We start from the raw sequence: 57,671 nt of genomic DNA, 5'->3' as shown, positions 1-57,671 counted from the left end.
TGCATATGTGTATCAGTTAAATGATATGTAGAAGTGTCACCAATACATAGCTCACATGTATCATCAAGATTTTTATGATGAATATCTATATCATCTAAATCAGAAACATAACCTTCTTCAATAACATACTCTCTAGTTGCTCTTTTTGCAATAATTTCTTCTTTAATAGCTTGAACATCATCGAGATTAAAACTTGCTGTTGTTATTGTATAATTTGATTGAGTTAAAATTTCTGGTTGCTCAACTTCAACAGGTATATCATAAATTGGAGTAGGAATTTCAACAACTTCTTTTTCAACCGAAGTGGTAATATCTTCTTCCTTTTTATTTTTAAAGTGAACAATTTCAACCTCAACATTTTCTTGATCTTCATCAATTCTAGTTTTAATTGAACTAACAAAAACCTCGTTTTCTCTTAATCACATAGTTGCATTAAGTTTTAAAGATTTCAAGTGTTCTATAGTTTCTTCTAGAGAATGAAAAATTTTATATTCTTTCTCCTTCATCGCTTTAAAACGATATTCAAATTCACCTGTTTTTTTATTTTTGATTTTTGAACAATAAAACTTTAATATCATGTTTTTTTCTCCTGCATTATTTTAGATTTATTCTTTATTTTAATAAAATATTAAACTTTAAAAACAACGAATATTTTTTTGTGTTTATTTTTTTACTTTTAAACTAATTATTAAAATTTTACACTATTTTTTAAAATTGTTGCATTTAATTATACTATTTTATTAAATAAAATTAAATTATTACAAAAATAAAAAAAATATTTTGTAAATATAGCATAAAAAGTGCTAAACTTATTGTTAGTATATAATAAATACTCGAAAGGAAAATATGGAATTAAAAGATTTAGAAAAAAAATATAGAATTGATGACTTAAAACTTGAGGGAAAAAAAGTTTTGATCAGAGTAGATTTTAATGTCCCTATTGTTGAAGGAAAAATCACTTCTATAAAAAGAATTCAAGCATCTTTAAAAACAATACAAAAAGTTATAGATGATAAAGGAAAAGCGATTATTTTTTCACATTTGGGAAGAGTTAAATCAGAAGAAGATAAAATAAACAAAACTTTAAAACCAGTTGCAGATGAACTAAGTAAATTATTAAACAAAAATGTTATTTTTGTGCCAGAAACAAGAGGTGAAATTTTAGAAAATAAAATTGCGCAAATGAATGAAGGTGATGTTTTATTAGTTGAAAATACAAGATTTGAAGACTTAAATGATAAATCTGAATCAAAAAATAGTGAAGAACTAGGAAAATATTGAGCATCACTTGGAGATGTGTTTATTAATGATGCTTTTGGAACTGCACATAGAAGCCATGCATCTAATGTGGGGATATCAAATAACATTGAAGTGGCAGCTATGGGATATTTAATGGAAAAAGAGATCAAAGCTTTAAATAAAGTATTAGTAAATCCTCAAAGACCTTTTGTTGCTGTTATTGGTGGAGCTAAGATATCAGATAAAATTAATATAGTATCTAGCTTATTAGAAAAAGCAGATAAAGTTTTAATTGGTGGTGGAATGGCATTCACCTTTAGATATGCACTTGGATATGATGTTGGTGAGTCATTATTAGATTTATCAAAAGTTGAATTAGCAGAAAGTTTAATTAAAAAATATGGTAAAAAACTTATTTTACCTGTCGACAATGCAATTGGAATTAATTTTGAAAATCAACCAAGAGTTGAAAATGGAAACACAAATCCTTTTAAAATTAATGTTAATGAAATGGGAATGGATATTGGACAATATACAATTGCATTATTTAGTTCTGAATTAAAGAAAGCTAAAACAATTTTATGAAATGGACCTGTTGGTATTACAGAATTGGATAATTTCAAACATGGAACAGAAGAAATTGCTAAAACTATTTCAAAAATTAGAGGTGGTTATAAAGTAGTTGGTGGTGGTGATTCAATAGCTGCTGTTGAAAAATTAGGATATGAATCAGCATTCAACCATATTTCAACTGGTGGAGGGGCTTCAATTGAATTTTTAGAAGGCAAAACACTTCCTGGTATAGCTGCTATCCATGATAAATAAAGTGATAAATAAAAAATAGAATGTCTAGTTGACATTCTATTTTTTTGAAAATTTAAGACTTATTAAATTAAATTATTTTCAATCATTGTTTTTTTAATAGTTTCTAAAACTGCACTTTCATTTTCTCCTGAAACTTCAACTATTAAAGTAGAACCAGCCTTGATCCCTAATGACATAATATTCATAATTGATTTAGCATTAGCTATTCTATTATCAGAAGTAATAATTTTAATTTCTGCTGGAAATTTAGCAGCTATTTGTGCTATTTTAGATGCAGGTCTAGCGTGTAATCCTAAAGGATCTACTATTTTAGCAGTGAATGATACCATTTTGTCTCCTTATTTATTTTAAATTTTTATTTAATTTACTTAAATAATTTTAGCATATTTATTATTAAAATTAAAGTAATGGTTTAAATAATAAAACAAAAATTTTATTAATTCTATGTTTTTTATTATTTTTTTTCTTAAAAAAAGGTGTTATAACATCATGCTTCTTTAAATATTCAATATGTTGTAAATATTCATTAATAGCATTACCTGTTATTAAAATATTAATTTCATATTGCGAATACAAACTTCGAATATCTAAGTTCATAGTTCCAATATAACCTATTTCATCATCAATAATAATCGCTTTACTATGGGCGAAAGAATTTTCATAACTAAAAATTTCAGCCCCTAATTTTTCAAGTTCTCTGCAATAATATAAAGTAAAAGGTTTGACATAATTTTTATCAAATTTACCTGGAATGTAAATTTTAATTTTTCTATTAGTCATTAAAATTTCTTTTAAAGCAATAAATATCCTTTCTGTCGGAATAAAATAAGGTGTAAAAATTTTTATTTCTTTTTTAGAGCTATAAAATAATTGAATTAAATAAGTTTCTAATAGTGATATGTCAACATTGGGGCCGCCTTGAAAGATTGCCCCTAGATTATCAAAGGTTTTTGTCTCATTTTTGTGTACATATTTATGGCTAGAAATAATTTCATGATTAGTTCACGAATTTCAATCATCAACAAAAGCTTGTGAAATATCTTCAACAATAGGTCCTTCCAATCTTAAATTAGTATCAAATCAAATACCGTAATATGGGCTAAAATTTGAATATTCATCAGAAATATTGTTTCCGCCAATATATGCAATTTCTCCATCTATAATAAAAATTTTTTTGTGGATTCTATAAAAACTTCTAGATGAAATAAAAGGAAATTTTAATTTGTTATAAGTGATAAGTTGAATATTTTCTTTTTTTAACATTTCTTTATCTTTTTTTAAAACTTCATACGAACCTAAACCATCAAGTATCAACCGTATTTCAACACCTTCTTTAGCTTTTTTGATTAAAATAGTTTTTAATCTGTTTCAAATAAAACTTTTTTTAACAATAAAAATTTCAATATGAACAAATTTTTTTGCTCTCATGATATCTTGAAACATTGTTTCATAAAAATCAAAACCATTAAAAATAAAATTGTATTCAAAATTTTTCGGTGTATTTCCAAATATTGAATTTATTTGATGGAAATAATTACTTTGAGCTAAAAATTTTTTATTTTCTTTTTCATATTGATAATGATGAAAATTATTTTTTTGTTTTAAATATTGTAGTTCACTAATTCTTTTATGGTATTTTCTTCCAAAAATAACAAAAAGACTTTGACCTAAAAATGGAAAAAAAATCATAAATAAAATTCAAGAAATTTTTGCATCAATATGTCTTTCTTGATTTAAAATAAAAATTATTGATAAAATATTAAGAATATAAAAAAGAAAAAATGCAACTATTATTTCTATACTTCAAGATTTTTTTAACAATTTATAAAAAAACCAACCTAACACAAGAAATAGCGTTGTTAAAACTAATAAAAATAAAATATAAAGCACTTTTTGAATGTATTTATTTTTAATCATTTGGTAAAATTATAGCAAATAAAACAAAAAACTAAGGAGTAAAAATGAATTTGAATGAGATTAAAACATTAGAAGACTTAAAACTTGCTAAAAATAAATTTTACGGACCAAACGGAGAAATTTTTGCTTTAACACAAAAACTTAAAACTGCAAATAAGGATGAGAAAATTTTAATAGGAAAACAAATAAAAACATTAAAAGAAAATATAGAAATTCAATTTCAATTACTAGCAGAAAAAATTGAAAAAAATAAAATTTATAAACAAATAGAGAATGAATGAATTGATGTAGAAGAACCTTTGTATAATAATTCCACATTACATCCATTGACTTTGATTATCCAAAGAATAAAAGAATGATTTTTACAAAATGGATATTTTGAAATGGAAGAAAGTGAAATAACTAATGATGAATATAATTTTGAAAGATTAAACATTCCTAAAAGTCACCCAGCTAGAGAAATGCAAGATTCATTGTTTTTTGATGAAAATATTTTACTTAGAACACATAACACGGGGATAAGTGCTTTAGTTTTAGAAAAGAACAAAAATAAAAGTTTTGCACAATTTTCAATTGGTAAAGTTTATAGAAATGATGAAGATGATCAAACACATTCACATCAATTTACACAATTAGATTTTGTAAATGTTGGTTATGTAAATTTCCCAAATTTAATTTGAACTTTAAAATCATTTTTATCCTATGTTTTAGAGGAAAAAGTCGAAATTAGATTGAGACCTTCTTACTTTCCTTTTACTGAACCATCAGTTGAAGTGGATGTTCTATATAAAAATAACTGAATTGAAGTTTTAGGTGCAGGTATGTTGCATCACAATGTTTTAAAAATAGCTGGTTATACAAACGACATGAATGCTTTTGCAGCTGGCATCGGAATAGAAAGATTAGCTATGATAAAATATAAAATTAGTGATATTAGAGAATTATATAAAAATGATTTAAGATTTTTAAATCAATTTAGAAAGGTAAAATAATGATTTTTTCTTTTAAAAAACTTAAGCAAATGGCTAATTTAGAGTCACAGATTCAAATAAAAAATGTAGTTGATGCGATTAATTCTATTGGATTTGAGGTAGAAGAATATTGAAAATTCAATGAAATAGAAGGTATTAAATTTGGGCATATTATTAAAACATATAAAAATCCTAATGCTGATAAATTGACAGTTTGTGAAATAGAATTTAATGACAAAACTAGAATTATTCAAACAAATGCAACAAATGTAAAAGCTAATGACTATATCATGGCTTTTGTACCTGGAAGCAAAAGTAAAAATATAATTTTCACCGAAAAAGAACTTAAGGGCATAATTTCAGAAGGAATGTTAGTTTCCTTAGATGAATTAGGTTTTGACAAAAATTTAGTTTGAAAAAAATTTGAAAATGGCATTTTTACCTTTGATAAAGTTGATTTAAATTTAGATCCATTAGATTATTTCGATCTTGATGATTATTTGATAAATGTTACAATTTTATCAAATCGTCCTGATGCAAATTCATATTACATAATGGCAAGAGAATTGGCGGCTTTTTTTCATAGCACATTTAAAGAAATAGAGTTTCAAAATCCTAATTTAAAAACTACTTTTGAATTTCAGAATAATTTAGGGGTTTTAACAGGAATTGAAGCTAAAGTAGATAAAAAGTTCAAACTCACTATTAATGATTCATTTTTAATTTTGAAATCTAACATCAAACTTATTAGTCCTTATATAGATTTAAGTAATTTAATTTTTTTACTTTCAGGTATGCCAAATCATGCATATAATAAAAAAATGATTAATTCGCCTTTGAAAGCGAAATTATTTAGTCAAACTACAAAAGTTCTTGGTGGAAAAGAAATTAATTTTGATAATTCACTAGGAATTGTTGATGGAAATAAAAACATTGTTTCTATTGCTGGGATAATTGGAATAGAAAAGTATTCTTTAAATGATGATAGTGAAAATCTAATATTTGAAATTGGAAAGTTTCCAATTAAAAATATTAGAGATACACAAAAACAATTAAAACTTGAAACAAATTCATTTAAGCAATCATCTAAAAATATTTCTTTTGGAACTATGGAATTAGGTCATAAATATTTAAGTAATTATTTAAGTATTTTTTCTGAACCTATTAATTTAAAAAAACCAGAAAATAAAACATTATTTTTTGACAAAGATAAAATAAATAAAATTGCTGGTTTTAATATAACAAATAGTTTAGATTTTACAAAAGTTAAAAAATCGCTTGAAATTTTAGGATTTATTTTTAAAAACGACAAAATTATTATTCCCAATTATAGAAATGATGTTGAAAACATAAATGATATAATTGAAGAAATTTTAAGATTTTATGGTTATTCAAAAATTAAAGAACTACAGCCTAAAAATCAAACTTTTTCAATCCAATCACTAGATACATTAAAAGAAGAAGTTGCTGCTAATGGTTTTCATGAAGTGAGAAGTTACACATTAACTTCATTTGAAAAAAATATTTTCAATCCATTTGATTTTAAAGATAATTTAACTCTTAAAACATTTGTTTCAAAAGAAAGAGAACAAATTAGAAATTCATTGTCTATTTCATTAGAAGAAATAATAGAATATAATCAAAAAAGAAAAATTAATGATATTTCCATTTTTGAAATTGGAATGGTAAATTCTTGAAACAAAGTTTTATGTTTAGCAAGTACAACTAAAAATTTTAATGATTTAAAACAAATTATTTTAAATTTATTTAATAGTGATTTTACTTTCGAAAGAACAAATAATGAAATTTTTCACAATAATGTAAGTGCTTTTATTTTAAAAGATAATGTAAAAATTGGTTGAATTGGAAAAATATCTCCATTTATTAGTAAAACTAATGCATTTTATGCTGAAATTAATATAGAAAAAGCAAAAAATTATATTGTTAATGAATTTCAAAATTATGATAATTTACCATTAAAAATTAGGGATTTAACATTTGAACTTCAAGAAAAAGAAAGTATTAGTTCAAAAATAAAAACTTTAAATAATGAATTAGACAATATTTACAACATAAAAATAAAAGATATTTTTATTCAGGACAATATTAAAAAAGTAACTATTCAAATTGTCTGCGATGAAAAAACTTCTAAAAAAATAGATTTAAAGTATAATAGTTAGATTGTTTAAAATTAAAGTTTAATTTTTAGAGGTTTAAATTATGAAAAGAGAAAAAGAAAAAAATAGAAAAATTTTAATTTATGCAGGACCATTAATTCCATTGGCAGTTATTGTTCCTGCTTCTTTATTTTTTGTTTTAAATAATAAACAAAATGATCATTTTCCTCAAACTATATCACTAAAACATCAAGAAATTATAAACAACAAAAATAATGAAACAATTAAATATATTGATGACAAAAAAGAAAAAAAGTTAGAATTATTAATACAAAATAAAATAAAAAAAATAAATGATTTGAATAAAATTTTAAAATTAATTCAAAATCAAAAAGAGGAATTAAATATTTTACTTTTAACTTTAGATGCTCAAGAAAATACTATTTCAGTTTTAAAAAATAAAAATAAAGTTAAGGAACTTATTCTAGAGTTAGATAAAAAAGCTTTAACTGTTCAAGAAAATTTGGAATTAGCTGAAAAACAAAAAAATAATATTTTTAACGAAATTAAAAACTTTAGTTCTTTTTATGAAAAAAATAAACACATAAAAACTAAAGATTTTATTAATTTTGAAAATCAATTTTTAAAATTGAAAAATGATTTGAAAAACATTTATGAATATCAAAATGATAATAAGAAAAAAATTGAAAAAATAAATGAAAAAATTCAAAATATTTTTGATCAAGTTGAAAAACAAATTTTTGATTTTGTAAATGATGAAAATAATATAAAAGATTTTTTACTAGATGATAAAAAATTTCAAAAATTATTCACAATACTTGAAAATACTGATATTGAAAATGATAATTATATAAATGAAAAAAATAAATTAGAACTTGCTTATAATAGTTTTAAAAACAATTTTAAAAAATTAAATAAAATTTCAGAAAATATTAAAAAATTTCCAAAAAATGAAAAAAATTCAAATGAAATTATTGATTTTTTAATTAATCAAGAAAAAGAATATCAAATAATATTAAAAAACATAAAAGATGATTATGAAAAAATTAATAAAATAAAAAATGATTTAAAGAATGAATTATTGCAAGAATTAGAAAAAATAAAAAATTCAACTGATGATTATGAAAAATTTAATGAAATAAATGAAGTGTTTTTAAAATTAGAAAATAATTTATCAAGTGAAAATTTAAAAGAATTCATAAGCAAAATAAATACATTGACAAATATTGATGAAAATAATGTTTCAAAAATTGATGAACAAGTTACTAAAATAGCGAATAATTTTTCAGAAAAAATAAATGTTTTAATGTCTAAATACAAAAATGATATAAATAATTTAAGTAATTTAAAAGACGATGAAATTATTGATGAACATTGAGAAGGTTTAAAAAACTCAGTAAATGAAATAGAAAAATGAATTAATTTTAATAAAAAAGAAATAAACACACCATTAATCAATGATACAAATAACAAAAATTTAAATGAATTGAACAATAGTGAAAATTTTAATAATGATATTTTAAGCATGATTGATGAAATAAATTTTATTCGAAAAAACAAAACAAATATTTTAAATGAAAAAATTATTGAAAAATCACAGAAATTAAATGAATTCCAAAACACTAATGATAAAGCATTGAGTCTTGAAAATGAAATTAATGTATATAAAACATTGGGAGATATTTTAAACGAATTTAAAAATATTGAAAATGATTTTTCAACAAAACCAGAAGAACTCAAAAATAAATTATTTAATTCTTTAGAAAAAACAAATAATTTATTAATAAAAAATTTTGAATACTTAAATGAATCAAACTGAGCCTTACAGCAAATCTTTCAAAAAATAAATAATATTCATGAGGTTTTTAATGCTTCTGAATTAAAACCAACATTTAAATCAAATCAAAATAAAGCATTTTTCAATTTATCTAAAAATGTATTTGAAATTAAAAATACAAATGAAAATAAACTTAATTATGAAATTTTGAATCTTAACAAAATTAATGATAATCAATATATTTTTGAAATAAAAGTTTCTGATTCAACAAATAAAACACAAGTTTTTAAAATATACAAAGCACTTTTCACTGATTTTATAACAAAAAATGCATTTGAAAATCAATTAAAAAATGAGTTAAATAAAATTGAAATTAATATTCAAGATAATGTAGACATCAAAGATAAACCTTGATTAAAAGATTATTTAAATGGTGAATTAAATCAATATTTTGAAATTAAAAATAATAAATTTAATAATTTTGAAATTGAAAATATTTCAGTTAATTTAAAAAATAATCCTAAAATAGAATTAGTTTTTGAAAATTTAAGTGAAAATGAAAATACTCATGAAAGAAAAGCAAAATTTATAATAAAAGCAGAGGCTGACAACGAAATAAAAGCACAAATTGAAAAAGAAATTACTTGACAATACAAAACAAATACTGAATATTTAATTGAAGAAGAAAATAAAAAAGATCAATCATTTAATAAAATTCAAAAAATTATTAAAGATAAAAAATGATTGCCATATGAAATTAATTTAAAAGAAATAAGCAGGAATATTTTCCACAAAACAATTAATGTTTCAGCTAAAAATACAAATGTAAATGATTTTAATGGAACATCTAAAATAGAGCACATTCTAACAAGAGGTGATAAAACAAAAACTCTTACATTTGATATAAAAACTGATTACATAGCAAAAGAATTAGAAGAATACCCTACAAGTAATGAAAGAGAAAAAAAATGAGATATTTCATCTTCAAGTGATTATTCAAATTGAAAAGGAACTTGATCTTCTAAATATGTATTTTATCCTTTAAGTAAAACAAATCATTATTGATCAGCAAGTGAAAATGATGATAATCCAGAATTAATATTAACTTCTAAAACAAGACAACCTATCTATACATATGGGTATGAATTTGCATTTTGAGATGATTCTGATTATTTTAAAAAAAATAGTTATGAATTTTGATACAAAAAAAGTTTAAATAGTGCATGAATTAAAGTTGATAATTTTACTAAACCCCAAATTGAAAGCAAAGAAGGTTATAGACATCATATCGTAAAAGCAATCGTTAAAGATCAAGTTGTTTCTTTTAAAATAAAATTCCCAAGAGAAAAAAGAAATGGATTAAAATGAAGAACAGTCGCTGGCGCTATGCCTATAACTAAACAGTCTAAATAATAGTATAACCAAATAAAAAAATATAAATTTCATTATATTTTTTTATTTTTTTTTATAATTTTTTTAGTTAATGATAATTTAAAATACAAAATAAAATATTTTTAAAATAAGGTAGTATATGAAAAAAAGAACAAAAATATTTATGATAATACTTGTAATTGCTTTATTGTTAAGTGCTGGTGGTGGTGGAGCTGCAAGATCATTTTCTCATAGCAAAACAACACATTCACAAAATAATTTTACAAAAAAACGTTACAACTATATACCACCAGTATACAAAAAACCACAGATATACAAAAAAACTAGATAAAAAAAGAATATTTTTAAAAGTAATTATTACTGTTGAAATTTTTATTTATCTTTATTTAAATCTTATAAAAAAATTAAATGTAAAATATTAAATAAATTTAGTTTAATAACTTTAAGCACATTTTTTAAAAAAACAAAGATTTTTATTATTTTTTTAAAAAAAGATTAAAAAAAGATAAATTTATTACTTATTTTTATAAAAAAAATTGTTTTTTTTATTTTTTTTTTATAATTTTCTATATTTTTTTAATTAGTAATAATTTTAAATGCAAAAATAAAAAATATTTAAAAGCGAGGAAATTATGAAAAAAAAGAAAATAACAAAAGCTGTTATTTTAGCATCAGCAATATTATTATTAGGTGGATCTATTACAGCTGGAGTTTTATTAAAACCTAAAAATCCTACTTATATTTCATCTACTTTTTATAAATCAAGTGAAAAAGAAGATACAACTATTGATAGAATAGACAATATAATAGAAATTTCACAAGATGAACAACCAAATAAAAATATTAAAATAGAAAATAATAAAAATAATAAAACAAAAACAACTATAGAAGAAAAAACAGAGAAAAAAGTGGTTTTAGGTGAGCGAGACAAAAAAACACTTAATGATTTAAAAACAAAAACTGATTTAAAAGAAAGTGAAAAAGAAATTGAATTACGCAAAATAGAAGAAAGACTTAAAGAATTCCAAAAGGCAAAAGAAATTTCACCAATTTTAAAAGATAGTAAACAAAAACTTTTTTATTATGAAGTGAAAGCAGAACACTTTAAATTTAACAAGGATTTTAAAAACAATTTTAATTACAAAGTATTAGAAATTCAAGATAAAGACAAAGATGAAATGATACTTAAAATTGAAGTTAGTGATGATTATGGAAATAAAAGATTTTATAATCAAAAGTTTAGTGATTTTATAACAAAAATAAGAATAAAAAATGAAATTGAAAATTTCTTATCAAATCAAAATATTGAGATTTTAGATCAACGTAAAATAAAAGACAAAGTAAATTTAAATGAATATTCAATTAGTGATTTTTCTTATGATGATAAAAATAAATCTATAAATGTTGATAGCAGGGAAGTTGAAATTACAAATCTTGAATTTTCATTGAATAAAGATAGTTTTTCACAAAATGAGCAAAACAAAACAAGAAAAGGTATCATACTTTTAAAAGCTAATTTAGAAAATGAAGTTAATGTTCAAATTGAAAAAGAAATAACATGAAATTTCAAAACTAATCAAGAATATTTAGATGATATTGAAAATGATAAAAATAAAATTACTAAGAAACTCAAAGAAATAATTGATAACAAAAAGTTATTACCTTATCAAGTTAATGATGAACATTTTAAAGATTTAAAACAATATAATCTATTTGATGAAACAATTAACTATGAATTTGTAAAATCAGCAAATGTTAATGACTATCAAGGTAAATCATCATTAATTTTTAAATTTACTCGGGGTGATAAATCTAAAGATTATACTTTTGGAATTGATACTAAACATGTGGCTGAACCATTAGAAGAATGATCAACAAGAACACAAAGAGATGAAAAATGAGAAATTTCTGCATCTTCATATTGAGAAGCAGTTAATACACATGAAGAAGAAGAAAAAGAGGAAGATATTCCTTTATTAAAAAAACTATGAAATTCAGTGAAAAAAGCAACGAAAAAAGCATTTGCAAAACCAATTAATTCTATACAACAATGATTTGAAGACTTTAGACCAAGTACAGTTTTTGATTATGGGAGCGAAAAAGCATATTGAAAATCCAAAACTAAAGATAAAGATGAAGAACCTTATTTAACATTAACAGTAAAAAATGAAGATAAAAAAGCAATTTATGTTTATGGATTAGAAATTTTATTTTTTCCTCAAAGTGATTATTTTAAAGAAAATAGTTATAAAATAGAGTACCAAAAAAGTGAAAATAGTCAATGAATTGAAACAACTGATGTTTCAACTGCAGAAGAAAAAGATGGTAAAAATTTAGTAAAAGCAATTATTAAAAATGAAGTTTATGCTATAAAAATTTCATTCCCTAAAGATAAAGCTGAAGGATTGCAAAATAGAAGTATTTATGCAGTAATGCCATATATTAAAGCAGAAAAAAAATAATTTTATTTTGACAAATTTATTAAAATATGTATTAAAATAATTAATAAAGTTATTTAAATATTTTAAGGAGATAATATGTTTGTAAAAGATGTAACAAAAATAGAATTAGGTAATGCTATAAAAGAAGGTAAAGGTATACAACTTTTAAATTTTCACTCACCAACTTGTGGACCTTGCATTATGATGAGTCCTGTATTAAGAGATGTTGCAAATAAATTAAATATTCAAGTATATAAAGTTGATGTTACAAAAGATAATAATTTTGCAAGAGAATACATGGTAACAGGCACACCAACAACATTCATTTTTAAAGATGGACGTTTAATAACTTCATTAGTAGGTTTCCAAGCTTTTGAACAAATTAAATCAGTGCTTGAAAATCTTTAAAATAATTAATTTCTATAATTTAAAAACAGGTAATAATAAATTAGTTAATTACCTGTTTTTAAATTATAGAAAAATAAAATTTTTGAATTTTTAATAAAAAAATAAAAAATAAAATATAATTTAAGTATACAAATTTTTAAAATTATTTGTAATTATTTAAAAAAATCAAAATATTTTAAGGAGACTTTTTTTTTATGAAAACAACAAAAATTATTTTAATAGGAGCTGGTGCGGTAGGTACAGCTTTTGTATATTCAAGCATTAACCAAGGTTTGGCTGGTGAATATGGAATAATTGATCAATTTGATAATCCAAGAGATGGTAATGTGTTAGATTTTGAAGATGTAATCTTCCCATCTACAAAACCATACAAAGTATATGCAGCAGATTACAAAGATGTAAAAGATGCTGATTTTATTGTTATTACTGCAGGAAGACCACAAAAACCTGGTGAAACTAGATTAGAAATGGTTAAAGATAATGCTGAAGTTATGAGAAACATAGCAAGACAAGTTAGAGATAATGGCTTTAAAGGTATAACAGTTATTGCTTCCAACCCTGTCGATATTATAACCTGAGTATATATTAAAGAAACAGGTTTTGATTATAAAAAAGTTATTGGTTCAGGAACAATTCTTGATACTTCAAGATTGAGATACTTACTTTCACAAAAAACAGGTGTTTCTACAGATAATATTGAAGCTTTTGTATTAGGTGAACATGGTGATTCATCACTTGTTAACTATTCAGGATTTAGAATTGCAGGTATGCCATTTTCAAAATTTGAAAAAATTTCAGGTATTAATGCTACAAACTATGAAAAAGATGTTGAATTCCCAGTTTCAAGAAAAGCATATAAAATTATTGAAAGAAAAAGAGCTACATTTTGAGGAATTGGTGCTTGTTTAGCTAAAATTGTTAGATCTGTTCAAGCTGATTCTAAAATTGTATTACCTGTTGGTGTATTATTGAATGGTGAATATGGTTACAATGATGTTGTAGCTGGTGTTCCTGCGATTTTAGGTGCTAATGGAATAGAAAAAGTTATGGAAATAGAATTAAACGATAAAGAAAAAGCAAAATTAGACAATTCAATTAATGTTATCAAAAAATCTATTGATATTGTTAGATAATAACTAATTAAAATAACAAAAACCAGGGATATCCTGGTTTTTGTTATTTTCTTACTATTTTAAAATTATTGGAATTAAATCAAAATTAGTTACGTTTTTACATTGTCAAACAAAACTTTCTAAATCTTTTGAATTTAATTTTAAATTTTCAAATCCTTTAATAAAAATTGTTCCATAATCTCATCTTCTTTGATATTTATTTTGATCTAATAAATGGATTAAATCTTCAATAAACCAATCAAAATAGCTAGGACCATAACTTATATCACGCAAAAGTTTATTAATATTTATTTCTAGTGTTCTGTTATAATATTTTTCAATAACAAAATCAAATGACAAATTTAATTCTTTACTAGATACTTTTTGTATTTCTTTGTTCATAATAAAAATTATAATCAAAAAGTACAAATTAAGTTTTAAAAAATATTTGTTTGTGTTATTTACATATTGAAAATATCATTTTTTATGTTAATAAAAAAGCAAAAAAATATTATAATTATTTTATGAATATTAATTTTAAGTTGAAATTTTTATTCATAAAAATAAAAAAGGAGTTTTTTATTAGTTTAGATGAATTTTTTTAAACCTACAAACATTAAAGAAAAACCATTAACTATTGCTCACGGTTTTATTTTGTGAGGATTATTAGTTTTTGCTTATTTCTTATTTGTTGTCAACTGAACTGCTGCTTCAGAATTAATTGGTAGACCTGGTGGTAAAGATGGCTATGGTATTCTTGGTACTTTTTTTCCTAATGCCAGTGACGCCCCTTCAATATTAACAAGTCAGGCAGTGAATTGAGTTATTACTATTGGTAGAGGTATTGGTTCAATTCTTATTGGTTGACTAATTGTTAAAGTTACACATAAATATGCTGTTTTAATATCATTAGGTTTAATGATATTATCACTACCAGGTATCTATATTCCAAACTATTGAGGATATACAATATTTAGAACATTTTTAGGAATTGGTGGTACAACAATGATTGTGTTAATTCAACCAATTATTTCTGCATTTTTCCCACCAAGACTTAAAAGTAGTGTTTCACAATTTTCACCATGATTCTATCCTTTAGGTGTTATTGTAGTTGTTGCACCATTTGTTGGTTCAAATATTGAATTTGAAAAAAAAATTGCTAATCAATGACAAACAATATTTTTAGTTATTAACTTATTAGCATTAATACCAACAATTGGATTTATCATTTTTGGATCAAGATTTGATATTTATCCAAGCTATCTCGAAAAACAAAAAGAAGCTGAAAAACAACTAGGGAAAGATAAACCTTCACTTATTAAATTTTTAAAACAAAAAGAAACATGATATTGAACATTATTATATACATCATGATTAATATCTGTTGTTATTCCTTATACATCAAGAAAATGAATAATTTATGCTATTGCTGGTTCAAAAGAAGCTGGCGAAAAAGTTTATGGATTGTATAATAGTATACTAAGTATTTTCTTCTTATTATTCCATGCAGGAATGTTTATTGGTTCCTTTAGTATCGGATTATGATCAAGATTTAGATTAAAGAGAAAATGATTCATTTCCCTTATATTATCTTTAGGTGTATCATTTTACATTCTTTCACTTATTGTCTTTAGAACAATGGTTTGAAATACCGATGGTTCAGCAAAACATACCTGATTGTTCTATATTTTAGGACTTTTAATGGGTATAATGCTCTGAGGAATTCAAGGGGTAATGTTAAACTTACCACATGAATATCCAAATTCTAACCCTAAAATTGTAGGTTATAGATTTGGTCTTATTTGAGGTTTAGGATATTTTGGACTCACAATTTTATTAATTATCATGTCACGAGTAGCTAGTGCTTCACCAGTTGCTGGAGTTGTATTGATTGTTGTGTTCTCTGTAATGTCAATTGGAGCAATTTGACTATTCAAAGAGCCACATCCTGAATATGATACTTTCCCAAGTAAAACTACAACTCAAATTAAAAAATAATGTTTTAATAAACAAAAAAAATACAAACTTTTATAAGTCTGTATTTTTTTTGTTTATTAAAAGACCTAATTCATTTTAATTTTGAAAATTAATTTTTTTACAGGTCTATTTGTTTCAACAATTTTTGGTCCATGTGCTTCATAAGGGAAGAAGAAAGCAAATTCATCTTTATTTAATTTAAATGAATTTCTTCTTGTTGTCATATGAAACAATTTCATTTCAATAGATGTATCATATTCTTTATATACAGAGTTTAATTCATCTACTTGCGCATAATAAATAGTTTCTTTTGGATCAATTACAATATGAAGATCAGCATATTTATGGTGAATTTCATATAATCCATTTTCAAGATTATAACCTTCTAATTCAGTATTAACTACAAATAGATTATCTCCGTCTAATAATGTTTTACCTGGATCTATACTATCAATTGAATTATTTTCAATTCAATTGATAGCTTTGTCTAAATTTGGATGAATATTTTTATAACGTTTTAAATTAGTTAGTTTATCTAAAATCATTTTATTACCTTTCAAATATTTTATAATAAAATTTTATAACTAATTTTATTAATTAAAAAGTTTTTTGTTAAAAAAACAATAAAAAAACCAGTTTCCTGGTTTTTTTAAATTAATATTATTCTTCTGTATTTTTAATTGCTCTTTTTTTAACAATAACATCTGAAATTTGCTTAGGGGTTGTTTCATAATGGTCAAATTGCATTTGGTAAGTTCCACGACCTGATGTCATAGATCTTAATTGCGTTGAATAACCAAACATTTCAGAGAGTGGCACGTCTGCTCTAATAATGTTTGCTCCATCACCTCTAGTTTCTTGCTCTTTAACTTGTCCTCTTCTTCTGGAGAGATCACCCATTACATCCCCTGAATAATCAGCAGGAACAACAACTGAAACATCCATAATTGGTTCAAGTAACACTGTACCAATTTTATCTTTTGCTAATGTTAATGCTTTTGAAGCGGCAATTTTATATGCAAGTTCAGAAGAATCGACATCATGGTATGAACCATCAAATAATGTAGCTTTTAAATCCATCATTGGATAACCAGCTAAAATACCTGCTGCCATTTTTTCTTCAAGTCCTTTTTGAATTGATTTGATATATTCTTTAGGAATTTTTCCACCAACAATTTTATCTACAAATTCAAATCCTGCATCAGGATTTGGTTCAAATTTAATTCAAACATGACCATATTGACCTTTACCACCTGATTGTTTAATGTGTTTTCCTTCAACTTCTGCTGTTTTAGTAATTGTTTCACGATAAGATACTTGTGGTGCTCCAACAGTAGCTTCAACACCAAATTCTCTTTTAAGACGATCAACAATAATATCAAGATGTAATTCACCCATTCCAGCAATAATTGTTTGCCCTGTTTCATTATCTGTTCAGGTTCTGAATGTTGGATCTTCATTAGCTAATTTTTGTAGACCAATTGATAACTTCTCTGTCGCAGCTTTTGAAGCTGGTTCAAGAGCTTGTGAAATAACAGGCTCAGGGAAAACCATTTTTTCTAACACAAAGTGTTTTGATTTTTCTGAAACCAATGTATCACCTGTTGTAGTTTCTTTTAGTCCAACTGCTGCAGCAATATCACCTGTTCTAACTTCATTAATTTCTTCTCTTGAGTTAGCATGCATCTCAAGAATTCTACCAATTCTTTCTTTTTTACCTTTAGTTGAATTGTAAATATATGAACTTTTTTGTAAAACTCCAGAATAAACTCTAAAAAAGGTAAGTGTCCCAACAAAAGGATCATTCATAATTTTGAAGGCTAAAGCTGAAAATTCAAATTCATCACTAGCTGGTACTTCTAGTGTTTCATCATTGTAATAAGCTTTAATAGCAGGAACATCGATTGGTGAAGGTAAATAATCAATAATAGCATCAATCATTTTTTTAACACCTTTGTTTTTAAAAGATGTTCCACAAACTACAGGGAAAAATTCAGAAGTTAAAGTTGCTTTTCTGATAGCTGCTCTTAATGTTTCGGCATCCACTTCTTGACCATCAAGTGCCATCATCATAATTTCTTCATCAAAATCAGCAACTGCTTCAACAAGCTCTGCTCTCATTAATTTAGCTTTTTCTAATAAATCACTTGGAATCTCAATTTCAATAGCTTCTTCTTCTTTGTTTCCATCATATTCAAAAGCTTTCATTTCAACTAAATCGATTAATCCACGATAGTCATTTTCAGCTCCGATATTTAATTGAATAGCAACTGCATTACCACCCAATCTTTCTTTAACAGATTTAATTGATGCTTCAAAATCAGCACCAGCTTTATCCATTTTGTTAACATAAACAATTCTTGGAACTTTATAATTTGTAGCTTGTCTTCACACTGTTTCAGTTTGAGGTTCAACCCCTGATTGAGCATCTAAAACAGCAACAGCTCCATCTAAAACTCTTAAAGAACGTTCAACTTCAACTGTAAAGTCAACGTGTCCTGGTGTATCTATGATATTAATTCTTTTACCTTTTCAAAAAGCTGTTGTAGCAGCTGAGGTAATAGTAATACCTCTTTCTTTTTCTTGTTCCATTCAGTCCATTTGGCTAACACCATCATGAGTTTCACCAATTTTATGAATTTTTCCTGTATGGAATAAAATTCTTTCTGTAGTAGTTGTTTTACCAGCATCAATATGGGCCATGATTCCTATATTACGGTAATCTTTTAATTCATGTTGTCTTGCCATAATATATTATCACCTAAAGTGAGCAAATGCTTTATTAGCTTCTGCCATTTTATGTGTATCCTCTTTTTTCTTAATAGCTCCACCTGTGTTGTTTGATGCATCGATAATTTCATTTGCTAATCTTAAGTCCATTGTTTTTTCTGATCTTAATCTTGAATAGTTGATTAATCATCTTAATGATAAAGTTTGCTTTCTTCTTGTTGAAACATCAACAGGAACTTGGTAGTTTGTCCCACCTACTCTTCTAGATCTTACTTCTAGTTGAGGTGTAATATTGTCAATTGCTTTTTGAAAAACTTCTAATGGATCATTACCTGTTTTTTCTTTAACAATATCAAATGCTGAATACAAGATAGTTTGTGCAGTAGATTTTTTACCATCTAACATAATAGCATTTACCAATTTAGTTACTAATTTTGAGTTAAAAATTGGATCAGCTAAAACATCACGGAAATATTTACGTTTTTTTCTTGACATATTTTCTCCTTTAATTATTTTCTATTTCTTTTTTTAATTTAGATAATTATTTTTTTGGTCTTTTTGTTCCGTATTTAGATCTACCTTGGTTTCTTTTGTTAACTCCAGCAGCATCTTGTGTCCCTCTAACAATGTGGTATCTAACCCCTGGTAAGTCTTTTACTTTTCCACCTCTAATTAAAACAACTGAGTGTTCTTGTAAGTTGTGACCTTCTCCTGGAATATAAGCTGTTACTTCCATTCTATTTGAAAGTTTAACCCTTGCATATTTTCTGAGAGCAGAGTTAGGTTTTTTAGGTGTCATAGTTGCAACCCTTGTACACACACCACGCTTAAATGGTGCAGATAATTTTGTTTCTTTTTTATTCAAAGAGTTAAAACCACGATTTAGTGCAGGGGCTTTAGTTTTTCTAATTTTTTTCTTACGCCCTTGACTAACTAATTGCGAAATTGTTGGCATTTATTTTCCTTTCTATTTTTGATTTTATTTTTCTTATAAATTTCAAATTATGCTTAATATTATATAACAACTTAACCGAGTGTATCGAAAAAAAAATATTTTTTTTATTTTTTGCCTATTTTTAGGGATAAAAAAAATAGATTTTTTAAATTATAAAACTAATGAAAGATTGATTTTTTGTTTTTCTAAATCAATTTTAGCAATTTTTACATCAATAACTTGACTAATATATAAAGCATTGTTTTCTAAATTTTTAATTTCTGAAATATGAATAAAAGCATCATTTTTAAGTCCAATATCTGCAAAAACTCCAAAATCTGTAATATTAGTTATAATTGCTTTTAATTGGTTATCAATTTCAAGATTTTCAATTTTAAGACTTTTATTTCTTAAAAGTGGTTCTGAGAATTGTTCTCTAAAATCTCTAAAAGGCTCATTAAAAGATTCTAAAATTAATTTAGTCGTATAAAAATCAATATTTAATTCATTGTGCACTTCATTAATAATTTCATCATTAACTAAAAATTGAACTTTACCAATAGAGTTTTTATCAAGTTTTAAATATTTTAAAATTTCTTCTGCTTTCGAATACATTTCAGGGTGAATTTTAGTTTGATCAAAAATATTTGCTGATTCACTAATTCTTAAAAAACCAGCTGCCTGTTGAAATACTTTTTCAGTTAAATAAGGAATTTTCAAAAGATCATTACGATTTAAAATCATTCCTTTGGTTTGAATATATTTAACAACTTGTTTAGCTATTCTTTGATTAAAACCTGAAATATTTGATAAAAGCTCAACAGAAGCAGAATTTAGGTTAACTCCTACTTTATTAGTACAAAAACTTAAAGTATAATTTAATTCTTTTTCTAATATTGACTTTTTAATATCATGCTGATATTGCCCTATTCCTATATTTTGAGGATTGATTTTTATTAATTCTGCCATAGGGTCAACCACTCTTCTTGCAATACTAATTGCACTTCTTTTTTCAACACTTAATTCTGGAAATTCTAACTGGGCATTTTCTGATGCTGAATAAATGGATGCCCCTACTTCTGATGTTCTTAAAAAATGAATTTTTAAGTTATTTTTTGTAATTAAATTTTCAATAAATTCAATACTTTCTCAGCTTCCTGTTCCATTCCCAATTGCAATAATTTCAATTTTAAACTTATTGATTAAATCTAGAATAATTGTTTCAGAATCTTGGATTTTGTTGTGGGGTTTTAAAGGAAATATTACTTTTATAGATAAAAGTTCATTATTATAATTTACAACAGCAAGTTTACAACCACTATTAAATCCTGGATCTCAACCTAAAATAACTTTATTTTTTAGTGGTTTTTGTAATAATAATTGCTGTAAATTTTTGGCAAAAATATTTGTGGACTTAATATGTGCTTTTTCTAATAATTCATTATAAACTTGAGTTTCAACACTAGGGAAAATAAGTCTTTTATAACTATCTTTTATAGCTTCTTCTATTATTAACTTTCCTTCTCAAATATAATTTTTAGTATATTTAGAAATAGCTTTATTTATTAAAAAGTTTTTATCATAGTCTAATTTTACACTAATAACATCTTTGTTATAAGCTCTATCAATAGCCATTAATTGGTATTCTTGTAAATAAATAATTGGTTTTGCAAATTTATAATATAATTCATATTTTTTTTCTGAATCTAAATCATTATTTTTTTTATTTGTAAGTATTTTAGCTCTTTTAGAAATATTATTAAATGCAAAATTTCTTAACTCTCCATCTTGCGAAACTATTTCAGCAATAATGTCTTTTGCTCCATTTATTACTTTTTCAACTGTATCTAGTGTTTCATTTAAATATTGTTTAGCTTTTTCAATTAATGGTAAATCTTTTTTAAATTGTAAAATATCTTTTGCTAAAGGGTCCAGACCTAGCGCAATAGCAATAGAAGCTTTTGTTTTACGATTTGTTGAATAAGGTTTGTAAATGGCCTCAAGTTCAATTAATTTTTTTGTATTTTTAATTAATGACAAAAGTTCATCACTAAGTAATTCTTTTTCTTTTAAAGTATTTATAATAAATTCTTTTCTTTTTAAAAGTTTTTTTTGATATTGATATTCATCATCAATTATTTTAATCTCTTTTTCATCTAAATTGTTTGTATAGTCTTTACGATAACGAGCAATAAATGCAATTGTATTTTCTTGCTCTAATAATTCAAGTGTTCTTTCAATATAAATTTCTTTTGTATTAATTTTTTGTGCTAAATAACCAACTATTTCTTTTTCAAACATTTTATTCTCCTTTTTTTTCTAAAACAATTAAGTTTTCAATATGATATGTTCTTGGAAACATATTATAGATTTTACTAAAAACTAAATTATAATGATTTTTTAAAACAAAAAAATCACCTGCTTGGCTAAAAACATTGCATGATAAATAAATTATTTTTTTAAAATTATGTTTTAAAATAAGTTCAATAATGTTTTTGTTCAATCCTTCTCTAGATGGATCAACTATTAAAGTTCCATTCAATATTTGTTTTTGCTTTTGTAAAAAAGTTTCAACGTTTTCTAAATAAAACCTAACATTTTTAATATTATTATTTTTGGCATTAAATAAAGCATCTTGGTGTGAATTTTTATTATATTCTACAGCTATCACTTTTTTTACTTTTTGTGCTGCTAAAAGACTTATTGTTCCAATTCCTGAATAAAAATCATAAACTAAATCATTTTTGTTTATAAAATTCAACATATCTTTATAAGCTTCAAGTGCAACTTCCTTGTTTATTTGGTAAAATGAATTAATTCCAACTCTGAATTTTATTCCAAACATTGTATCAGTAGTATATAAATTGTCTTTTTTATGCCCAATAATTAATGTATCAAGTTTTCTAAAAATAACTTTACCTTTTTTGTCTGTTTTCGGGCTAATATCAGTTAGCAAAAAATCATCAATTTTTATAAGTTCTTTGCTATTGGGTTTATAAAATTTTCCATCAAATAAAGTAATTTTATTACGATAACGTAAAATTTGAGCGCCTTGGAAAAAACCAATATTTTTTAATTCATATTTAGCATTTTGTTTAAATGCATTTATTGTATTAATAATTTTATACTCTTTTTCTGCTTCAATATTCATATGAAATAATTCATAACCCCCAATTTGTTCAAAATTATTTGGTAAATCATAATTTCTATTTTTTGATGGGCTAATTATTTTATTTACTTTTCCAATGCAATGATTTTTAAATTCTTTAACAATAGTGAAATCGACTTTTTCATTTAAAATAACATGTGAGATATAAACAATTTTATTATTTCATTTACAAGCACCTTGTCCTTTTTGATTATAAAATTCAATTGTACAAACAAACATTATAGCTCCTTTAGATATATAAATTAAAAAACACTTCAAAAACTGTAACTTTTATAGTATACAAAATTTTTGATAGTGTTTTTTAATAACTTTATTTTTCTGAAAATTCGTTATTTATAATTTCATTTAATATGTCAATATTTTTTTTAGTTTTACTAGAAACTAAAACAAAATTTGAAATTTCTTGTTGCTCTAATGTTTTTTTAATTTTTGAAAATTGCGATTGATTTAATTTATCAATTTTTGTTCCAACTAAAATAACCTTATGATTTAAAATATTAAGAAATTTAAGTGTTTCAAAATCGATTGTTTGAAGTCCAATTCTTGTATCAAAAAGTAAAAAAACTGTTTTTAATTGTTTTCTATTTTTAAGATAATCTTGAATCATTTTTAGCATTTTAAAATTATTATGTTTTGCCATTTTGGCATAACCATAACCTGGGAGATCAACTACAATATTTTTATTATTATTTTCAAAAAAATTAATTAATTGTGTTTTTCCTGGAACGCTAGAAACTTTTGCTATTTTTTGGTTTGCTAAAGCATTTAATAAAGATGATTTTCCAACATTTGATCTACCAATAAAACAAACTTCATTACCTGAATTTTCATATCAATTATCTTTATTTGATGATGAGATAATAAATTTTCACATATTGTTAAATATTTTCTTTTTTATAATCAATTTTGTTTAAAAAATCTTTTAATTTTTCATTTTCAGTTTTTAGTGCTTTAATTTCTAAACTGTTATGATGTTTTAATTCATAAAGTTCTTTTAATTTTTTATTTTGATTTGTTAATTCTTGCAAAGCATCTTCTAGTCATTCAGAAACATGATCAAAAAACAAATCAACTTGCTCAGGATCATATCCATTTATTACAACATCAAATTTTTTTTCTAAAATTTCTTCAAAATATTTAGCATATTTTTTCTCTTTATTTTCCATATTTTCCATAATTTAATCCTTTAAAAAATATAATATTATAGCATTTGCAACAGCTATATTCAATGATTCAAAATTAATTTTTATGTAAATGTTTTGATCAATTAATCTAGAAACTTCTTTTGAAATACCATGACCTTCATTTCCAAAAACAATAATAATATTTTTTTTATCTTTAAGTTTTAATTTTTCTAACTCAATTGATTCTTTTTTTAAATCTGTTCCTAAAATAAAAAAATTATTTTTTATTTTAGATAAAAAAGTAGATAAATCATTAACATTAATAATATTAATATTAAAAATAGCACCTTTTGAACTACGAATTACTTTTTCATTATAAATATCAGCACCTTGAACTATAATAGTGTCAAAATTAAAAGCTATTGCATTTCTAATAATAGAACCTAAATTGTTAGGATTTTGAATATTATCAAGTGCAACAACTTTAGACATTAAATCTTCATTAAAATTCATTTTTTTACAAAGTGCAATTTGCTTTAAATCACCACTTGCTACAGTAGACAATTTATTTAAAACATTTTGTTTTACATAAATAACTTTTACATCATTAGATTTAAAGTTCAAATCTGAACTATAAATTTCTATAACTAATTTTTTTTTAATTGCTTGATCTATAATTTTTCATCCCTCAATTAAAAAAAGATTATTTTGATCTCTGTATTTTTTTTGTTTTAATTTAGCTAACTCAATGATTTTTGGGTTATTTAATGAACTAATTATCATTTAAAATAAATTCTTTGCCTTTTTGTACTTCGAATAAAGAAAGATTTTTGAAATTAAGTTGTCTCATAACTTCATATGCTAAAAGAAAAACTGAATTTGCTAAATTAATAGATCTAGCTTCTGGCACCATAGGTATTCTTAAGCAATTATTTAAATTATTTTGTAAGATTTTTTTAGGAATTCCTGTTGATTCTGTGCCAAACATTAAAAAGATCTCTTGTTTAGAATCAAATTCTTTTTTAAAATCTATGTCAGAATAAATATTTAAGGCATAACGAGTTAAATAATAAATATTTTTATGCCCATGTAATTTTTGAAATTCATCATATGAAGAATGTATTTCATGTCTAATATCACTAAGTCTTTTGCCTGCTGCTGGTCTTTTTAAATATTTGGGATCTAGGTCAAATGCAATTGGTTTAATTATGTGTAATTTTGCACCTATTGCAAAACATGTGCGAATTATATTACCTGTATTAGGGCTTATTTCTGGCTGATATAAAACAATATTTATCATATTAATTAAATAACAAATAAAAATTAAAATTTATTTATATTTATCTGGATGTTTTTCCTTCATTAATTTAATAAAATCTTTTTTGGGCATTGCACCATATTTATCCATCAATTCAACACATTCTTGATATTCTTTTAAAGCTCATTCAGTGTTTTCAAAACCATTTACTGATGTAATATTAGGTCTTTTTCAATTTTTATAAGTTGAAAAAAATATTTCTACTTCTGTTAATCATCACTTTGGCAAATCTTCTAGTTTATTAATATTTTCTAATCTATAATCATCATTATGAACAGCGATTAATTTTGTATCAGTTTCTCCATCATCAATCATTTTCATAGCACCAATAATTCTAGCATTTAAAGCAGTTCCAGTTTGAAATGATTCACTAGAATAAACTAAAACATCAAGTTCATCACCATCTCAATCTAAAGCCTCTCTTAATGAACCATAATTAGCTGGATATCTAAATCCATCTCTTAAAATTCTATCAACAACAATTTGATTTCTCTCACGGTCATATTCATATTTAATATTAGAACCTCTTGGTATTTCAATGTTTACAGTTACTATTGTTTTCATGTTTTTATTTTAATAAATTTAATTTTAAAAAAAATTATTTCTTAAATCGCATTAGGCTTTGATTTAATAAAATGAAAATTTTTAAAACTAAATTCTTTTACCTTTCCTTTAATTTGATTTTTTTGAAATTCTGTTAAAAATTTTAATACATCTAATAAATTAAAATCTTCAATAACATAAGTGAAATAAAAAATATCATGTTCTTTTTCTTTGTATTTTACAACATAAAATAAATTAATAATATTTATGTCACCTTGTGTTATGTTCACCATTATTTCGACATAATCATCATTTTTTAATTCCAAATTTTCTAAATAAAATTGATAGTCTTTTTTAAATAATTCAGCATCAAATTTATTAATTTTTTTAAGTTTAATATTCCTCATAACACCTCTTATTATTTAATAAATTAATTTTATCAATTATACATTAAAAAATTATATGGCATATTTTTAAAAATTAAAGATTTAAAATAAATATTTTATTCAAAAGAAAAAGAAAAAATATTATAATTTTATAATTATTAAACCAAAAATAATAAGGAATAAAAAAATATGAAAATAGTAATAAAAAATAATGCAAATGAAATTGCTGAATATGTAGCGAATATTATTAAAAATGAGATTTTATCTAAAGAAAAAATTAATGTTTGTTTTGCTACAGGAAATTCACCTATTAAAACTTATCAAAAATTAATAGAAATGTTTAAAAATAAAGAAATAAGTTTTAAAAATGTGACTACTTTTAATTTAGATGAATATGTAGGAATTGAAAAAAGTAATAAATGTTCATATCATTATTTTATGTTTGAAAATTTATTTAATCATGTTGATGTAAAAAAAGAAAATATTCATCTACCAAATGGTTTAGGTGACATAACTAAAAATGCAAAAAACTATGAAAGATTGATTAAAGACAAAGGTGGGATTGATTTAATGATTCTTGGCATAGGGACAAATGGTCATATTGCTTTTAATGAGCCTGGTTCATTAATCGATGATAGAACAAGAGAAGTAAAACTTACAGATAGCACTATCCAATCAAATAAAATTTATTTTGAAAATGAAAATGATGTTCCTAAAACCGCTATTTCAATGGGAATAGGGACAATTCTAGAAGCTAAAAAAATAATCCTTTTAGCTAATGGCTCTGCAAAAGCAAAAGCTATTTATGAAACTATAAATGGCAAAATAACTTCTGATGTACCAGCAAGTTTTTTACAAAATCACGATGATGTTTCAATAATAATAGATAATGATGCAGCTGAATTGCTTTAAATTTAAAATACAAAGGTTTAATTAATATATCAAGTTTTTCTTTATAACTTGCTATATTTTTTTTAAAATTAAAAAATGAAGAATTGAAAATTAAAATTACTAAAAATTAAAAAAGCAGTTATTGTTATATCTAATTTTATTTTACTATTTTTACTATGCTTTTTCTTTGTTTCATGTAAAAAAAATGCTCAATGACAAGAAAATAAATTTTATTTAAACAACAATAAATTAACTTATAAAAATGATCATAAAAATGTAATGTTTAACTCACCACTAAAACAGAAAACTAATACTTCAAATGTTATTTATCAGGTTTTAGTTTACTCATTTGCTGATGGCAATAATGATGGAATAGGTGATTTCATTGGACTAAAAGAAAATATTAAATATTTTATTGATTTGAATATTGACCAAATATACTTATCACCAATTCATCCTTCAACTTCATATCATGGTTATGATGTAATTGATTATACTGAAGTTGCAGAAGAATTAGGTGGTAAAAAAGCATTTTTAAATTTTTTAAGTGCAGCACATGAAAATGGTATCAAAGTTTACATGGACATGGTATTTAATCATACTTCTTTTGAACATCCGTGATTTCAAAAAGCATTACAAAACGATTTAAAATACCAAAAATATTATCATTTTTATTCAAAAAAAGAAAATGACACAAATCAAGATACAAAAGATTTGAGAAAATTTTTTATTAATCTAAAAAACAAAAATGCAACAAATAAATGATATACCTCAAAATTTTGAGCAGGAATGCCTGACTTAAATTTAGATAATTTTGAAGTTATAGAAGAACTAAAAGCAATACAAAAATATTGAACCAAATTAGGGGTTGATGGCTTTAGATATGATGCTTTTGAAGAATATTTTTCATCATATGGTGAAACTAAAAATAATTTTAATGAAGCAAAAATTTTTTCTGAATTAAGAAATGCTTCAAATCAAACATTAAAAAAAATTGGAAAATCTACAGAAATTTTTATGATGGGTGAATGATGAAAAAATCCACAAGAAGCTGATAAATATTTAACAAGTGGTGCAAACAAAGCATTAGATGCTGTTTATGACAGTACACATTGAAAAAATAATTGATTTACTTATGAAGATGTCGAAAATTTAAAACTATTTCTTAAAAATTTAAATTCTAATGAATGAATACCTTTTTTATCCAATCATGATAATGATAGATGAATTAATTCATATCGTATAAATATTTCTAAACTATTAGCTAAAGATTTAAATAAACCACTGACTGAACAAGAAATTGATGCAATAAAAAGTGCTTATTTTAATTTGTTGTTATTGCCTACTAAACCAATAATTTATCATGGCGATGAATTAGGAATGCATGCTAATAAAAAGTTTGGGGACCCAGGGTTGCGTGAACCTTTTAAATGAAAAAATAAAAAATATCAAGTGGAATTTAAAGAGAAAAAAAGCAAAGATAAAATTTTCTTAAATTTTTCAGAAGATATAAAATATGTTGAAAATCAAGTTCAAAATAAAAATTCAATTTACAATACAATCAAATTTTTAAATCAATTTAGAAAAGAAAATAATTTTATATTTCAAAAAAATAACTCTACAATAAACAATGCTAATAATTACATAGATAAGCCTAATTATGCTGCTAATATTTTTATAAGACAAAATTTAGAAAAAACTAAGAAATATTTAATTTTTTCTACCGTAGGTAGCATAAAACCTAATGTTTTAAAATTAAAACAAAATTATAAAAAAATTATTTTTTCACATAAAACTAAAATAAAAGATAATAATATTTTTATTGAAAATGGTTCATTATTAATATTAGAACTATAATATTTTTTCAAAAATTAAAAATTATAATAATAATTTAACAAAACTTCATTTTATTAAAAAACCCAATAGCAAAAATTATTTAAAATAATTTTACTATTGGGTTTTGACATTATTTTATAAATTTTTTTTATTTAATTATTATATTTTTTTTCAAATTCAGCCAAATTTTTTTCAAAAAGTTTTTCTTGTTCTTCTATTTCTTGATTTATTTTTTTAAGTTCTGCTTCAACTTCTTTAATGTTAATATTTTCTGTTTCTTCTTGATAATTATCTAAGTCATAAAGACCCATAGATAAAGAATAATCATTAGATACTATTTCATCATAAGGTATATATTTTGCAAATTTTTCAATTTCTTTTTTATTTTTTCAAGCATTGAAAATTTTAGTAATATTTTCATTTGTTAAAATATTTTGTCTTTTTGAAGCTTCAAATTCTTTAGTTGCATTAATCATGAAAATACCTTTTTCATTTGATGGTTTGTTTTTTCTCGCTACTATAATACATGTTGAAATACTTGTGTTATAAAAAAGATTTTCTGGCATAAAAATTATTGTATCAATATAATTTTTATCTACAATATATTTTCTGATTTCTTTTTCAGCTTTGGGGTTGTTACGATTCAAAACACCTAATGAAAATACAGAAACAACAATACCATTTTTAGGTTCCACATGATAAAGCATATGTTGTAAAAATGCAAAATCAGCATACCTTTTTGGTGCTAAAGAAGGAAAAGGATTAAACCTAACATCTTTTGCTAATTCTTTGCTTGGATTTCATTTTAAACTAAAAGGTGGGTTAGCTACAACACAATCAAAAGTTCCCTCTTCCTGAATATGCATAGGTTTTAATAATGTATCACCATTTTTTATATCTATTTTCGAAAATGGCACACCTCTTAAAATAAAATTCATTCTTGCTAAATTGTATGTAGCATTTTTTATTTCTTGACCATAAATTTTTCCAAAATGTTTTATATTGTCCTTACGTATTAATTTAATTAATAATGAACCTGAACCACATGCTGGATCATATGCTTTTGAAATTTTAGTTCTATTATAAGAAGCTATATCAGAAATTAATTGTGCTACACTAGATGGTGTATAAAATTCACCAGCTTTTTTACCTGAATCACTAGCAAATTCTGAAAGTAAATGCTCATAAGTAGTTCCAAAATGATCAACATCTTCCATTGACAATTTTAAACTACTTATTTCTTTAATAATTGTTTGAATTGTTCTTTCTTTTTCCTCTTCAATATTACCTAAATTTTTATCAGTTAAATCAATACTTTTAAAAAGATCGCTAAAATATTCTTTATTTTCAACATCTAAACCATTATTCATGATTTCGATTTGTTCAAAAGCTTCTTCCAACAATGGAATAATGGTTTTTCCTTGGTACACTTGTTTTACAACATTTTGAAAACTATATTTATAATTAATGAAAAAACTTTCTTCATCTTTAAAAATCATTTCTTCAATAGCTTTATATTGACTATTGGTTTGATCAAACTCCTCATAACTAATGTTTTTAAGTCTTTTTTTATACTTTTCAAAATTTTGTTCTGATAATTCAGATAAGTATTTATAAAACAAAAAACCAATAATATAATCACGATATTCTGTGGTTTCCATGTTATTTCTTAATGTATTGCAAATTTTATCTACAACACTTTTTAATTCATTATTACTTGACATAATTAGTTAACTCCTTGCATTAAGATATTTTTTTGTATTTCTAAAAATTCTAAAATTGCTTTAATACTTTTAGAATATCATAAAGAAATTTTTTCTGTATCTTGATTAGTGATATTTTCTGTTTCTCTTCTTAATTTTTCCATTCATGATGATTTATGAATATCTTCAAGATCTTTTTCATCAACTCTTTTTTTTAAATCCTCATCTAAAAGTTTTTTATTTATATCCGGATATGCTTCAATGACTTTTTTAATAAATTGAAATTGAAATTTTTTACTTACTATTTGAAATATATTATTTTTAAATTCTTCTAATTTTAAATATTTTTCTTGATCAATCATTTTATTTTTAAAATTAAATAAAATATTTTTTAAATTAAGAAATCATTCGGTATTAAATATTTTTCTAATATCATATGTCTCTTCGCTAATATCACCTTGTTTTAATAAAATATTTAATTCTTGAAGATTTTTTTCAAGTTGTTCATTTATTTCATTGACATCAAAATTAATAAATGATTTTTTAGTGCAATCTGTGTTAAAACAAATTAAATTATCTAAATATTTTTCATCAATAATAACTTCATGATATTTTGCTTCTTCAGGAATATAAATTGTAACATCATCAATAGGTTCTTCTGGTTTTTCTCCTCTTTCATTAAAAGTGTCTTTAACCTTTTTAACAATATTTAAATATTCTTTTAATTCTTCAATTGTAAAACCTTCGATTTTATTATTTTCATCATATTCAGGATAAGTTTTAAGTTTAGAATAAGTTTTGTTAGTTTCAACAACTTCTTTCAAATATTGATTTAAATCACTTGTTGAAGCATTAGAAAAAACATTTTGATTTTCAAAATCATAAACTTTTGTCACACTAGTTTTAAGCTTTTGTCAAACATCAACAAAATATTTATACACTTTTTCATATGTTTCACCATACACAATGTCAACAAGATCATCTTTAGTACTTTCTGCATAAGTCATAAAAGCATCATCAATTGTATTTTGTGAAACAGAAAAATTAATTATTAGACCATAAGGTTTATTTTCTTCATAAATTCTATTAGTTCTTGAAAAAGCTTGAATTAAATTGTGATTAGATAATTGCTTATTTATATAAAGGGTATTAGTATTAGGTGAATCATAGCCCGTTAAAAGCATATCTACAACCAAAACAATATCAATGCCATCTTCATTGGGTTTGTAATTTTTAAAACGATATTGAACATCATTAATATATTTATCAAAATTTATTTCATCAAATGATGTTTTAAATCTTTTGTTGTAATTTTCCACTATATTTTTTTTAAAATCTTCTATTTTTTTATCTTTTTCATTATTTTCGATATTATCTTGCTCTTTTAAATTGAATGAAAATATTGGAGACATGAAAATATTATTTATTTCTGAACTTAAATATAATTCATAAAAACTTAGCATATCTTTGATTGTGTCAAAAGCAAAAATTGCATTATAATGACCATTTTGTGTAAAATTGTAATGTGATTTTTTAACTATTTTTAAAATTTCAGTTAGCTTTTTTAAATGATTGTTTGGAAATCTAAAAATTTCGTTTTCTGAATAATTAACAGAATCTTTATCATTTGTATAATAATTTCTGAGACTAAAACCTAAAACATTTTTATCTTTTATAGCATCACGCATATTATAAACATCTAATTTGTTACCAAAAATGTCTGAAGTTTTTTTATCACTATCATTTTCAAAAATTGGTGTTCCAGAGAATCCTATCATAATACTATTTTTTAAATTATTTTTTATTCTACTTCCCATTGTTCCGGCTACTGAGCGATGACATTCATCTATTATAAAAACAAAGGTTTTATTTGTTATTTCTTGAATTAAATTTAAATTATTAGTTAAAATTTTATTCATTTTTTGAATAGTTGTAATTATTAATTTTTCCCTTTTTTTAATTAAAAGTTCTAATAATTTTGAGGAATTGTCTTGATATAGAGCCTCAAAAAGTTCATTTTCATTTCAAGAAATAAAACTTCGAAACTCTTTTGTTGTTTGAGTATTAAGATCCTGTCTATCAACTAAGAAAATTACATGATCAATGTTAGGATTTTGAGATAATATTTCAGCAATTTTATATGATGTTATTGTTTTTCCACTACCTGTTGTATGTCAAATATAACCATTATTTATATTAATATTAGCATTTAATTTATTTTTTAATTGATTATTAACAAAATTAATTGTTTTTTGCATTGCTCTTTGTTGATAAGGTCTTAAAAGCAAAAGTTTATTTTTAGCTTTTTGAAAAACAACACAATTTTTTAAATAATATTTTAATTTGTTTTTGTTTAAAAAATCTTGAATAAAATTATCAATATTTTTTCCATTATCTGAATATCAGTTAAATTCAACTTTTTTTTCTTCTTTATCATTGTTAGACATTAATTTAATTTTTTCAAAATTTGATGCCACAAGTATTTGAACAAACCTTAAAACATCACTATTTAAAACATTTTTATAGTCATTTTTAATATCAGAAATAGCTTTTTTTATTTTTACATTTTTATCTTTAAATTCAAAGAAAATTAATGGAAAACCATTGATTAAAATTAAACTATCAAATATATTAGTTTTATTTGTTTCTTTATTTTTTGTGCTAAATTGTTGTAAAACATAAAAATTATTATTTTCTCAATTTTCCCAATCAATTAATTTAAGTCTTTGTTCTCTTGAACTATTTTCTTTTGGGATAGTTATGGTATCGAAATTTCAAATTCATTGAGCAAATTGAATTTTTTCAGTTTTAGTTAAAGTAAATAACTCTTTAAGCTTTTGTTTATTTTCTTCTTTTAATTTAATTGAGTTTAATCTTTCAATTTCAATAAAAATTATTTTGAGTAAACCTTCAGTATCTTTTATACCTTGAAGTTTTATATATTCTTGTTTTTCAACTAATTTTTTTACAAAATCATTTTCATATCATTTTTCATTTTGCTTCATTTGTTTTATCCTTTAATTAAAATATTTTTGTAGTAATTAAATCTTTTAATTAGTATTTTTTCTTTCTGTTCTAACAACTCAATTTTTTTATACAATGGTTCAATAATGCTTATTAATAAATTTTGTGTTTCTAGTGATGGGATGTTGATGTCAAAATATGACAAATCATTATTGCTTAAAAAACCTTGAGCCGAACCTTTGGCAATTGTATTTAAATCAGGTTGCTTCATTTTTAATAAATAAAACAAAAATTTTGTATTTACAATACTATTATCAGGCTTTAAAACAAAACAGTTACTTGTAGTAGAGAATTTTTCATTTACATAAATAACCGTTCCAGCATATGCACCATGACTTGTAATTAATATATACTCACCATCAAAAATAAAAGTATTGAGTTTACCAAAAATTCCATTATCTTTAGTTTTGGATGAATAAACATTGAATTTACCATCTTTTAACGTTTCACTTTGCTTGATATTTTTTCCTTTTAAAAACTCAACAAGTTTACTTAATTTATAAATTCCTTCAAAGTTACTTAATAATTTCTTTGAATAAAGGTTTTGTTGCTTTTTGAATAAATTTATTTGATTTTTAATAAGGTTTAATTGTTTTTCTAATGGTTCAATAATATCTATTATTGAACCATTAGAAAAAGTTTTAAATAATTTTAAAAATCTAGAAACAAACATTAACAAATTTACAAATAAAATTTTCAAAATTTTAAAAAATAATTTTTATATTGATAATATTTACGAAATTTCAACTGGTAAATGAAATAATGATGTTATAGATGAAGAAAATGGTATTTACAATTTTTATTCATGTTCAGAACACATAAGCAAGTCATTTAAAAGCAATTACAATGGTAAATATATAATATTATCAGGTAATGGTAATTTTTATTGCTGATGATATAATGGTATTTTCGATTTGTATCAAAGAAATTATGCAATAAAACCTAAAAAATTATTTTTTACTACTTTTTGAACAATACAAAATTTTATTCAACAATTAAGAAATCAATCTAATGGATCAGTAATTAAATATTTAAAATTAAATCAAATAAAAAACATTAAAATTCTAGATGTTTCTTTAGAAAATGAATTAGAAAAAATTTATATATTGCTAAACACCTTAATACTTATTAAAAATAAAATTAATAAAATATTAAATTTAAAAATTAAGCTATTAGTAAAATAATGAAAAACATTTATTTAAATAAAAATAGGTGTTTTTTAGATGAAAATTTTTAATATTTTTTTTAATATAGAATTTATATTTTTTTCTAAATTTATTAAATTTGATAATTGACTAAAAAGATTATTACTATATAAAATATCTTTTTTAATAAAAATTTTATTAAGGTTTTCTTTATTTAGAGATTGCATTAATGTACCAGTTTGTAATTGATTTTTTTGATATATAAAATCGTTAGACAATAAAAAAGATAATAAATGATCATTTGTTTCATTTTTACTTTTTATATTAAAAAAACCAGTAGAAAAAACTATATTAGGAGCTTTTGAAAAAATCATCAATTTGTTTTCACCAATTATTTTTGAAAAAATAAATGAATTATCTTCTATTGTTAAATCTGCTCTTGATGGTTTTTTGGTTTGGTCTAATAAAATTAAATTTTCTTTATTTAAACTAAGTTCACTAACAAGTGAAGTTGGGCAATAAAATTTTTCATTTTTATATTTTTTATTTTTTATAATTATTTGATTTTTTATAGGTTCTTTTGAAGATTGATTTAGTTTATAAATTAAAATTAAATGTTTTTTTAATATTAATTTAATTTTATTTATTGTATTTTTTAACTGTTCAATAGGTTCAATAATATCTATTAATGTTTTTATATCTTTTTCAGCATTTTCAATAGTATCAATTCTTACCAAATGATTATGCCTCAAAAATAATTCTTCATGCGGTTCAATAATATCTATTATTGAATTTTGGGTATTGAGAGGTGGGATGTTTATAGAAATATTTAATAAAACAGAACTTTTTAAATGCCTCTGTGCAGAACCTGAAAGTTTTGAAATAATTAATTGTTCTTTTGTTTTTAAAAGAAAAAATAAATATTTTTCATTAATATTTTGTTTAGAAATAATATCTAAAAAATAAGCTACAGAATTAATATTAAATTTATAATTATGATAAAAAACTTTACCAGCTGTTCCTACACGTGAAATAGTTATTCCTTTTTTAAATTTTCAATGATTAATATATGATATTATTCCATTATTTTGTCCAGTTCCAGCGATTAATGGATATTTTCCTTGTATTTTTTTTAAATGTTTTCCTGCTAGTTTTGGATCACCCCTTTTAATCTTTACTATATCCCCAAGTTTATAAATTGCCATTAATGAATAAATAAATTTTTATTCTGACTTTTTATTTTTTTATATATTTATGCTTTTTTTATAATTTTTTCATTTAAAAAAAAGAAAGGAAATTATGAATTTTTTAAAAAATAATGAAAAAATGATCAAATTATTTTTATCTACTAAACAAAATTATAAAACACAAAAAACTTACTTTTCATTTTTAAAACGTATTATTTTACTTGAAAAGATTACTATTAAACAAATTAACAAATATATTTCTTCTCTTAATGTAAGAAATAATACAAAACTTTTATACATGAGAGTTGTTAAAAGTTTTTTAAGATGATGTAATAAAAATCAAAAGCAAAGCTTTAATGTTGAATTATTAAATACATACAATAATGATTCTAGAGAAAAAAGAATTTTCACTACAACAGAAATTGAAATTTTAACTAAAGAATTAAAAATATTTAATGATAAAGTTTTAGAATTCTATTTTTGAATGGTTTATGAAAATGCAGCAAGAATTAATGAAATAATTAACGCTGATTTTGAAAATTTAAACTCTGATTATTTTACTACAACTCAAGTTTTAAAAACTAAACATAAACAATCACAAAGAGTTGTAGGTATACCTGAATATTTAGTTGATATATATTTAGAAATTAATTTTAATAATCTAAAAATTAATAATTCATCACTAAATTCAAGAATGAGTAAATTTTTTAAATTTTTATCTAAAAGACATCCTAATAAATTTAAAAAACATGATATAAATTTTCAAACTTTAAGAACTAATAAAATTACTCAATGAGCTTATCTTGGCTACAATTCTACTCAAATTGCAAATATTACAGGACACATTAAAACACAAACACTTACTTTACATAAAATTTTTTAATTTAACAATTTTTATATATTTTTTGGTTTATTTAAATAAAAACATTTAATTTATTTTTTAAATTTATATTAAATCTTAAAAAAACAAAACACAGCATTTAATATTAGTGTTTTGTTTTTTTTGTTAAAAATAATCTATTTACTTAACTTCATTTTGTTTAAATATAGCTAATATTTTAATTTTTTTAATTTGTTATGTTTCATTTTTTTATATTAATTTATTACATTTAATATTTTTATTATTTAAAACAACATATTTGAAAACCTAATAAAATAAAAAAAATAAAAAGTTTGTAAAAAAACTCATAATTCATGTTATAATATTATTGCATCTAAAAATAAATGCAATTTTAAATAATTATTTAGCTATTTAATTAAACATTATATATAAGAATTTATATATTAAATTCAAAAAAAAAAAAAAAAGAGGTAAAAAATGTCCAAACAAAATATCGAAATCAATTATATTGATTCAATCAAAGAAAAATTATGAAAATCATGTGATGAAATGAGGGGGAATGTTCCTTCTGAACAATATATGCACATTATTATTGCTATTATATTTTTAAAAGCAATGTCTGATAAATATGAAAAAGCAGGAGAACAAATTAGAAAAAAATATTTGAATGATGGCGAAAGAAAATGATTATTAGCAAAAAAAGATTTAAATTTACTTAAAAGGTATGATGTTCAATTTATTGTGCCAGAAAGTGCCAGTTGATCAAATATTCAAAAATATATAAGTAAAGAAGAAATTGGAATAAAAATCGATGAGGCTTTATTAGCGCTAGAAGAACAAAACAATTCATTAAAAGGTCTATTTGAAAAAAATTTTAGTCGTGAAGATTTAGATAAACAAAGATTAAGTAAAGTAATTAAACAGTTTTCTGACATTAATTTTTCTGAACTTAAAGAAGATTTTATAGGTAGACTATATGAATATTTTTTAGGAAACTTTTTTAGAAAACAAGGTCAAAATGGTGGAGAATTTTACACACCACAATCCATTGTGGAACTTATGGTTGCTCTTTTAGCTCCAGACAGCGATAGTAAAATTTATGATCCAGCTTGTGGAACAGGTGGAATGTTTGTTCAAGCTAAAAAATATTTAGAAAAACATAAAAAAGATATAACTCAAATGAGAGTATATGGTCAAGAATTTTCATCTACAACATGAAAATTAGCAAAAATTAACTTAATTTTAAATGGTTTTGATCCTGATGATACACATCTTGGTTCAAAAGCAGAAAGCACTTTCAAAGAAGACTTAAGTGGTTTTGAACAATTTGATATTGTATTAGCAAATCCACCATTTAATCTTAAAATATGAGAAAATGAAAATGCTTCAGATGATCCAAGATACAAATGAGGACTACCACCTACAAAAAATGCTAATTATGCTTGATTATCCCATATTTTATATAAATTAAATGAAAATGGTAGAGCAGCTGTTATTCTTGCTAATGGTGCACTTTCTTCTTCACAAAAAGAAGAGCTAAGCATTAGAAAAAAAATGCTTGAAGAAAATAAAATAGAAGCAATAATTTCTTTACCAGATAAATTATTTTACACAACTGGCATTCCTGCCACAATCTGAATTTTTAATAATAACAAATTGAATGACGATGTTATTTTTATTAATGCTGAAAATTTAGGAGAATTAGCTACTAAAAAACTTAGAGTGTTTAACACAGAAAATATTAATGAAATAGTTTCTGCTTATAATGATGCTAAGTTAAATAAAGATTTTAGTATCAAAGGTTTTGCAAAAAGAGTTTCATTAAATGAAATTAAAGAAAATGATTATTCACTTGTACCTGGAAGATACATTGATTTACTAGAAGAAGAAGTGGATAAAGAACAACTAAAAGCAGAGATTCTAGAAATTCAAAATGAACTCAAAATTTTATTTAAAGAATTCACTGATTTAATTCCTGATGTTGAAAAATCTATTGAACAAGCTATTAAATTTGCTGATGAGCAAGAAAAAGAAAAATAGAATCAATTCATTATTATTTATTTAATTAGCAACAGTCTTTCCATAAAACAAAAGCAAAAAAATATTTTATAACTACAAAAATTAAAATCAATAAGGAAAAGTAATATGAAACAAATTCAAAATACTAATATTTTCAAATTAGAAGAAATAGCTAAATTTTATCTTGGTAAAATTTTAAAAAAACCAACAGAAAGCAAAGGCGAATACCCTCTAATTTCATCTACTTCCAAAAATGATGGGATTATTGGAAAAGTTGAGACATTTAATTTTCAAAATTGTATTACATTGCCAAGATTAGGGATTGAAGATAATATTTTTATAACATTAAGGAAATATAAATTTAGTGCTACATCACACTTAATTATTGTAAAACCAAATAAAAATATTGTAATTTTAGATTTTTTATATTTACTATTAAAATCACTAAATGCTAAAATTAGTCAATATGCAATTGAGGGAGATTTAATCAAACGTTTAAGTTTGAAAAAATTAAAAAGCTTAAAGTTAAGTATTCCTGAATTAAGTATTCAAAAAGAAATTGTTCAAAATTGAAAAAAAACAAACGAAAGTCTTGTATTTTTTGAAAAATTTTTTGAAAATCCTATATTTCAAATTAATAATTTATTAGTTAAAACACTTAATTATGTTATGAATAAAAGTAATAAACAAAATTATTTATTATCTGATTTATTAGATAAACAAAAACCATATAAAATGGGTAAAATTAACTTTGAGTCAGATGATAAAAAAAATAATTTATATATTTTAACTTACAAGAGTTTCAAAAATAATAATTTAAATGACAAAATGACATTTTATGATGAAAAATTAGAAAGTTTTTTTGCTAACAAAAATGATGTTTTCTTTACTAGATTCCCAGAACCTAGTTTTGGAATTCAAAATATTTATGAAGAAAACTCAGCTGTTTTTGATAGCTCATTAGTAAAATTAAATATTGATGAAACTAAAATTCAAAAAGACTTTTTTAAATATTTTAATTATTCAAATTTTTGATTAAATTGAAAACAAAAAAATAAAACATCAACATTATTGGGCGGAATAAATTTTTTAACAATTTTAAATTTAACACTTTCACTTCCAACATTAGCAAATCAACAAAAAATGATATTAATTATAAATAAACTTGAAAAATTAATAAAAATATTAACAAATATACAAAATAAAATACAGAAAATAATTTTGATTAATAATCAAATTATATTTAAAAAAATTAAAGAAAGGAGTTCATAAATGGCAATTTATAAACTTGGGGAAATAATTCAAGTAATTTCAGGTAATAGCAAACTTACAAAAAAATATGTAGATGCAAATAATGGTGAATTTGGTGTTGTATCTAGTAGTTCATTTAATAATGGAATTTTCGGTTATATAAATACATTTTTGTATGAAAAAGGAATTACAATTTCTAAAGATGGTAGTATTGGAAATGTTTTTTGACAAGATAAACCATTTTCTATTAATACAGGCGCATTTTTAGTTAAACCAAAAGATTTAAGCATTATAAACGAAAAATATTTATTTTTTCTTTTAAAAACAAAAGAAAAAAGACTAAAACAAATAGGTGATGGCAGTGTAATCAAACATATTTATGCAAAAGATATTAATAACTTAGAAGCTATTATTCCTGATTTGAAAACCCAAAATTCAATAATAGATATTATTGAACCGCATGAAGAATTATTTTTGAGGCATAATCATTTGGTAAGAATTGATACTATTGAAAATGCTGAAAAAGATATAAAAACATTAATAGATATTATTGAACCAAATGAACTAATAGAAAATAAAATAAAAAAAATGAAAAAAAACATTGATAAAATTTATTTTTGATTTTTTGATAATTTCTCTATAAGGCGCAATAATTTTCTTTATGAAAATGTGTCTTTTATTAAAGGAAAAAATAAAAGTAAAAATCAAAATACATCATGTGAAAAAAATACTTTTATTAATATATCTTCGTTACAAGGGAAAATTAATGATTTTACATGTGATAAGAAAAATGTGCATTTTGGTGATATTTTAATATCTTTAGATGCAACTACAGGTATAGTGAATAATAATATCGAAGGGTTTAATGGATATGCATATAAAGTAGAATCTAAAACAAAAAAAGATGTGGAAATATATTTAAATTTAATAAACAAGTTTAATCAAAAAATTATTAAAAATTTTTCAGTAGGAACAACTATAATGCATGCTTCAAAAGCAAAAAATAAATTAATAAATTTCGAATTTAATCATGTTCAATTAATTGAAAAAATATATTATTTTGACTTTAAATTAAAAAAAATTGAACAAAAAATCCAAAAATTAAAAAACAAAATTTTAAAAATAATATTTTAAAATTTGTTTTTTTAATACAGTTAATATTTTTTTAATTTTTGTTAAAATTATGTATATTTCATTTATCTTTAAATCAATATTATAAGTTTTTATTAATTTCAATTCTAAAATATTGTTTTTAGTAATGTTTTTTTGAGCAGCGCCAGTAGCTATATTTAATAATTCTGTTTTTTGTTTTTTTATGCTTTCTGAAATATTTAATGGGTAATCTGAAGTTAATGATAATGTTCTTTGATTAGAAACTCAATTTTTTGATGTTATAACTTTTGATGTACCAATTGTGCCTGAAAGCCCTGTGATAATATCCCCAATATTTAATAGATTATTTTTCATAAAGTTAGTTTCTTGATTTTGTGTTAAAGAATTTCCGATATTTGATATTTTAAAAATTTTGTATTTTCCATTATCTTCTATATGCTTTTTGTTATAAGCAAAACCAGTATTTATTTTATATGAAATATCTTTTATCAAAACATTACTTAATTTTCTTTGTTGGTAAATTTTTAATATTTTTTTTTCAATTTGAATAATTAAATTTTTTGTTTGCTCAATGGGTTCAATAATATCTATTATTGAATTTTGGGTTTCTAAAGGTGGGATTTTTACACTATAATATGACAAATCATTATTACTTAAAAAACCTTGAGCCGAACCTTTGGCGATTGCGTTTAAATTTAATTGATTCATTTTTAATAAATAAAACAAAAATTTTGTATTTACAATACTATTATCAGGCTTTAAAACAAAACAGTTACTTGTAGTAGAGAATTTTTCATTTACATAAATAACTGTTCCAGCATATGCACCATGACTTGTAATTAATATATACTCACCATCAAAAATAAAAGTATTAAGTTTACCAAAAATTCCATTATCTTTAGTTTTGGATGAATAAACATTAAATTCACCATTTTCTAGTGTTTCATTTTGTTTTATATTTTTACCTTTTAAAAATTTAACAATTTTGTTCAATTCATAAATTGCCATTAAAAAACTAAATCCTTTCATTTGTTTTAAAAAATTATTATTTTTTTTAAAAAAATTTTTTTATTTAAAAAAAAATAAAATAATATACAACGTTATATCAAATATTATCATGTAAATTGTACTATAATTCAATGTTTTTATATAATAAATAAATCATTAATGGCAATTTATAAACTTGGGGATATAGTCAAAATAAAAAGAGGGAATATAATAAATTCAAATGATTTAAAAAATAATCCTGGAGATTATCCAGTTATATCTTCTAACACCAAAAATAATGGTGTCTTTGGATATATAAATTCATATATGTATGATGGAGAATATATAACTATTAGCGCTGATGGAGCATATGCAGGAACAGTTTTTTTACAAAAAAATAAATTTTCTATCACAAATGTTTGTTTTATTTTAATTCCTAAAATAAAACAACTTTTTAATGAAAAATATTTATTTTATTTATTGAAAAAAAGTGAAAACAAAATAAAAAAACAATCAATTGTTGGATCATCTAGACCTGCAGTTAGAGAGTATACATTGCGAACTTTAGAAATTAATATTCCTCCATTAGAAATACAAAATTCAATAATAGATATTAATGTTTTTATATCTTTTTCAGCATTTTCAATAGTATCAATTCTTACCAAATGATTATGCCTCAAAAATAATTCTTCATGCGGTTCAATAATAGATATTATTGAACCATTAGAAAAACAATTAAACCTTATTAAAGATCAAATAAACTTATTCAAAAAGCAACAAGATTTTTATTCTAATAAATTATTAACTAGTTTGGGCAAATTTTATAAACTTGGGGAAATTTCTAATGTAATTTCTGGTAGAGGACCTAATGGAGTAAAAAATATTGAAGCTTTTAAAAGTGAATATGGTGGAGTCAATTGACTTTTAGTTAAAAATTTAAAAAGTAATCAAATTCAAGGTGAAATTGGAAAATATAATTTTGATCCTTTAAAACACAAATTAATAAAATTGAATAAAAATGAAATGGTTTATTCTATGTACGCTACACCTGGAATTGTTGCAATTAACTTTGAAAATAATGATTTATATATTAATCAGTCTTTTTGCAAAATCATTCCAAACCCACATATTGTAATTCAAAAATATTTATATTTTTATTTAATAAAAAATAAAAATAATTTTTTAAAATTTTCTTCAGGAACTACACAAAAAAATTTAAATTTAAGTTTAGTAAAGAAATTTAACATTAATATTCCACCTTTAGAAACGCAAAATTTATTAATAAGCATTATTGAACCATTAAAATATAAAAATCTTTTTAATTAAATTTTTATTTTTTTAAAAAAACTTGTTTTTAAATGATAAATTTCATTTTTATTTTTAAAAAATTATTATAGTATTTAATATATAAAAATAACAACAAGCAAAATTTTAGCTTTGTTGTTATTTTTTAGGTTTTTATTGTTTCTTTTTTGATCAATTAACATATTTTTTCTTGTAGCTTTGACTAGAATTAGGGAGTGATTTTACGAATTTACATTTTGGAAAATTAGAACATCCAATAAATTTTTGTCTTGTTGCTTTGTTGAAGCGGAAAATTAAATCAACATTATCTTCTGGACACATTTCATCAACTTTTTGAATAGCACTTGTTCTAGTTATATTTTCTGTTGTTGTTTCAACATTTTTTTGAAAGTCTTCTCAAAAAATATCTAAAACTTTTTTGTAATCTTCTGTGCCTTCAGCAATTAAATCTAATTTTTCTTCAATTGAAGATGTATATTTTTCATTAATTATTTCAGGACTTATTTCAAATAGTTTCTCTAATACAATTGATCCAAAATCGGAAGGTATTAATGTTTTCTCTCCGTTTTCAACATATAATCTTTCTTTTAATGTTTTAATGATTGTGGCAAATGTTGATGGTCTACCTACTTTAATTTCATCCATTGCTTCAATTAAACTACCTTCACTATATCTACTTGGTGGTTGAGTTTCTGAATTAATTAATTTATATTCTTTGATTGGGACAACATCATTAAGTTTTAAATTAAGTTTTTTTTCTTTATTTAATTTGTCTGGCATTATTTTATAATAACCATCAAAAATAATATCTGATTCTGTTGCTTTAAAACTATGATTATTGTTTTCTAATTCGTATCTGACTGTTTTTCTAATTGGAACATTCATAGTAGCTTGTAAAGAATTTTGATAAATTAATGAATAAATTTTATAATCTATTTCTTTTAATTCAAACATTTCTTTTGCTTTATCAGGAGTTAAATTTAAATCTGTTGGTCTAATAGCTTCATGGGCATCTTGATCACCTGCAAAACCTTTTATATCTTTCGCTACATACTCTTGACCAAAATTTTTAACAATAAATTGTTGTGCATGCTCTAAAAATGTTTTGCTTAATCTTGTTGAATCAGTTCTAGGATATGAAATAAGTCCACCAGAACCATAACCTTCATATAAACTTTGTAAACTAGCTTGGACAGCTCCAGATGAAATCCCTGCTCTTTTATATAAAACTGATTGTTTGAAAGGTGTGACTTTAGCTTCTTTTTTTTCTGAAACTTTTATATTTTTTACTACTAAATCACCTTTTAATTCTTTTATGATTGCTTCTGCTTCTTTTGGTTCAATTCATAAAGAATTATTTTGATATGGTTTTATATTATTAAAATATTCAAATTCTATTTCATCACTTTGTAATGCTTTAATGGTTGAATATTGAATTGGAACAAAACTTTTACGCTCTTTCTCCTTGTCAATTATCAATTTAAGTGCAACAGATTGCACTCTACCAGCTGTTGGTGTAATTGGTGGTTGTGAAATTTTTAAGTCTACTATTCTTGAAAGTCTAAAACCAATAATACGGTCTAAGATTCTTCTAGTTTTTTGAGCATTAACTAAATTTTGATTAATTAAAAGTGGGTTTTCAATAGCATTTTTAATAGCTGTTTCTGTAATTTCATTGTATTTAATTCTTTTATATTTATTTTGGATTTCTAATAAATTAACCAAATTTGCGGCAATTGCTTCACCCTCACGATCAGGGTCGGTTGCAATCAAAATTTCATCAAATTTCTTAGATGCTGCTTTTAGATCTTTAATAACCTTTTTCTTATCTTGTTTTTCTTCATATATAGGTTCTCAAGTATCTAAATTAACTCCAAATCCAAATTTACCAGCTGTTTTGAGTTCTAAAACATGACCTACTGAAGCCATAACTTCATAGTCATTTCCTAAATATTTTTTAATAGTTTTAATTTTATTTGGTGACTCAACAATTACTAATTTTTGCATTAAATCATTATAGCAAAATTTTTTATCTTTTAAAGTTAATTACAAAAATAGGCAATTTAATTTACAAAATTAAACAAAATATTTTATTTTTTCTTGCAATATTAAAAAAAGTAACAAAAAACTTGATTTATGACTAAATCAAGTTATTTTTTATGTTTAAACAAAATAATTAAATTACGTTATTTTAAATTTAGCTTTGCTTTGTGTCTTTCTAAAGTAGAACTTTTATTAATATTTTCACTATCTGGCACTAATAAAATAGTTTCTAATTTATTATTTTGTAATTTATTAGATAATGCTAAATCGATTTCATAGTCAAAATCAATTTGATTCCTTGCTGATCTAATTAATCAATTAACATTAAGTTGTTTAGCAATATCAGCTGTTAAATTATTATCATTTATAATAATCTCAACATTTTTTAGTCCAACTATTGCTTGCTCTACAATTTTTTTTCTTTTCTCAAAAGAAAAATCAATTTCTTTATCTGGATTTATAGTTATAACTAAATAAACATAATCAAAAATAGATAAAGCTTTTTTTAAAATGCTTAAATGTCCTTCATGAAAAGGAGCAAAACTTCCAGGATAAAGTGCTTTTTTAGTTAAATAATTTTTTTGCATCTTGTGCAATCATTAATTCTTCATTTGTTCTAATAACATAAACAGGAATAGCTGAATCACTTGTTGTTATAAGATGACTTGATGCAATTTCACTTGGTGATACATTATTTAATTTAGTATCTACTTTAATATCAAGAATGTTAATTTTTTCTAAAATCATTTGTCTAATAAAACTTGAATTTTCACCAACACCCGCTGTAAAAACTAATGCATCAATATTTTTACCAATTTTATTAATGTAGTTAATTAAATAATCTGCAATTTTTTGTGTATAAAGGTCAATAGCTAAAATTGCATTAGCATCATTTTCTTGATATTTTTGAATAACATCTCTTAAATCTGAACCAATGCCACTAACACCTAATAAACCTGATTGTTTATTTAAAATATTTGTGAATTCTTTAATTGAAATATTTGCTTGTTCCATTACATATTCATGAATAGAAGGATCAATATCTCCACTTCTTGTCCCCATCATAATTCCTGCTAATGGTGTCATCCCCATTGATGTATCAATTGATTTAGAATCTTTAATAGCACAGAGTGAAGCTCCACTTCCTATATGCATATTAACTAAACTAACTGTTTTTTTGTTTAAAATTTCTGCAAGTTTTTGAGTAATAAATTTATGGCTAGTTCCATGAAAACCATATTTTTTAATTCCATATTTTTGGCTTAATTCTCTGTTAATCGGATAAATAGAATTTACATTTGGAATTGTAGTATGGAAAGCTGTATCAAAAGTTGCGCTTAGTTTTGCATTTGGGATAACTTTTTTTATTGCTTTTATCGCTAATAAAGCTCCTGGATTATGTAATGGTGCAAATTTAGATAATTCATCAATAACTTGAATTTCTTTTGCTTTTAATTCTGTTGTATCAACAAAATATTCACCACCATGAACAACTCTAAAACCAACAATTTCGATTTCATCTAAATTTTCAATAACTTTATTTTCTTTTCACATTTCTACTGTTTCAGTTACAGAATCTAAATGATCTTTTAAATCAATTGTTTTTTTAGTTTTTTTACCTTTGTATTCCATTGTTAAAAATGAATCACTAATACCAATTCTTTCTGAAATACCACCTGCAATAATTTCAAGTTCATTTTTTGAAAAAAGTGATCATTTCATTGAAGAAGAACCAGCATTAATAACTAAAATTTTTTTATTTTGCATTATTTTTCCTCTTTAAATGTCTGTAGTGTTGTAATTAAAATTGTGTTATATACATCTTCAACTGTCGCTCCTCTTGAAAGGTCATTAACTGGAGCTCCTACACCTGTGATAATCGGACCTATAGCTCCATATCCACCCATTCTTTGAGCTATTTTATAACCTATATTACCAGCATCTAATGTTGGGAAAACAAAAACATTTGCTGAACCTTCGAAACTTGGTTTTTTATATTTATCTTTTTTAACTTTTTCAATATAAGCAGCATCAAATTGCACTTCTCCAATAACATTTGAATTTGAAGATAAAGTTTTATATTTTTCAAAAGCTGCAACAACAGTTTTAGTTTCTTCACTTTTTGCTGAGCCATCTGTAGAAAATGAAAGAAATGCTACTTTTGGATCTAATCCTAAACTTTTAGCAAATAATTCTGCGTTAAATCCTATTTCTGCTAATTGATCAGATGTTGGTTTGATATTTACTGAAATATCTGAGAAAATTAACTTTTCTTCATTTTTATGCATAATCATAGCGCTAGAAATGGTTTTAACACCTGGCATTGGTCCTATAACTTTAAATGCAGCTCTTAAAATATCTGATGTTGTAAAATTAAGGCCTCCAACAACACCATCAACTTCTTTGTTTTTTAACATCATCATTGCATAAAAAGGTTTAGTTTGTAATGCTTTTTTTGCATTTTCTAATGTTTCTTTACCTTTTCTTAATTCAAAAAATAATTCACCAAATTTTTCTTTTTTATCATCAGACATTACTTCTTGAATTATTTCATCACTAATATTTTTATGTAGTTTATCAACTAATAAAACAGGTGTAATTAATTTAGATTGCACTAATAAATTCGCTGCATCAACAGCTCTTTGATCATCACCATCAATAATAACGATTTTTCTTTTAGAATTAGTTTCATTTTTTAGTTTGATTTGATTTTCTAATAAAATTTTAAAACTCATTTTTTTCTCCTAAGCTTAATTTTTTTATAAATAAATTAAATGAATATTAAAAATAATTTTAAACTAAAATTAATAAATATACAATTATTTATTAATAAAAATTAAAAAAAATGCTGAAAAATAAAAAAAATAGAGTAAAAATTTTTTATTTAAATTTGAAGAAAATAAATAAAAAAATATAAATTATGACATAAAAAAGGCACAAAAAAAATGGCGGGGCAAACAGGATTTGAACCTGCGCGGGCGGTCAAGCCCCTAACGCGTTAGCAGTGCGTCCTCTTCAGCCTCTTGAGTATTACCCCGTACATTGTGTAAATATTATACAACATTATTAATTTTTTTTGTTAAAATTTGTACTAAGCCTAGTTTTAAAAAATGTTTAATTTTTTTTAAAAAATAATAATAGATAACTTTTTTTTAAATTTTTTTTGTTTTTTTTGTTTTTTTACTTAAAAAAAATATAAATAATTTAAAAGAACTCAACATATAAAAAATAATAAAAAACTAACAAAAAAAATATAAAACAAATAATATGTTGTATAATTAAAAATAATTTATTAAAATTAAAAAATAAATTTTTAGTATTATGTTAATAATTTAGGAGAAAAAAATGGAAATTAAAAAAATAGCTATTTTGACATCTGGGGGTGATGCACCAGGTATGAACAATGTTATAAGAGCTGTTGTTAAATCTGCTTTACTTAATAACATTGAACCTTTTTTAGTTTATGGTGGTTATAAAGGACTTTATAAAAATAAAATTGTTTCAACAACTAATAAAAATGTAGATAAATACCTTGCACAAGGTGGAACATTCATTTATTCAACAAGATTCCCAAAATTTAAAAATCCAGAAATAAGACAAGAAGCAATTGGAAATTTAAAAAGATTAGGAATTGACGCTTTATTAGTAATTGGTGGTAATGGTTCATATGCAGGTGCTTTAAAATTACATGAAGAAGGTATAAAAGTTTTAACAATCCCAGGTACAATTGACAATGATATTAATTCAAGTGAATTTACATTAGGTTATGACACAGCACTTAACACAATTGTTGAAGCTGTTGATAAATTAAGAGATACAGCAACTTCGCATAGTAGATTTTTTATTGTTGAAACAATGGGGCATGGAGCTGGAGATTTAGCACTTTATTCAGGGATTGCAACAGGAGCTGAAATTATTGTTACAAATGAAAAACCTATGACTGTCGATGAAATAATTGCAGTAGTACATGATCAAGTACATAATCGTAGAAAAAGAAGTGTTATAGCTATTGTTAGTGAATTTATTTACCCTAACCTTGATAATGTTGCTAAAGCAGTACAAGCTAAAACCAAAGTTTCTGCAAGAGCTATGAAATTAGGACATCTACAAAGAGGTGGACGTCCAAGTGCACAAGACCGTATTTTAGGAACCTTAATGGGTTCAAAAGTAATTGAACTGTTTAATCAAGGATATTCAGGTTATGCACTTTCAGTTAATAATGGAGATATAGTTCCAATCAGAATTGAAGAATCATTAGAAATGACACAAAAGTCAAACAAAGCTAAAACAATTAAATATAGCAAATTAAACCAATTTTAATTAAATTAAAAAGGAGAAAATATGCGTAAAATTAGAAGAAAACAAATGGCAGAAAGAAGACTTGAAAGAATTAAAAAACTTCAAAAAGAAGCTAGAAAAGCAGCTAGAAAAAACAATTAAATTAAAAACTGTCTTAAGACAGTTTTTTTTAATGTTTTTTTATTGTTATTTATTATTATTTTTTTCTTTAATTTGCTTTCAATATTCTTTTATTTTTCTTTCATTAGCATTATTTTTAAAATGAAAAAATTTTTCCTCTATTAATTCTTTTGGCATATATTGTTGTTCTACATATGAATTAGCAAAATCATGAGGATATAAATAACCAATGCCATTTTTTAATTTAGCAGCTGATGCATAATGATTATCTTTTAAATGTTTAGGAACTTGATAAACTTTATTCTCGTTAATAGTATTCAAAGCTTTTTGAGTTGCTAAATAACTAGAATTACTTTTAGGACTTAGTGCTAGCTCTATAATAATATTACCAATTGGTAATATAGCTTCAGGCATACCCAAACGCTCAGCTGCTTTAATAGCTGTATCTACTTTTAAACCAATTAAAGAATTAGCTAAACCAATATCTTCATATGCAATTGCTAACATTCTACGAAATAATCCATCTAAATTACCACCTACAACTAATAATAATCCATAGTATAATGATGCATCTACATCACTCCCTCTTACAGATTTATGAAATGCACTTAAGTTATCATATGATGCATCTTTTTTATAATCATAATAAAAATTTTTATGAGGAAAAATTTTTTCTAAAATTTCAATGGTTATTTTTCCTTTAAATTTTAAATTAATTAAAAGTTCTAAATTATTAAAAACATTTCTTAAATCACCACTTGAAATTCTTACAAATTTTTCAAGTGTTTCTTTATCAAAAATTAAATTAATTTTTTTATTTTTGATAATTTTTTGCAAAGCATTTGTTATATCTTCTTCACTAATTTTTTCAAATTGCAAAATTTGCAATCTACTTCTTATTGCTGGATTAACTTTAAAAAAAGGATTTTCTGTTGTTGTAGCATAAAAAGTTTTATTTTTTTCTTCTAAAAAAGAAAGCAAAATATCTTGTTTATCTTTGTTTAGTCTATGAATTTCATCAATAATAATAATGTCATAATTATTAATGTAGTTTATTAATTTTTCTTTATTATCTAAAACAGAGTTAAAAATAACAAATTTTTTCCCTAATTCTTTTGCTAAAACTATTGCACTAGAAGTTTTACCAATGCCTGATTCACCATAAAATATAAAAGATGTATTATTTTTGTGATCAATAATTTTTTTTAATAAAAATTTGATATGACTTTGCCCTACAATATCATCCAGTTTTTCAGGCACGAATATTTTTGATGTTATATTATTCATTTTTTTCGTTTGGTTTAATTAAATTAGAATCTTCAATCTCACTATGGCTTACACTAGGTGATGAAAAATTATCTTTCTTTAAATAAGCAAAATTGTTGTCAACTTTATTAATTTTTTTAACAATTTTATTAATATTGAAATTTTCAATTTTATTTTTAAAAGTATTGATATGTTTATCTAATTTAATCTTTACTAATTCTTCCATTTTAAAAGCAGTGCTTTGAATTGTTGTAATGTGTTTGCTTAAATCTTCAATATCTGTTGTCATATGTTTTAAAGAGTTATCTAAAATTTTATTTTTCATTTTATCAAATTCATCTAAAATTTCATATTTTTCTTTAAATTCTAATTCAGAGGAAATTACACCTTTTTTAATATTGAGAATATGAGTTATTAATGATAGAAAAGTTATAAAATATTGTGGCCTTGTTACATAAATATTTGAATATTCATTTTTTTCTTTTTTAATAACAAAATTTTGTTCAGGTTCTAACTCAGTAACTAAAAGTGCATAATTTGCTTTTTGATTCAATCTATCATTTTCTAATTTTTTATAAAATTTACTATTTTTTTCTTTGCTATTTTCACCAGCGGTTTTAGCTTCAATTATTACTGTTCCGATAACTTTTTGTGTGACATCATCTAAAACCTCAAATAAAAAATCTGCTTTTTTTCCATCTATCTCTTTTGCTTTTGTCATTTTAACATTGGAGTTAAAACCAAAATGAAAATCAAATTCATTTTGAATTCATTTTTCTAAATCTTCACCCATAACTTTTGAATTTAAACTTTTTTCTCTTGTCATTCTATCAATCTGTTTTTTATGTTCTTCTTTTTGAGTTGATAATTCAGCTTCCAAATTTTGAATTTTACTAATTTTTTCTTGAAATTCTTTATCTTTTCTGAATTCATCAATTGCTTTTCTTTTTTCAAGTTCAATATTTGATTCAGATCTTGCTAATTGAATTTTTAACTCTTCAATTTCTTTAACTTTATCTAAGTATTCATTACTTTGTTTAAAATTAATAATAGCTTTATTAGGTGCTTCTTTTACTTCATGTTTTAAAATATTAATTTCATTTTCAAAACTTATTTTTTCTTTTTCTAGATTTTTAAGTTTATCATTTAAACCTAAAAATTCATTTGAGTTTTTAAATTTAATAATTTCATTTTCTTTTTCTACTTCTAATTTAGTTATTTTATTTCTTAAATTTTTAATTTCATCTAAATATTTTAAAAAATCATTAGTTTTTTTAAAATCTTCTATTGATTTGATAGAAATAATTTCTTTTTCCTTTTCGGATTTTTGTAGTTCATTTTCAAAATTTATTTTTTCTTTTTCTAAAATATTAATTTTTTCTTTTAGTTCAATAAATTCATTAGAATTTTTAAATTCATTTTCTCATTGCTTTTTCAGTTCATTTGTTATTATTTCATTACCTTCAAGCAATTTTTTTATTTTAATGCTCTCTTCTTTTTGTCACTCAGGCAATTCTGTTAAAATAATAAAATCACCTGGTTGTGCACTTTCTAAAATTTCTAATTCTCATTTTTGAATATTTTTTATTTTTGCTTGAATTTTTTTTGCCATATCAACCTTCCTTTTTATTTTTGATTTTTTTCTTTAAAATTATATTACATAAATAATATAATGAAAAAACAAACATTTATAAAAAAATGCTTGTTTTACTTATTTAATTAGTTAATTTTTCTTCTATAAGATTTAAAATTTTATCTCTATTAATTAATCATTTAATTTTCTCAATAATTAATAAATTATATTTTTTAGACAAAAGATAGCTAATACTATCTTTAAAAATTATATATTCTTCATAATTACTATAATTATTATAATCATCAATAGCTATACCTAATAAAAACATATTTTCTTTATTTAAAATAGCTAAATCTATTTTTTTGCTTCCAATAATATAATCTTTTTTTATTTTATAATTTTGTTCAATAAAAATAGACATTTTTAAAATTTTTTCAATAATTTTATCAACTAAATTATTTACTTCACTTTCAGAAGAATTATTATTATTTTGTTGGTTATCCAATAGTAAATATCTTTTTCTCTCATCATTTGAAAGTTCTAAAAATAAAAGTCATTTTTTAAAAAGTAATAAATCATCATTTGTATTCAAAGTTTCAATTTCATTTGCTTTTATTGATTTAACAATTATCATTTTATTTTTTGCTCTTGATATTGCAACATTAAGCGCGTTTTGTCCACCTCTTCTTGAAACGTAGGTAGAAGATAGAGCTGTTGTTTTATCATAAACAACAGAAACAATCAATAAATCAGCTTCATCACCTTGTATATTTTCAATATTTTTTAATAAAATTTTTTCTTCATTAATAGCTTTTTCTAATTCTAAATATTTATTAAAAATAATGTTTTCTATTAGTTCTCTTTGTGGTCTATTAAAAGTCAAAATGATAATTTTGTTATACTTTGACAAATTAGCTTGAGCTAATTCAACCACTAATTTTGCTTCTTCTAAATTTGACTTATTTTTTCATTCTCCATTTATATCATAAACTTCAATAGGTTCTTCATCAAATGTTGTCAATTTATCAATTACATCTAGTTTTGAATTATAAAAATGTTTTGATGAAAAAGTCATTAATGAAGCAAAATTAGAACGATAATTTTTATCTAATAAAATTGAATAAATCCCTTTGTAAACAGCATAATTTAAAATAGATTCAATATTACCTAATTCAATATCTTCAATATCACTTCTAGTTGAAAATCAACTTGTAGGTTGCATTTGCTTATCATCACCAGCTAAAATTTTTATTTTAGCTAAATATAAAATTGGGATTGCTTTTTCAATAAAAATTTGTGATGATTCATCTAAAATTGCATAATCAAATTCTTCCTTATCTCATTTAGTTAATTCTGTATCTACTGAAGAGATAATTATAGGAAATAATTCTTTAATAATTACATAGTGATCTAAAACAAATTTATATGGATCTCTTCATCCATTTCTTGCTGCTAAAGCAAACCTATGGTAAAGTCTAGTTTTTTCTTTATTAAAGTTATTTATTTTTTTAAACAAACGATAAGTAACATAATTTGTTATTTCTTCTTCATTACAAATATCTTGTTTGTCATCACCAATTAAATGCTTATAAAATTCATCAATGTTTATAAGTTTTTCTTTTTCTATATCAACAATTTTATTTGTAATTTCACTTAAATCTCCATCATAATCTGCAAAATCATTAAGTATAATATTTGCATCTCTATTTATGTCATCATTAAATTTTATAAAAAGTTTTTTAATAGCAGACACTTTTTTATTTTTTAAAGTTTCAAAAATAAGTATTTTTAACTTTTTAGGATCTTTAGTTATTCTAGAAGGGTTTAGATTAATATTTTTACTTAATTTATAAAGATTTTCAATTGTTTTTAAAGATAACTCTTTTTTTTGTTTTTTCAAGAAAGAATAAATTTCTAAATCTTTTTCATAATTATCACTATTTTTTATTTTATTTAACAAATCAACATGTTTTTTTTCATCGTTATCAAGAATTTTAACTAATTTAGGTAAATTAGCTTTTTTAAAATTTTCTAATTTATTTATTAAATCCACTATAGGTTCATAAAATTTGGATTTTTGCATGCTATTGTCATTCAAAATAAATAAACAAAAAATAGATAATGAATTCATCCTGCTTTTTAAAATATCAAGAGCTGCTTTTTTTTGCGAAACTACAATTGCTTTTTTTTGAAAAAATATTACATTTGCAATAATATTAGAAATTGTTTGACTTTTACCGGTTCCTGGTGGACCTCAAATTATTGTATTTTGGCTAAGCGCTGAAACTGTAGCAACATCTTGTGAAAAATTAGTTTTATTAATTTTTATAAAATTAAAATTATCATCATAAATAGTTCTGTCAATTCTAGTTTTGTATTTGTTTTTATTTATTTCAACATCAAGGATTGTATCAAATTCATCATTTTCAATGATTTTTTCCATAACTTTTCTTTGATAACTACCAAATGAGGTAAAAATACCTAAAACCATTCCTTTGTGAAACTCAAGGTAATTTTCATTAACAATAACACTTTCTAAATTTTCAATTTTTCCTTTAAAACTTTTAATGTCATAACTTGATCAAATATTTTTCAAATTTTGTTCTAATTCTTTCAAAGACATTTGTGACACATCTTCATCAAGATCAAAAAGATAACCTCCACGCTCTAAAAATCATGAAAGTTTTTCATTTATTTTTATATCACCATTAGAAAACAATGTTGCTTGACCATTTTTAATTTCGATATTTACTTCTTTAAAAAAAAGTGGTGCATAAATAGTTCTTTTTTCAATTTCTGCAGAAATAAATAAAACACCAATTTGCATTGGTCATATATTTCTTTCCATATTGATATTTTTAGCTTTAGCCAAAAACTTTTTTCAACGATTATTGTTTTTGTTTATTGTTTCTTCTAAAAACAGTTTCGCTTTTTTCAATGTGCTATCGAAATTTTTTTCAAATGCATTAAGTGTTTTTTCATCAATAATTTGCTTATGTTTTCTATATACATATTTAAGTTCGTTTAAATTTGTAACATTGGATAAATCCTTTAAAATTTTTTCAGCATTATTGTTGCTTAAAGAAACTTTAAAATTTTGTCTTAAATAAATATTTTCAATACTTTTTTCATCAAGTAATTCATGTAAATCAATAAAATTTTTTTCATCTACTGTTAATTTAAGTGAAGTGTCAATTTTGTCAACATTTAAAAGATTATCAAGAATTCTTTTATAATTTTTCTTTTTTTCTTTAAAAATTCGATAATTATTCTCCATTTTGCCCTCTACATTAAAGCATTTTTTCAAGCTTTTCTTTTATAAATTGAGCACTATTACCAACAATTAAATTTACTGAATCACTTGAAAGAACAACTCCTGAGACACCTTTTAATTCAGATATTTTCTTAATAGTTTCAATTGATGTGTCTTTTAAAAAAATTCTAATTTTTTTATGTGTATTTTCAAGTGAAACTATATTTTTAGTTCCACCTAAATATTCTATTAATTCATCTAAATTAACTGTTAATTTATTTGTGAGTGATAACTCAGTATTTGTATTTTTATTTTTTAATTTTGATCAATAAATTCAAATAGTACCAAATGTTACTATTGACAAAAAAATAATTTTCAATTTGTCACTAATTGTCATAATTTCTCCTTAAATTTATAAATAACCTTTATTCAATATAATATAAAGCATAACTCTTTTAATTCTTGTTGAAGTATACCTTTTTGAAGTGCATTTTTCAACAAATTCATCATAATTTTTACTTTCAATATTTTTAATAAACAAATTTTCCATGCCTTCAGAAATCATTTTATTAGTTTTTAGAACTTCTTTTGGTGTATTTTTGATAATATCTTGAAACTTTAAATAATAATTTTCAATTTTATCTGGTATAAAATCAAATTTCATTGGTGTAAATTTAGTTACATCTTCATTGTTGAAAACCATTTTCCTAATATTAGAAGCAGATGTGTAAATACCATTAACATCATAAGTTTTATAATCTATTGTTCTTTTGTGTGAAAAAACATTAATATTATAATTATTTTTAACAATTTGTTTTACATATTCAAGAGCAAGAATATCATTAGGCATAATTATTTCTTTATTTGTTATCTCTTTTATAGTTTCAAAATTAGCTTTTGGAAACGACAAACCTTGTTTTAAATAAAACTTAAGCTTTGTTTTATAAATATTTGAATTATTATAAATTGCTTTCGCGATTTCAAATAATGACTCCACATCATTGCTTTCACTTCCAAAAATTAATTTGTCAATATTATTTTCATTAACAATTTTAATTGCACCTTCTGCAAAAATGTGTGCTGCTTGTGTTGCATATTCAAAAGGCAGTTCAATTACTTTATCTGCTCCATTAAGTAAGGCAATTTCTTTTCTTTCTTCAAAACTTTTAATTGCTATTTCACCTCTTTGGACATAATTACCAGATAAAATAATAATAATTTTATCATTAGGGAAATTCTTTTTTACATAATCTAATTGATATTTATGCCCATAATGAAAGGGATTGTATTCTGCGATAATTGCTATAGCCATAATTAATCCATTTTAGAAGTATCAAAATTACCTTTAATTCTCTCGATATTTTTGAATGATACTCAAATATTAGGATCTACCTTGTAAATTTCTGCCAAC

The 57,671-nt window shown here is 22.9% G+C and carries 49 protein-coding genes, 1 tRNA gene and 1 pseudogene (2 of these 51 cut by a window edge); 19 read left to right on the top strand and 32 right to left on the bottom strand.

The genetic code is table 4. The features are described from left to right. A protein-coding gene (locus EXC65_RS00505) for a hypothetical protein (RefSeq protein ID WP_129719552.1) crosses the window boundary here: on the bottom strand, positions 1 to 578 show its beginning. The gene continues 1,288 nt to the left of window position 1, outside the view; only the first 578 of its 1,866 coding nucleotides appear in the window; the start codon lies at positions 576 to 578; the stop codon falls past the left edge of the window. A 268-nt stretch (positions 579 to 846) separates the two neighbouring features. On the opposite strand from EXC65_RS00505, the gene EXC65_RS00500 reads away from it, so the two are divergent. Beyond that, positions 847 to 2,064: a phosphoglycerate kinase gene (locus EXC65_RS00500; protein WP_129719551.1), complete on the top strand. Its 1,218-nt coding sequence runs from the start codon at positions 847 to 849 to the stop codon at positions 2,062 to 2,064. Between the two features lie 62 nt (positions 2,065 to 2,126). Here the strand turns inward: EXC65_RS00500 and EXC65_RS00495 are convergent, their stop codons facing one another. Continuing rightward, entirely contained in the window at positions 2,127 to 2,393 is a 267-nt protein-coding gene (locus tag EXC65_RS00495; RefSeq protein ID WP_129719549.1) for an HPr family phosphocarrier protein, read from the bottom strand. A gap of 70 nt (positions 2,394 to 2,463) precedes the next feature. After that, on the bottom strand, positions 2,464 to 3,885 hold the full coding sequence (locus EXC65_RS00490; RefSeq protein ID WP_165001308.1) for a phospholipase D-like domain-containing protein: 1,422 nt from the start codon (positions 3,883 to 3,885) through the stop codon (positions 2,464 to 2,466). 140 nt (positions 3,886 to 4,025) lie between these two features. Here EXC65_RS00490 and pheS point away from each other — a divergent pair, with 140 nt between their 5' ends. From pheS to EXC65_RS00455, 7 genes are all read left to right on the top strand, one after another. Further along, entirely contained in the window at positions 4,026 to 4,973 is a 948-nt protein-coding gene (pheS, locus tag EXC65_RS00485; protein WP_129719546.1) for a phenylalanine--tRNA ligase subunit alpha, read from the top strand. Then, positions 4,973 to 7,132: a phenylalanine--tRNA ligase subunit beta gene (locus tag EXC65_RS00480; RefSeq protein ID WP_129719545.1), complete on the top strand. Its 2,160-nt coding sequence runs from the start codon at positions 4,973 to 4,975 to the stop codon at positions 7,130 to 7,132. The genes pheS and EXC65_RS00480 overlap by 1 nt, the downstream gene beginning before the upstream one ends. Before the next feature lie 40 nt (positions 7,133 to 7,172). Continuing rightward, complete coding sequence (locus EXC65_RS00475; RefSeq protein ID WP_129719543.1) at positions 7,173 to 10,280, top strand: hypothetical protein; 3,108 nt, start codon at positions 7,173 to 7,175, stop codon at positions 10,278 to 10,280. A 118-nt stretch (positions 10,281 to 10,398) separates the two neighbouring features. After that, positions 10,399 to 10,590 (top strand): flagellar basal body-associated FliL family protein, encoded by a 192-nt coding sequence (locus tag EXC65_RS00470; protein ID WP_129719542.1) that lies wholly within the window; start codon positions 10,399 to 10,401, stop codon positions 10,588 to 10,590. A gap of 301 nt (positions 10,591 to 10,891) precedes the next feature. After that, entirely contained in the window at positions 10,892 to 12,721 is a 1,830-nt protein-coding gene (locus EXC65_RS00465; protein ID WP_129719540.1) for a hypothetical protein, read from the top strand. 75 nt (positions 12,722 to 12,796) lie between these two features. Then, positions 12,797 to 13,108, top strand: a complete 312-nt coding sequence (locus EXC65_RS00460) for a thioredoxin family protein (protein ID WP_129719538.1) — start codon at positions 12,797 to 12,799, stop codon at positions 13,106 to 13,108. A gap of 194 nt (positions 13,109 to 13,302) precedes the next feature. Continuing rightward, positions 13,303 to 14,241, top strand: coding sequence for an L-lactate dehydrogenase (locus EXC65_RS00455; RefSeq protein ID WP_129719536.1), 939 nt, complete (start codon positions 13,303 to 13,305; stop codon positions 14,239 to 14,241). A 54-nt stretch (positions 14,242 to 14,295) separates the two neighbouring features. Here EXC65_RS00455 and EXC65_RS00450 read toward each other — a convergent pair whose 3' ends face one another. Continuing rightward, positions 14,296 to 14,622 (bottom strand): hypothetical protein, encoded by a 327-nt coding sequence (locus EXC65_RS00450; protein WP_129719534.1) that lies wholly within the window; start codon positions 14,620 to 14,622, stop codon positions 14,296 to 14,298. Between the two features lie 189 nt (positions 14,623 to 14,811). Between EXC65_RS00450 and EXC65_RS00445 the strand changes: the two genes are divergently transcribed. Beyond that, positions 14,812 to 16,218 (top strand): hexose phosphate transporter, encoded by a 1,407-nt coding sequence (locus EXC65_RS00445; protein WP_129719532.1) that lies wholly within the window; start codon positions 14,812 to 14,814, stop codon positions 16,216 to 16,218. Between the two features lie 65 nt (positions 16,219 to 16,283). Here EXC65_RS00445 and EXC65_RS00440 read toward each other — a convergent pair whose 3' ends face one another. The 12 genes from EXC65_RS00440 to EXC65_RS00385 all read right to left on the bottom strand — a co-directional run bounded on the left by EXC65_RS00440 (position 16,284) and on the right by EXC65_RS00385 (position 26,422). Beyond that, positions 16,284 to 16,742 carry a YhcH/YjgK/YiaL family protein gene (locus EXC65_RS00440; RefSeq protein WP_129719531.1) on the bottom strand — a complete coding sequence of 153 codons (459 nt, stop codon included), beginning with the start codon at positions 16,740 to 16,742 and terminating at the stop codon, positions 16,284 to 16,286. Positions 16,743 to 16,857: 115 nt separating this feature from the next. Beyond that, on the bottom strand, positions 16,858 to 18,945 hold the full coding sequence (gene fusA, locus EXC65_RS00435; protein ID WP_129719529.1) for an elongation factor G: 2,088 nt from the start codon (positions 18,943 to 18,945) through the stop codon (positions 16,858 to 16,860). A 6-nt stretch (positions 18,946 to 18,951) separates the two neighbouring features. Next, positions 18,952 to 19,422 (bottom strand): 30S ribosomal protein S7, encoded by a 471-nt coding sequence (gene rpsG / locus EXC65_RS00430; RefSeq protein WP_129719527.1) that lies wholly within the window; start codon positions 19,420 to 19,422, stop codon positions 18,952 to 18,954. A gap of 46 nt (positions 19,423 to 19,468) precedes the next feature. Beyond that, on the bottom strand, positions 19,469 to 19,882 hold the full coding sequence (gene rpsL / locus EXC65_RS00425; protein WP_129719525.1) for a 30S ribosomal protein S12: 414 nt from the start codon (positions 19,880 to 19,882) through the stop codon (positions 19,469 to 19,471). A gap of 150 nt (positions 19,883 to 20,032) precedes the next feature. Then, positions 20,033 to 22,162, bottom strand: a complete 2,130-nt coding sequence (locus EXC65_RS00420) for a Tex-like N-terminal domain-containing protein (RefSeq protein WP_129719524.1) — start codon at positions 22,160 to 22,162, stop codon at positions 20,033 to 20,035. A gap of 1 nt (position 22,163) precedes the next feature. Further along, entirely contained in the window at positions 22,164 to 23,249 is a 1,086-nt protein-coding gene (locus tag EXC65_RS00415) for a class I SAM-dependent RNA methyltransferase (protein ID WP_129719522.1), read from the bottom strand. A gap of 91 nt (positions 23,250 to 23,340) precedes the next feature. Then, positions 23,341 to 23,904 (bottom strand): ribosome biogenesis GTP-binding protein YihA/YsxC, encoded by a 564-nt coding sequence (gene yihA, locus EXC65_RS00410; protein ID WP_129719520.1) that lies wholly within the window; start codon positions 23,902 to 23,904, stop codon positions 23,341 to 23,343. 4 nt (positions 23,905 to 23,908) lie between these two features. Then, positions 23,909 to 24,196 carry a DivIVA domain-containing protein gene (locus tag EXC65_RS00405; protein WP_165001307.1) on the bottom strand — a complete coding sequence of 96 codons (288 nt, stop codon included), beginning with the start codon at positions 24,194 to 24,196 and terminating at the stop codon, positions 23,909 to 23,911. Between the two features lie 12 nt (positions 24,197 to 24,208). Further along, on the bottom strand, positions 24,209 to 24,937 hold the full coding sequence (locus tag EXC65_RS00400) for a TrmH family RNA methyltransferase (protein WP_129719517.1): 729 nt from the start codon (positions 24,935 to 24,937) through the stop codon (positions 24,209 to 24,211). After that, on the bottom strand, positions 24,927 to 25,454 hold the full coding sequence (locus tag EXC65_RS00395) for a tRNA (cytidine(34)-2'-O)-methyltransferase (RefSeq protein ID WP_129719515.1): 528 nt from the start codon (positions 25,452 to 25,454) through the stop codon (positions 24,927 to 24,929). Before EXC65_RS00395 ends, EXC65_RS00400 begins: the two co-directional genes overlap by 11 nt. A gap of 30 nt (positions 25,455 to 25,484) precedes the next feature. Further along, entirely contained in the window at positions 25,485 to 26,036 is a 552-nt protein-coding gene (locus tag EXC65_RS00390; protein WP_129719513.1) for an inorganic diphosphatase, read from the bottom strand. Between the two features lie 41 nt (positions 26,037 to 26,077). Continuing rightward, positions 26,078 to 26,422 (bottom strand): hypothetical protein, encoded by a 345-nt coding sequence (locus EXC65_RS00385; protein WP_129719511.1) that lies wholly within the window; start codon positions 26,420 to 26,422, stop codon positions 26,078 to 26,080. Positions 26,423 to 26,590: 168 nt separating this feature from the next. On the opposite strand from EXC65_RS00385, the gene nagB reads away from it, so the two are divergent. Further along, positions 26,591 to 27,313 carry a glucosamine-6-phosphate deaminase gene (gene nagB / locus EXC65_RS00380; protein ID WP_129719509.1) on the top strand — a complete coding sequence of 241 codons (723 nt, stop codon included), beginning with the start codon at positions 26,591 to 26,593 and terminating at the stop codon, positions 27,311 to 27,313. 75 nt (positions 27,314 to 27,388) lie between these two features. Beyond that, positions 27,389 to 29,149: an alpha-amylase family glycosyl hydrolase gene (locus EXC65_RS00375; RefSeq protein ID WP_232018816.1), complete on the top strand. Its 1,761-nt coding sequence runs from the start codon at positions 27,389 to 27,391 to the stop codon at positions 29,147 to 29,149. A 131-nt stretch (positions 29,150 to 29,280) separates the two neighbouring features. Here EXC65_RS00375 and EXC65_RS00370 read toward each other — a convergent pair whose 3' ends face one another. Genes EXC65_RS00370 through EXC65_RS00360 form a run of 3 tightly spaced genes read right to left on the bottom strand, consistent with a single transcriptional unit; the run spans position 29,281 to position 34,528 of the window. Further along, the gene (locus EXC65_RS00370) at positions 29,281 to 30,852 is read right to left on the bottom strand and encodes a type I restriction-modification system subunit M (protein ID WP_129719507.1); all 1,572 of its coding nucleotides are present in this window, start codon (positions 30,850 to 30,852) and stop codon (positions 29,281 to 29,283) included. Positions 30,853 to 30,854: 2 nt separating this feature from the next. Continuing rightward, positions 30,855 to 33,836, bottom strand: coding sequence for an HsdR family type I site-specific deoxyribonuclease (locus tag EXC65_RS00365; RefSeq protein WP_129719506.1), 2,982 nt, complete (start codon positions 33,834 to 33,836; stop codon positions 30,855 to 30,857). Between the two features lie 5 nt (positions 33,837 to 33,841). Then, complete coding sequence (locus EXC65_RS00360; RefSeq protein ID WP_129719505.1) at positions 33,842 to 34,528, bottom strand: restriction endonuclease subunit S; 687 nt, start codon at positions 34,526 to 34,528, stop codon at positions 33,842 to 33,844. 241 nt (positions 34,529 to 34,769) lie between these two features. Here EXC65_RS00360 and EXC65_RS00355 point away from each other — a divergent pair, with 241 nt between their 5' ends. After that, the gene (locus EXC65_RS00355) at positions 34,770 to 35,039 is read left to right on the top strand and encodes a restriction endonuclease subunit S domain-containing protein (protein ID WP_129719503.1); all 270 of its coding nucleotides are present in this window, start codon (positions 34,770 to 34,772) and stop codon (positions 35,037 to 35,039) included. Positions 35,040 to 35,074: 35 nt separating this feature from the next. On the opposite strand, the gene EXC65_RS00350 is transcribed toward EXC65_RS00355, so the two are convergent. After that, on the bottom strand, positions 35,075 to 36,205 hold the full coding sequence (locus EXC65_RS00350) for a restriction endonuclease subunit S (protein ID WP_129719502.1): 1,131 nt from the start codon (positions 36,203 to 36,205) through the stop codon (positions 35,075 to 35,077). Positions 36,206 to 36,299: 94 nt separating this feature from the next. Here EXC65_RS00350 and EXC65_RS00345 point away from each other — a divergent pair, with 94 nt between their 5' ends. The 4 genes from EXC65_RS00345 (at position 36,300) to EXC65_RS00330 (ending at position 41,432) form a co-directional block, all read left to right on the top strand. Further along, the gene (locus tag EXC65_RS00345) at positions 36,300 to 37,070 is read left to right on the top strand and encodes a site-specific integrase (RefSeq protein WP_129719501.1); all 771 of its coding nucleotides are present in this window, start codon (positions 36,300 to 36,302) and stop codon (positions 37,068 to 37,070) included. A gap of 435 nt (positions 37,071 to 37,505) precedes the next feature. Next, complete coding sequence (locus EXC65_RS00340) at positions 37,506 to 39,068, top strand: type I restriction-modification system subunit M (RefSeq protein ID WP_129719500.1); 1,563 nt, start codon at positions 37,506 to 37,508, stop codon at positions 39,066 to 39,068. Between the two features lie 105 nt (positions 39,069 to 39,173). Continuing rightward, positions 39,174 to 40,319 (top strand): restriction endonuclease subunit S, encoded by a 1,146-nt coding sequence (locus EXC65_RS00335; RefSeq protein WP_129719499.1) that lies wholly within the window; start codon positions 39,174 to 39,176, stop codon positions 40,317 to 40,319. Then, positions 40,320 to 41,432: a restriction endonuclease subunit S gene (locus EXC65_RS00330; protein ID WP_129719498.1), complete on the top strand. Its 1,113-nt coding sequence runs from the start codon at positions 40,320 to 40,322 to the stop codon at positions 41,430 to 41,432. On the opposite strand, the gene EXC65_RS00325 is transcribed toward EXC65_RS00330, so the two are convergent. Continuing rightward, the gene (locus EXC65_RS00325) at positions 41,415 to 42,419 is read right to left on the bottom strand and encodes a restriction endonuclease subunit S (protein WP_165001306.1); all 1,005 of its coding nucleotides are present in this window, start codon (positions 42,417 to 42,419) and stop codon (positions 41,415 to 41,417) included. The genes EXC65_RS00330 and EXC65_RS00325 overlap by 18 nt on opposite strands. 168 nt (positions 42,420 to 42,587) lie before the next feature. On the opposite strand from EXC65_RS00325, the pseudogene EXC65_RS04730 reads away from it, so the two are divergent. Beyond that, positions 42,588 to 43,058 (top strand): annotated as a pseudogene (locus EXC65_RS04730) (restriction endonuclease subunit S); the annotation flags it as partial. 150 nt (positions 43,059 to 43,208) lie between these two features. Then, on the top strand, positions 43,209 to 43,724 hold the full coding sequence (locus EXC65_RS04720) for a restriction endonuclease subunit S (RefSeq protein WP_232018842.1): 516 nt from the start codon (positions 43,209 to 43,211) through the stop codon (positions 43,722 to 43,724). Positions 43,725 to 43,856: 132 nt separating this feature from the next. Here EXC65_RS04720 and topA read toward each other — a convergent pair whose 3' ends face one another. The 5 genes from topA to EXC65_RS00290 form a co-directional block, all read right to left on the bottom strand. Continuing rightward, positions 43,857 to 45,710, bottom strand: coding sequence for a type I DNA topoisomerase (gene topA / locus EXC65_RS00310; RefSeq protein ID WP_129719496.1), 1,854 nt, complete (start codon positions 45,708 to 45,710; stop codon positions 43,857 to 43,859). Positions 45,711 to 45,889: 179 nt separating this feature from the next. After that, positions 45,890 to 46,333 (bottom strand): pantetheine-phosphate adenylyltransferase, encoded by a 444-nt coding sequence (gene coaD / locus EXC65_RS00305; RefSeq protein ID WP_129719495.1) that lies wholly within the window; start codon positions 46,331 to 46,333, stop codon positions 45,890 to 45,892. Next, entirely contained in the window at positions 46,311 to 47,513 is a 1,203-nt protein-coding gene (locus tag EXC65_RS00300) for an acetate/propionate family kinase (protein WP_129719494.1), read from the bottom strand. Before EXC65_RS00300 ends, coaD begins: the two co-directional genes overlap by 23 nt. Continuing rightward, a complete protein-coding gene (locus EXC65_RS00295) occupies positions 47,513 to 48,481 on the bottom strand; it encodes a phosphate acetyltransferase (RefSeq protein WP_129719493.1) in 969 nt (322 codons plus the stop codon). The genes EXC65_RS00300 and EXC65_RS00295 overlap by 1 nt, the downstream gene beginning before the upstream one ends. 211 nt (positions 48,482 to 48,692) lie before the next feature. Then, a tRNA-Ser gene (locus tag EXC65_RS00290) sits at positions 48,693 to 48,783 on the bottom strand. Between the two features lie 308 nt (positions 48,784 to 49,091). Between EXC65_RS00290 and pfkA the strand changes: the two genes are divergently transcribed. Next, entirely contained in the window at positions 49,092 to 50,066 is a 975-nt protein-coding gene (gene pfkA / locus EXC65_RS00285; RefSeq protein WP_318025963.1) for a 6-phosphofructokinase, read from the top strand. 165 nt (positions 50,067 to 50,231) lie between these two features. Here the strand turns inward: pfkA and EXC65_RS00280 are convergent, their stop codons facing one another. From EXC65_RS00280 to EXC65_RS00255, 6 genes are all read right to left on the bottom strand, one after another. Beyond that, positions 50,232 to 51,452 carry a replication-associated recombination protein A gene (locus EXC65_RS00280; protein ID WP_129719492.1) on the bottom strand — a complete coding sequence of 407 codons (1,221 nt, stop codon included), beginning with the start codon at positions 51,450 to 51,452 and terminating at the stop codon, positions 50,232 to 50,234. Beyond that, the gene (locus EXC65_RS00275; protein WP_129719491.1) at positions 51,445 to 53,043 is read right to left on the bottom strand and encodes a DUF2130 domain-containing protein; all 1,599 of its coding nucleotides are present in this window, start codon (positions 53,041 to 53,043) and stop codon (positions 51,445 to 51,447) included. Before EXC65_RS00275 ends, EXC65_RS00280 begins: the two co-directional genes overlap by 8 nt. 103 nt (positions 53,044 to 53,146) lie before the next feature. After that, positions 53,147 to 56,284 carry an AAA domain-containing protein gene (locus tag EXC65_RS00270; protein ID WP_129719490.1) on the bottom strand — a complete coding sequence of 1,046 codons (3,138 nt, stop codon included), beginning with the start codon at positions 56,282 to 56,284 and terminating at the stop codon, positions 53,147 to 53,149. A gap of 13 nt (positions 56,285 to 56,297) precedes the next feature. After that, positions 56,298 to 56,657 (bottom strand): PTS glucose transporter subunit IIB, encoded by a 360-nt coding sequence (locus EXC65_RS00265; RefSeq protein ID WP_129719489.1) that lies wholly within the window; start codon positions 56,655 to 56,657, stop codon positions 56,298 to 56,300. A 15-nt stretch (positions 56,658 to 56,672) separates the two neighbouring features. After that, on the bottom strand, positions 56,673 to 57,572 hold the full coding sequence (locus EXC65_RS00260) for a nucleotidyltransferase (RefSeq protein WP_129719488.1): 900 nt from the start codon (positions 57,570 to 57,572) through the stop codon (positions 56,673 to 56,675). Between the two features lie 2 nt (positions 57,573 to 57,574). After that, positions 57,575 to 57,671 carry the final stretch of a YitT family protein gene (locus tag EXC65_RS00255; RefSeq protein ID WP_165001305.1) on the bottom strand. 836 nt of this gene lie beyond the right edge of the window, so the window shows 97 of its 933 coding nt (coding positions 837-933); its start codon lies off the right edge, out of view; its stop codon occupies positions 57,575 to 57,577.

Origin of the sequence: Mesomycoplasma neurolyticum (genome assembly GCF_900660485.1) — a bacterium.
GTDB classification, from domain to species: Bacteria; Bacillota_I; Bacilli_A; order Mycoplasmatales; family Metamycoplasmataceae; genus Mesomycoplasma_A; species Mesomycoplasma_A neurolyticum.
Note: the sequence above shows the minus strand (reverse complement) of the source record. Positions and strands in the feature narration are given on the sequence as shown.